The sequence below is a fragment of the Gordonia sp. NPDC003950 genome (genome assembly GCF_053605205.1).
In genome coordinates this window covers 57,672-114,365 of sequence record NZ_JBSGIT010000010.1, presented here as the reverse complement: position 1 = coordinate 114,365, position 56,694 = coordinate 57,672, and the positions used below count along the sequence as shown (strand labels likewise).

The following is a 56,694-nucleotide window of genomic DNA, read 5'->3' as shown; positions in this document are numbered from 1 at the left end:
GCCCCTCCGTCGGAGAGGCCGGGCCACCGGTTGTGTCGCGTCTCAACCGACAGGTTCGGTGATCCGCGGCTCGTCGCTCACCACCGGTCGCGCCTCGGCAGGAACGCTTCCGCGTCCGCGGAGGTAGCCGGCGACCGCGATCAGGGCGAGTAGGGCCAGGGTGCCGACGGTGAACAGCTCGAACCTCATGCGGCTGACTCCCCACGTCTCGAGGAAGTCGTAGTCGATGCCGACGAGGTTCTCCAGGGTTCCGGGGAAGACCGCCACCCACACGCCCAGTGCGGCCCAGAACGTCGTCAGGGCGACGGCCACCGTGATGCCCACGCGTCCACCGGGAATCGCGTAGGAGCGGCCACGCGCGGGATGGGTGAACCGCAGGCGAAGTGCCGCCGGGAACACGAACAGGTAGGCGACCAGCGAGGTGGAGATGGTGATCGTGAGGACCACGGTGAACGTTGCGGCACTGTCGCCGCGGGAGAACAGCACACCGGCGACCATGAACAGCAACGCGATGACACCGGTGAACATGTTGACGCGCACCGGAGAATCCCGCTTCTCGTCAAACTTCGCGAAGTAGGGGAAGAAGCCACCGTCGGCCGCCGCGACGGCCAGCGCACGGTTGGCGGCAAGCGCCCAGGTGGCACCGGTGACGCCGAGCCCGATGATGAAGGCGATCACCGCGACTTTGACCAAGACCTAGCCCGCCGGACCGTAGACGCCGAAGACGGTGTCGACGGCGGCCATGAATCCGCCTATGCCGGTGATCTTGTCGGCCGGGAGCACCAGGAGCAGGGCCAGAACCGGCAACGCGTAGACGAGGATTCCGACGAATCCTCCGACGGCGATGCCGCGGGGAACGTCGCGCTGCGGGTTGGTCATCTCTCCGCCGGCCTGGCTCGGCACCTCGAAGCCGACCAGTGAGAACAGCAGCAGCGGAACCAGTCCCAGGAAGCCGGCCATCGTGGGCGACCAGCTCACCGCTTCGATGCCGTGGAAGCCGTGCTTGAGACCGAAGATCACAGTGGTGATCAGGAAGACCGCGGCGAGAACGAGTTTCAGATACGTACCAATCCGGAAGACCACCCGTGCACGGCGCATCGACAGCAACGTGATGCCCACCGACGCACAGACGAACACGATCTTGAAGGCGTAGTCGCCGACGCTGCCCTCGCCCACCGGACGGATGAAACTGCTCCACGCCTCGGTACTGATGAAGGCGAGTGAGCCGCCGATCCATAGCGGGTTGATCGACCAGTACATGATGGTGGCGATCGATCCGGGCAATCGGCCGAAGGCACGTTTGACCCACTCGTAGAGGCCGCCCTCGTCGGGGAAGGCACTGCCCAGTTCCGCGGTCACCAGGCCGTAGGGAATCATCCACAGCACGGCGAGCATGAGTAGCCAGGTGAAGGTCTCGCCACCGAAGGACGAGATCTCACCGACCATGTCCAGGCTGATGAGTGCCGACAGGATCATGATCGGGACGTCGAGACGGCGCAGCGAATGCCGCAGATGCAGATCCGGCCCGTCCTGGGCTACGGGGTGGGTTCCCATGAGTCAACTCCTGCTCGACGGGGGAATGAATACGTGTGCTACCAGACTGAATGCCGAGGTTTCATCTGTACAGTCTCTGTTTCCGTGGTTTAATATCGGAAGAGTCGAATCAACGAGGTGAGGCATGGCGGACTACACGCTGCGGCAACTCGAGTACTTCGTGGCGGTCGCCGAAGCCGGAAGCATCACGAAAGCGGCCACCGCCGTGCACCTTTCACAGTCGGCGATGTCGACGGCCCTCACCGACCTGGAGGGGTCCCTGGGCGTCCAATTGTTGGTGCGCCACCACGCGAAGGGCATCACGCTGACACCTTCGGGCCGCGAGTTGCTGGTCGCGAGCAGGCAGCTTCTGGCGTCGGCCGCCGACCTGCGGTCGATCGCCCACGGCATGGGCGGCTCCCTGACGGGGTCCTTGTCGATCGGCTGCTTCGAGGTGATGGCGCCCTATCTGCTACCCGAATTGCTCAGCACCGCAGCGGAAAAGCTACCGCGGCTGCAGTTGCAGACCACCGAGGTCGACCTCGCGGACCTCGCCGAGGGCGTCGCCGACGGCACCTTCGAACTCGGGATCGGTTACGACCTCGTCGACGATCCCCGGCTGAAGCGGTGGCCGCTGCGGACCGTGCCACCCTACGTCCTCGTGTCCGGTTCACACCGGCTCGCGAAGCGGAAATCGGTACGGCTGCACGAGCTTGCGGACGAACCCATGGCCCTACTCGACCTACCGCACAGTCGCGACTATTTCGGCCGGGTCTTCCGGGAATGCGGAGTGGAACCCAACGTCCGGTATCGATCCACCACCGTCGAGACCTGCCGCGCGCTGGTGGGACGGGGGCTGGCCTACACCGTGCTCAACCTGCAGTCGGCGGTGCCGATGGCACTCGACGGGCACGCGGTCGCGTCGATCCCCATCGCCGACGACGCCCCGGCCCTGACCATGGTGCTGCTCAACGCGATTGCCGCGCGGCCGACCAGGCGGGCCGGGGTGGTCGCCGAACTCTGCCGCGACCTGTTCGGGACGTAGCCCAGGCCCCCTACGGCTCAGTGCCCGCGACGACGATCGGTGGCGATGAGTTCTGCCGCTCGCTCCGCAATGCTCATGATCGTGCCAACCGGGTTGACCGACGTCAGCGTCGGCATCACCGAGGCGTCGACGACGCGTACACCATTGACGCCCCACACGTTCAGTCGGCTGTCGAGAACCGCGAGTGGGTCGTCGTCGGCTCCCATCCGGCACGTTCCCGACACGTGATAGACGGTCTGATGGGTCGCGCGCAGGGCCTCCGACAGTGCCTCGTCGTCGTCGACGTCGGTTCCGGGAAAGACCTCCCGCACAACCCAATCCGACATCGGAGCGGTGGCCGCGATACGTCGCGCGGCGCGGATACCGGCCAACAGTGCGGCCTCGTCCTCCCCATCGGGGTCGGTGAAGTAGCGATAGTCGATGGCCGGCGGTATCGCCGGATCGGCGTCGGTGATCCACACGCGCCCACGACTGTGGGGTTTGGCCACGTTGGGGGCGATGGAGATGATCTTTGCCGGCAGTTCGGTGCCGTAGGTGACGGCATGATCGGCGACGGCCTCAACCGGGAAGTGCATCAACACATCCGGCCGTGCCGGGCTGTCGTCGGACAAGCGCAGCGCGGCACCCGCATCCCAGCCGGTCGCGCAGGTGGACGGCACAGCCCGATCGGTCTCCCACACGATGAGACCTTCGGCGTGATCCATCAGGTTCTCCCCCACGCCGGGCAGGTCGACCCGGATCGGCACGCCCGCCGCCGCGAGAATCTCGGCGGGACCGATGCCCGAGCGCTGCAGGAGCGCGGGCGACCCGATCGCGCCCGCGCAGACGATGATCTCGCGGTCGGCATGGATGTCGGCGATCTCGCCCGCGGCATCGACGGTACGGACACCGGTCGCGCGATGGTCGTCGAACAGCATCGTCGTGACCGAACGGTTGTGCACCACAGTCAGATTGGGACGTTGACGGATGGCATCATGCAGGTAGTGCACCGACGTCGCCGACCGGAGATTATCCTCCGGCGTGTAGCCGATCTCGAAGAATCCTGCGCCCTCACCGGTTTTCGCGAAGTCGACATCGGTGTTCCAGTCGGTCCGGGCCGGCAACTCCAGGGCCTCCCGGGCCGCGGCCACCACGTCGGCGACATACGGGTTCTGGTCCGCCGGCGCCACCGGCGTGATGGGTGTGGCCAGACGGTCGTAACACCGGCCGAGCGTCTCCGCATCCCACCCGGCGACCCCGTAATCGGCCCATTCGTCGATATCGGCGGCGAGTGGCCGCCAGGTGATCATCGTGTTCGCCGTCGAGCATCCACCCAGGATGTGCATGCGCGACTGACGAATTCCGGAGTTCCCGCGTTCTTGCGGCACGCTGCGGTAATCCATGTCGTACTCGCTGCCGATCATCTCGGCCCACCGGCGGATCGACCGCGCCCGCGGTTCGTGCTCGTCACTGGGCCCCGCTTCGATGACCGTCACAGTGACATCGGGGTCTTCGCTGAGCCGGGCGGCGACGATGCATCCCGCGGTTCCGCCGCCGACCACGACGTAATCGCTGCTCATGCAGCGGGTTCCGTCATCAGTACGGACGGGGAGGCGGCCGTAGCAGACTGCCGCAGCCGCATCAGGCCGTAATAGAGGGGGCAGATCACCGCGAGCCCGACCAGCCACGAGATGTCCACGCCACCCAGCGATTCAGCGATCGGACCCACCCACAGGGTGGTCGAGAGGAACGGTATCTGCAACGCGATGCCGAGCACGTAGCAGGCGATCGCCGTCCAGTTGAAGCGGCCGTACACGCCGCCGTCACGGGCGAACAGCGAGGGGATGTCGTAGACGCCGTGGCGCAGGAAGTAGTAGTCGACCAGGTTGACCGCGGTCCACGGGATCAACACGCAGAGCAGCAGGGACAGGAAGTTGGCGTAGTTGGCGAGGAAGTCGTCGGCGCTGACGAGGGCGGGTACCATCGCGATGGCGAACAGGACGACGGCGATCACCGCACGACTGGTGGCCTGTGGCCGCCATCGTGGCAGGATGTTCTGTCCTACGGTGATCGTCGACAGCGCACCGCAATACAGGTTCATCCCGTTGGTCAGGCTGATACCGACAGCGAAGACCGCGAACAGTCCCGTCGAGATCCCGTGGGTGAGCGTGGACATGCCGTCGAGGGTGTCGGCGGCGGGAAGGGCCGCGCCGACCAGGACGCCGAGCAGCATCGGCAGCACCGAGCCGAGGACGCATCCCGCGTAGGTGGCCCAGAAGGCGGTGGTGACGCCGGTGTCCTTGGGCAAATAGCGGGTGTAGTCGGACACGTAGGGCGCATAGGCGATCTGCCACAGCGCGGCGGCGGAGAAGGTCGCCATGAAGCCGGCCCAGCCGAAATCACCGCTGTGCCAAGTGCCCTCGGGCAGGCCGTTGACACCTACCATCCAGACGAACGCCACGAGCAGCGCCAGGCCGGCCACGACCGAGAGCACGGCGGCCATGGAGTGGATCAGCTTGTAGCCGATGACGGTCACCACGACGCTGATGCCGCCGATGATCAGGATTGCCCAGTTCGTCGGTAGTCCGGTGACCTCGGCGAAGGCCTGTCCGCCGAGGACCGCGTTGGAGGCGAAGAACCCGAGGTACATGAAGACGACGAGGACGACGACGAGGAGGCTGCCCAGCGATCCGAACTGTGCGCGGGTCTGCAGCATCTGCGGCACGCCCATCTGCGGTCCCTGCGCCGCGTGCAGTGCCATGACGACACCACCGACGAGGTTGCCGAGGATGACGGCCAGCGCGCCGGCCCAGAAGGGCAGACCGAACACCGTGGTCGCGAGTGCGCCGGTGATGATGGTCAGCAACATGATGTTGGAGCCGAACCAGACGGTGAAGATGTCGCGGGCTCGGCCGTGCCGCTCGTCGTGCGGGATGTGGTCGATGGTGCGGCGCTCGAGTGCCGGCCCGGCACCTGTCGGCGTGGCACCTGTCGGCGTGGCACCTGTCGGCGTGGACTCGGGTGTGGTCGTCATGAATTCGACTCCTCGTTGCCGTCGTGGTCTGTGAGATGCGCGCCACGTCGTCGGGGCGTTCAGGCCAGTATTCGACAGCACGCATCCCAGGGAAAACAGAATCTTCCGACCTTCTGGATCAACAAATCAGATGCAGTATTTATCGACTCCACCGATGTAGATCATCAGATAATTCGGCTCGACAGGATCTGTTGATCGGCGGCCGAGTCGGTCACCATGGGTGCATGTCTGCACTCACGATCGATTGGCACGCCCGCGCGGCCGGCCTCAAGATGCCGACCGACGCGTTCATCGACGGTCGTCCGATTTCCGCGGTCTCGGGAGACACCTTCGATGTCGTCAACCCGGCCACCGAGGATGTCCTCGTCGCCGTCGCCGCCGGTGCGGAGGCCGACATCGACGCCGCCGTGGTCGCCGCGCGGCGAGCCTTCGACGACGGCCGCTGGTCGCGTCGCTCCGCCGCCGATCGCGGTGCGATCCTCGTCCGCTTCGCGGATCTGCTTCTCGAGCACGCCGACGAACTCGCACTCCTGGTGACCCTGGAGATGGGTAAGGCCATCCGCGACTCGATCGACGTCGAGGTGCCCGGCGCGGCCGCGGTGTTTCGCTACTACGGCGAAGTGATCGACAAGATCCCCGGTGAACTCCCACCCACCGCCGACGGCAGTGTGGCCATGGTCCGACGCGTACCCCTGGGCGTGGTGGGCGCGGTGGTCCCGTGGAACTTCCCCCTCGACATCGCCGCGTGGAAGCTCGCACCGGCACTGGCGGCCGGCAATTCCGTCGTCCTCAAACCCGCTGAGGAATCACCGCTGTCGGCGCTGCGGATGGCCGAGATCGCCCTCGAGGCAGGCATCCCGAGCGGCATCCTCAACGTCGTACCCGGTCTCGGCGCCACCGCTGGACGCGCCCTGGGCCGACACCCCGACGTCGATTGCCTGACGTTCACCGGCTCGACCGAGGTCGGCAAGAAATTCTTGGCCTACAGCGCCGAATCCAACATGAAGCAGGTGTGGCTCGAGTGCGGCGGGAAGAGCCCCAACATCGTGTTCGCCGACTGCGGTGACCTCGAAACCGCCGCCGAGATGGCATGTTTCGGGATCTTCGGCAATCAGGGTGAGGTGTGTTCGGCCAACAGCCGACTCCTCGTGCAGCGGGAGATCGTCGACGAACTCGCCGCGACCCTTGCGGCAAAGGCCGCGACGTACCGGCCGGGCGATCCACTGGATCCGTCCTCGACCACCGGCGCGATGGTGTCGCGCAAACAACTCGACCTCGTCCTCGACTATGTCGAACGGGCGCGATCAGACGGCCGGATCATTCTCGGCGGCAACCGGATCGGAGACACCGGATTCTTCATGGAACCCACCGTCGCCACCGACCTGCCGACGGACTCGACGGTCATCACCGAGGAGATCTTCGGTCCGCTGCTCGCGCTCATCCCGTTCGACACCGAAGAGCAGGCCATCGCCATGGCCAATGACACCGAGTACGGTCTCGCGGCATCGGTGTGGACCTCCGATCTCGACCGGGCCCTGCGCGTTTCGGATTCCCTGCACGCCGGAACGGTGTCGGTCAACACCGTCGACGCCCTGTCACCGGGTACCCCGTTCGGCGGCTTCAAGGGATCGGGATTCGGGTCCGACCTCTCGGTGCACGCCATCGACAAGTTCACCGGACTCAAGACGACGTGGATCGCACGGCGGTAGGCCGGCCCCGGCATCACGGCGGCCGCACCGTCAAACTTGGCCCCTCCGGCAATCGCTGCTCCATGAGCGCGAACATCTTTCGCGTCACCTCGCCGATTGTCCGGGTCCGGCGCGACAGCCAGTACTCGTGTGCGGCGATCGCCGCTGCCGCCGACGCAAACCCCGCGGCCACCGGATACTCGTCGTCGGCAGAGCATCCGGTGTGTTCGGCCGCGAATTCTGCCACCACAGCCGCTGCGTCTGTGCCACCAACTCGTAAGCGCTCGTCACTGCCGGGCGACCGCCCCGGTCGCCCGGGTCGATGCCGCTGCCGTCGTGGGTCCCGCTCCCGACCTCGTGATGGAGCGGGGGAGCACCTCACACCTCCGCGCGTTCCAGTCGCTGCCGGATGTCTTCCCGCATGGCCTTCTTGTCGATCTTGCCCACCTTGGTCATCGGGAACTCGTCGACGACGACAAGCCGCTCCGGGAACTTGAATCGGGCCACCCCGGCCCCGTCCATCACATCGAGGACGTCGTCGAGTCCCACCGAGGCGCCCCGCTCCAGCGTGACGTACAGGCACAACCGCTCTCCGAGAACCGGATCCGGCTTCTCGTCGGCGACGCCAGTCCCGGACATCTGGTCGGTGCCACCGAACATCTCGCAGCGTCCCTACCGCGTGCGACGACCGTCGAACTGGATGGTCAGGGACACTTCGCGCACGTCGCCGACACCGCGCGAGTGGCAAAGACGATTGCGGATTTCATCGACGGATGACGACCATCAGGCGCGTGCCGGTTCGTTGCTCTGCGCGCCGGCCACCGCCGATTCCACCAGATTGCCCTTGTCCAGGGCGCGTCCGTCACCGAGTGCGGTGAGCCACTCGTCGGTCGATGCGACGGCGGCAAAGTTGGAGTGGAACAACACCATCAGCGTCGTATGTAGCTGTTCGGCAGAGACCGATCCGGCACCGTTGGCCAGGTGAACCGCACCGGTGGCGTCGGACAGGATCTCCGCACCCAGCCCACGCACCTCGGCGTCCGCGGCGGTGGCGAGGTCGCAGTTGTTGGTCATGTAGCCGACGATGGTGATGGTGTCGACGTCACGGTCGGCGAGCCACTGCGCGACGTCGGTGCCACCGAAGACCGTGCCGAACTGCTTGGTGGCGACCAACCAGTCGACACCGACGCGCCGCGCCACCTCGGGGTGAAGCTTCCACCCCTCCGATCCCTCGGCATAGACCGGGAAGTCGGCGGGCAACGTGTGCTGCAGCGCCACCACCGGCAGCCCAGCCGCAACGGCCGCGTCGATCGCCCGCGTGATGTTGGCCAACGACTCGTCGCGCGGCGGGTACTGGATCTGCATTGGTCCGTCGAAGTAGTCGTTCTGCACATCGACGATGACAAGGGCGCGCTTCGGTGCGGTCATGGGACATCCCCTTCCGGTGGTCGGCGAGCGAATTCCCTCGCCTGGCACTGCAGTCTGCTGCAGTATCGTCGGTCGCAGAAGTGGCACGAATGCCACTCTGCGATGGAAACGCGCCAGCCGGTCGGCGCGATAATCGTGCCGCCGAAGGGAGCCGACGGATGCATGTCGCGATCTTCGTGTACGACGGCGTGAGTCTGTTCCATGTCGCCGCCCCGCAGATGGTGTTCGGCGAGGCCGCAGCAGTCACCGACCATCCCGCCGAGTGGTCGGTCACGTTGTTCTCGACCGGTGCCGAGAGCGTCGACGTGGCCGGCGGAACACACCTGTCCGGCATCGCCGGGCCCATCGCCGCCGACGACGCCGACGTGGTGATCATTCCGTCGTGGCCGGAGTCCACGCCCGAGATCGGCGAGGATCTGCGTGCGATCCTCGTGCGCGCGCATACGCGCGGCGCGGTGGTCGCGGGCCTGTGCCTTGGCGCCATCGCGGTCGCCGATGCCGGATTACTGGAAGGTCGCGCGGCCGTGACACATTGGCTGGGCACCGACACCCTGCTCGGCCGCGGCCGATGTGGCTCGGTTGACGACTCCGTGCTCTACATCGACCACGGCGACGTGATCACCTCGGCCGGTACCGTCTCGGCCGTCGACGCCTGCCTACATCTGCTGCGCCGCCGCAGCGGAGTGGACCTGGCCAACCGGGTGGCACGCCGCATGGTGGTGGCACCGCATCGCGATGGCGGTCAGGCGCAGTACATCGAGAATCCGGTCACCGCAGTCGATTCCGATGCATCCATGAGCGCGGTCATGCAGTGGGCGGTTGGCCGACTCGACCAGGATCTCTCCGTCGCGGTACTGGCCGACCACGCCGGCATGAGCCAACGAAGCCTCATTCGCCATTTCCGGAGCGAGACCGGCACCACGCCGGCGCGATGGGTGACCCGGCAACGACTCGACCGCGCCCGGCAACTCCTCGAGACCACCGACCTCGATCTGCGAATGATCGCTCACACCTGCGGCTTCGGCAGCGAGGTGACGCTCCGCCAGAATTTCACCGCGCAGTTCGGGGTGCCGCCGTCACGCTTCCGCAGCCAGTTCCGGTGAGGATCAGTCCACGAGATCCTCATAGCGGTACTCGGTGGCGATCTGCACCGAATCCCGGTGTGCGGCACTCTCCCGCTGCTGGAGTTCGACGCGGCGGATCTTGCCCGAGATCGTCTTGGGGAGTTCGAAGAACTCCACCCGCCGCACCTTCAGGTACGGGGCGAGGTGATCGCGGGAGTACTCGAGGATCGCTCGCGCGGTCTCGGCGCTGGGCTCCCAGCCCTGCGCCAGGGTCACATAGGCTTTCGGAATCGCGAGCCGGGTGTCGTCGGGTTGGGGCACGACGGCGGCCTCGACCACGGCCGGATGTTCGATGAGCACACTTTCGAGTTCAAAGGGGGACACCTTGTAGTCCGAGGACTTGAACACATCGTCGGTGCGGCCGACGTAGGTGATGTAGCCATCGGAATCCCGTTGCGCCACATCACCGGTGTGGTAGTAACCGCCGGCCGTCACGGCCTCGTTGCGCTCCGGATCGCCGAGGTATCCGGTCATCAGATTCTTCGGATGCTGCGACAGGTCCAGACAGATCTCGCCCTCGTCGGCGAGCTCGCCGGTCAGCGGATCCACCAGCACCACCGGCACGCCCGGCATCGGGCGGCCCATCGACCCCGACTTCACCGGCTGCCCCGGCGTGTTGCCGACCTGCAGCGTCGTCTCCGTCTGACCGAAGCCGTCACGGATCGTCAGTCCCCACGAGTCCTCGACCTGACGGATCACGTCGGGATTCAACGGTTCACCCGCGCCGAGCAGTTCGCGCAACGCGTCCGGACGCTCACCGAGGTCGGCCTGGATCAGCATGCGCCACACCGTCGGTGGCGCGCAGAAGGTGCTCACCTTCGCCCGGCGGAGTTGATCCATCAGTGCCGCCGCGTCGAACCGGCCATAGTTGTAGACGAAGATGGTGGACTCGGCGATCCACGGCGCGAAGAAGCAACTCCACGCATGCTTGGCCCACCCCGGCGAACTGATCGCGAGGTGAACGTCGCCGGGACGCAAGCCGATCCACGCCATGGTGGTGAAATGCCCGACGGCATAACTGGTCTGGGAGTGCTCCACCAGCTTCGGCCGGCTGGTGGTACCCGAGGTGAAGTAGATCAGCATCGGATCGTCGACGTCGGTGACCGCCTCGAACGGACCGGCCGACTCCGATTCCCCGGCGTCGGCGTACTCGACCCAGCCCGGGGCCGACGATCCGACGACGATCCGGAGATAGTCGCCGTCGAGGTCGTCGAACTTCGGTGTGTCGGCGGCGTTGGCGATCACTGCACGCGCCTGCCCGCGTTCGATGCGGTCGCGCAGATCCTCCGGGCCGAGCGCCGCGGTCGTCGGCATCACGATCGCACCGAGCTTCAGCACGGCCAGCATCGCCTCCCACAACTCGACCTGATTGCCGAGCATCAGGATGACGCGATCCCCCTTGCCGATGCCCAGGTCCCGCAGCCAGGTGGCCACGCGATCGGAGCGCTGCGCCATCTCGTCGAAGGTGACCGTCACCTCGGATCCGTCCTGCTCGGTGATCCACAGGGCAATGGCGTCGTTGTCGCGGGCGATGACGTCGAACCAGTCGGTCGCCCAGTTGAAGCGGCCGGACAGTTCCGGCCACCGGAACTCGGCGACGGCCTTGTCGTAGTCGGAGATGAGACTGATCATCTGGTCGCGGCCGGCGCGGTAGAGGTCGGTGTTACTCGTCATGGACGACATGATCCACGTCACACTCGCGGCGCGACACCCCCCCGAAGAGGGGTCGGTCGACCACGGATCGGCCGGGACGTGCGGGTGGGTCGGTCCGGGAATGTCGATTCGATGGGCCATGCTCGAACGATGACGACACGACCTCCACGCCTCGAGGACCGCCCGCGGACGACCACCTACGAGACAGGTGACGATGCCGACCTCTCCCCCGACGCCTCCATCGAGATGACGTCGTTCCGTGATCTGGACCTCACCGACCGGGATCTGATGGGGGCGGCCCTCACCGACTGCGAGGTGCGATCGGTGATCCTCGACGGCGCCGACCTGAGTGCCTCCCGCATTGCGGACGCCCTCTTCACCCAGCTCCAGGTGGGACGATTGTCGTTGCCGCGCAGCACTCTCCGCAATCTGCACATGTCGCGCTGCAGGCTCGGCGCGCTCGACATGTTCGACGCACGGGTCCGCGGAATGGTCGTCGAGGGTTGCAAGGTCGACCTGCTGAACCTGCGCGGTGCAGACGTCCGAGATGTCCTCTTCCGGGACTGCACCATCGGCGAGATCGACCTCGGCGACACCACCCTCGCCCGCATGGCATTCCAGGACTGCATCGTCGGAGGCATCGATGTGCACCGCGCGAAGCTCACCGACCTCGACCTGCGCGGGGCGCGGGTGGGCACGCTGCGGCACCTGGACGGACTGTCCGGAACCACCATCGCCGGCGAACAGCTCATCGGATTCGCCGAGATGTTCGCCGCCCATCTGGGCGTCGAGGTCGACTGAGCGCCGCCTGGTCTATAGACTATTTTTTACAGTCGCCAGCGAGCCCAGGAGGCATCACCATGTCGGACACCGTGCAGCGAACACTTCGCGACCACGTCGCCGGTTGGCACCCCGCACCGATCGTTGAGACCGACATCCTCGATCCCGCCCAGGCGAGCCGACTCGCCGCCACCCTGGACACCGGCGAGACCTTCGGGCCGGATGACGCGCTCCCCATCCCGTGGCATTGGGTGTACTTCTCCGAGTGGCCGCCGACGGCGGACCTCGGCCCCGACGGACACCCCGCGGACGGACACTTCCTGCCGCCCCTCCCGGAACGTCGCCGCATGTTCGCCGGGTCGCGGATCACCTCCACCGGGCCGCTGCGTCTCGGCGTCTCGACCGAGAAGCGATCGTCGATCGCCGCGATCACCGAGAAGACCGGACGCACCGGCGACATGCTGTTCGTGACCGTGCGGTCGGAGTACCGCCAGGACGGCGACGACGAACCACGCCTCGTCGAAGTGCAAAACCTGGTGTACCGCAGCGACTCCGGCCATTCACGCCCATTCGAGCGCCCATCGTCGGAACTGGGCGAATCCACCGCACAGTGGTCGACGGAACCGACCCCGACCACCACCACGCTGTTCCGCTACTCCGCGCTGACCTCCAACGCGCACCGCATCCACTATGACCGCCCGTATGTGACGGAGGTCGAGGGTTACCCCGACCTGGTGGTGCACGGCCCACTGCTGGCCACCTACCTGGCCGAGCTGGTGCGCATCAGTCGAGGAGGAGAATCGTTGCGCAACTTCGAGTTCCGCCTTCAACGCCCGCTGTTCATCGGTGACCGGTTCCGGGTGGAGGCCAGCGACGATGACGGCGACGTCGCGCTGCGTGTCGTCACCGGTGGCGACGCGGTGCATGTGTCCGGACGGGGGTCGTTCTGATGAGCACCCATCCCGGCGACATCGTCGAGAAGATCCGCACGGCAAGGACATTCCTGTTCGTTCCGGGCGATCGTCCGGAACGGTTCGACAAGGCCGCCGCGGCCGGTGCCGACGCCGTGATCGTCGACCTCGAGGACGCGGTATCACCCGCCGACAAACCGGCGGCCCGCGAGCACATCGCCGACTGGTTCGCCGCCGGGAACACGGCATTGATCCGCATCAATGCCGCCCAGACCCCCTGGCATGACGCCGATGTCGCTCTTGCGCAACAACTTCACGCTTCCGTCGTACTCGCCAAGGCGACCGACGTCGACGCGGTGGCCGCGGTCGGAGCGGCCACATCGGCACCGGTGATCGCGCTGGTCGAGACCGCGCGCGGAATCGGCAACGCGGGCGCCCTCGCCGAACTCGACGCGGTGGTCCGCCTCGGATTCGGCGCGATCGATTTCGCCGTCGACATCGGTGTCGATCCGAATGACCGTGAGGCGCTGCTGTTTGCGCGGTCGGCACTCGTGCTGGCCAGTACCGCAGCGGGTATCGCGGCACCGATCGACGGTGTCACCACGGCCCTGCGTGAACCGGACGTCCTCGTCGACGACGTGCGGTACGCCGCGCGCGTCGGCATGCCCGGCAAGCTGTGCATCCACCCCGCCCAGGTGTCTGCGGTGCACGACTGCCTTGCGCCGACCGACGACCAGATCGCCTGGGCACGTTCGATTCTCGAGGCGGCCGGCCAGGGCTCCGCAGCGGTCGCGGTGGACGGCCACATGGTAGACCCGCCCGTCGTGGCACGCGCAGAACGGATCCTGGCGTCAGTGAATCGCTGACAGGCCGGCCGGATCACCGCCCGCCGGACAGGCTCTCATCCCGCCCATCGAATCACCCGGGGTGCCAATATAATCGGGGTCGCTCAACGCCTCGGAGGAGATTCTTGTTTCCGATCCGCTGAGTCATCCCGGTTGTATTCGCGTGTGCCGCCCGATCCAGCCCGAGTCCCCACTACTCCTCGCGGCGATTGTCGGCGAGGAGCCGACCGGCCTTGCGGACGTGCTCGGCCATCGACTCGCGTACCGCCTCGGCGTCCCCGCGGCGTAATCCGTCGAGGATGGCGCGGTGATCCTCGGCCGATGCCTGCGGCCATCCCTCGACCGAGGCGAAGAAACGTCGAGGCGCATAGCTCAGCGACGACTTGATCATCCAGGACAGCTTGGGCGAGTCGGCGGTGCGGTAGATCCGACGATGGAATTCGTGGTTGAGACGCTCCACCTCGTCGTTGTCACCACGGTCGGCCGCCGACTCCAGATCGGACTGGATCGCCTCGAGGGCCGCCAGCCCGGCGTCGTCGATGTTCGCGGTGGCCCGGGCGGCGAGTTCGCCGGCCAACAACGCCTGACCGGCGAACACATCCTCGATGTCGGCGCTGCTCAGGGGCGCGACAACGAATCCGCGTCGCGGCTCGACCCGCAGCATCCCCTCCGTCTGCAGCGAGAGCAGACCCTCCCGCGCCGGGGTCGCCGACACCCCGAGTTCCTCGGCGACGTTCTCCGGCCGGATGAACTCGCCCGGCCGTAGCTGCCCGGACACGATGAGCTCGCGTACATACTCCGACACCTCGTCGGATAGTCGGGGACGACGGCGGCGTGGCGATACCGCCCCGGAGGAGGATCGGCCCATCGGCCCCTGATCGGGCATAGTCTATAGACTATACACAGGGTCATCCGAGCCTCCCCGTCGATGACCGTGCCTACAGTGGAGCCGATGTCCGACAACCGCGCACCCGAGTCCACCACCGGGACTTCGGCGCAGGCCATGGACGACGGGATGTTCTCGTCCCTGCGAATCCACAACTACCGCCTGTACTTCGGCGGTCAGGCCCTGTCCCTGGTCGGCACCTGGATGCAGGCCACCGCCCAGGCCTGGCTGGTCCTCACCCTCAGCGGGTCGTCGGCGGTCCTCGGCGTCATCGTCGCCCTGCAGGCCGTTCCGATCCTGGTGCTCGGGCCGTATGCGGGGGTGGTCGCCGACCGGGTGGATCGGCGGAGGTTGATGATCGCGCTGCAGTCGGTGATGGGCCTGCTCGCGGCCGTCCTCGCGGTCCTCACCCTCGGTGGCTGGGTGCAGGTGTGGCATGTCGGAGTGCTGGCGGTGCTGTTGGGACTCAACAACGCCTTCGAGAATCCGGCCCGCCAGGCCTTCATCCACCAGATCGTCGGCGAATCCCTGATCCGCAACGCCGTCACCCTCAACTCGGTGATGGTCAACGCCGCCCGCGCGGTGGGCCCGGCGGCCGCCGGGGTGATCCTCGCCGCGGTCGGTGCCGGCTGGTGCTTCGCGGTGAACGCGGCCAGTTTCGTCGCCGTCGTGGTGTCGCTGATCGCGATGCGCACCGCCGACATCGCCCACGAGAAACCCATCAAGCGCGGTAAAGGTCAACTGCGCGAAGGACTTCGGTACGTATCCGGAAAGCCGTTGCTGTGGGTGCCGCTGGCGATGATGGCCCTCGTCGGCACGCTGGCCTACGAATTCCAGGTGTCGTTGCCCGCGGCCGCACGGGACTCGTTCGGCGGCGGACCGCAGGCCTTCGGATTCATGACCGCGGCGATGGGCGTCGGCGCTGTCGTCGGCGGCCTGCTCGTGGCCGCGCGCGGAACCACCGGACTGCGCACGTTGACCATCGCGGCGGCGGGCTTCGGGGTCACCATCGCCGTCACCGCCGCCGTCCCGCACCTGTGGATGGCTATCGTCGCGCTCTTCTTCGTCGGCTGGCTCAGTGTGTCGTTCATGTCGACCGGCAACGCCACGTTGCAGCTCAATTCGGAACCGCACATGCGCGGCCGGGTGATGGCACTGTGGTCGGTGGCGTTCATGGGATCGACGCCGATCGGAGGGCCGATCATCGGGTGGATCAGTGAGGTCGCCGACCCGCGTACCGGTCTCGCCGTCGGTGCCGCGGCCTGCTTCGTGGCCGCGGTGATCGGCATCGTCGCCCAGCGTCGAACCGATACCTCGATGCCCAGGATGGTGCGGACGACGTCGTGACCTCGCCGTCGACCCCGACCCAGCCGAGTCACGAGTGACGAAAGGGACGAACCCTGCAGTGGGATGCGTCACATCGCGGTCGGGGCGCCGCGCATCCGGCGGCGGGCCGGGATTGCGGCGAGCCGCCGGACGCCACGTCCCCGCCTTCCTGCATATTTGATGTCAGGATGGCAGGGAGACTGCTGATGGGGCGATCGACAGGGACAGCGCCGCGACGTCCGCCCGCAGCGACGGTTGCGGAGTGCCCCGATGGCCGACCGACTTCGGTTCTCCCAGCAACACGGAGTAGCCTCACCCACTGCGACGTGCGAAGAACTGTGATCGTGCGAAGACTTGGATGGAGGGTCCCCGATCGTCACCGAACAGCCATCGACCGGCACCCCACCTGCCTCGTCGGACACCACGTCATCCAATGCTGCATCCTCTGACGCGGCCACACCGACGGCATCGGTGACCAAGCCTGCAACGACCGGTGCTCCGGAGACCGAGGCTGCGGCAACTCCCACCACCAAGCGCGACAAGCACCTCTACCAGATCGACCTCGTGCGTCTGGTGACCTTCGGCGGCGTGATCCTCGATCACGTCATGCTCACCGTCACTGCACCGACGAGCGTCGCCGCGGGCGCGGTGGAACTGTTCCTGCGCTACACCCGCTACGGGTTCTTCACCCTCACCGGCTTCGTGCTGACCTATCAGTACCGCAAGCGCGAACTGCAGACGATCCCGTTCTGGCGACGCCGCTTCAAACTCATCGGTCTGCCCTTCCTGACGTGGAGCCTCTTCTACTGGTTCTACGTGCGATATCACTTCCACGGTGTGCAATCGATCGTCGACGCCTGGAACAGCGTCGACGCGGTCAAACAATCGGTGAAGAGCATCGGCTACGACCTCCTCACCGGCCATGCCGCCTACCACCTCTACTTCCTGTCGGTGAGCATGCAGATCTATCTGGTGTTCCCGGCGGTCCTCTGGGTCCTCAAACGGACCTGGGGTTATCACCGATACCTGCTGGGCCTGAGCTTCGTCATCCAGATGACGATGATGTACCTGATGGTCCGGCCGCCGCTGTCGTTCCTCACCTGGGGGCTCCAGGGCGTGATCTGGCGCCACCTCGAGGTGCTGATCTTCCCGTACCAGTTCTTCATCTTCGCCGGTTGCGTGGCCGCCATGCACTACGAGGCCGTGCAGGCGTTCGTGAAGCGCTGGCGCGTCCACATGATGGCGATCGGTGCCGTCGTGCTCTTCGGGACCTGGCTGTACTACCTCTACACGGTCGACCAGGGCGAGAATCTGTTCCGCGCCACCAACGTCTTCATGCTGCACAACCTGTGGGCCTTCATCGCGATCATCGTGATCCTCTACAGCCTCGGCACCATCTGGCAGGAACGACGTCATCCCGGTTCCATCCCCGACAAGCTGATGAAGACCGCCTCGGACCGGTCCTTCGGCATCTACCTCGCCCACGCGCTCGCGATCTACGCACTGATGCCACAGATCGCCGACCCCGACATGCCGGCGGTCCCCCGAGTGCTCATCGCCTACGTCGCGACCGTGGCGCTGACCGTCTTCATGGTCGAAACCCTGCGTCGCAGCCCGATCAGCCTGATCACCACCGGCCGCAACCGCATCGACTGGCGCTCCCAGAACGCGACGCGGTCCGTTCTCGTCGGTGCGGCCGCGATCGTGCTGGGACTCGTCCTGCGATTCGGCTTCGACATGTGGGCGGGCAACCTCGTCGCCCTCACCGGCGCCTTCCTGATCTTCTCGATGGGCCTGGTGTACTGGCGTCAGATCCGCCACCACGATCACGAGTTCGTCGAGCAAGCGGTCTGAGGTCGCGGGCCGGTACCGGCTCGGTCTCGGGTGCTCGGTGTGCCCACTCGATGCGCAAGGGCGGCCTTCCCGTCATTGACAGCGCTCACGCGCGCGCTGTCAACGAGAACCGGGCGCTGTCAACGGTTCGGGGGCGCCCGTTCGACGGGAAACAGCGCCCACTCGACGCGAAACAGCGCCCATTCGACGGGAAACAGCGCCCATTCGACGGGAAACAGCACCCACTCGACGCGCAAGGGTACCCACTCGACGCGCGAGGGGTTGGGTCAGCGAACCGCGTTGATGATCATCGCGGCGACGGCGGCCTTACCTGCGGAATTCGGGTGATACGGCACAGGCGTCTCGAATCCCCGCAGCCACGGATCCGTTGAGCAGACCGTGTGGTCGGCTCCGGCGACCGACGCCGTGATCAGTTCGGCGCCCGAGATCTGGGCCGCCGCGGCGGTGACCATCGCCAGGCCGTCGAAGACGCGGATGGTGGCCTCGATCTCGGTCGGCGACAGGGGCAGCTTGGCGCAGGTGGGTCCACCGAGCACCACCGCCGGTGGGTAATCGACCAGCAGGATGCGTGCCTGCGGTGCGCGCTGGCGCACCGCGAAGACCGTGGCGATCATCTTCTGCTCGAGCGCCGCGAACCGTTCCGGCCCGGGTTCGGCCGGGATGGGACGGCCGAGATTGCAGGTACGTGCCGCGACCTCTTTGGCCACCTCGGGCGCGACGTTGCGGCAACTCATCGCGATCAGCCGCTGGATGTAGCCGACGTCGTTGCCGCCGGTGGTGATGGTGACCAGCGAGGTCTCCGGGGTCACCGCGTCGATCTGCGAATTCGGGGTGAACCGCTGCGGACGGTCGAGGATGTTGTCCGACGTCGATCCCGAGCACGTCGCGTCCACCAGGCTCATCCCGAGCGCGGTGGCGACCTGATTCGGATAGTTGTCGGGCGAACGCAGGCACCGATTGCTCAACGATTCGATGCCTCCGGGTCCGGCGGCGTACGAACTGCCCAGTGCCACATACTTCTGCGGGGCGGGCGCACTGATGTTCACCGGTGTCCCGGTCTCGTGCTGCGCCGCGGTACGCACCGATGGTGCCGCCTCGGTGTGCGACGCCAGCCCCGAACTCCCGGACAGCACGACGACGCCCGCGGCCACCAGGGCTCCGCAGGCCGTTGCGATACGACCGATCAAGGCTCGAGACATAACCGTCCAAGTTTCACACACGCGGCGCCGGAATCCACGGCGCGACCCATGTTGGGTTGACCACGCCGACAAGAACTTCTGACAACGCGCCGGCTCACCACCCGGTGGGCGTGTCGAAGATGTCGGGAAGGTCCGTCGCGACCGAGTCGGTGAACACCGGATCTCGCTTCTCGAGGAACGACATCACACCCTCGCGGACGTCGGCCATGCGGCCGCGCGCGTAGATCGCCGTCGAGTCGGCGCGGTGTGCGTCCCACGGACTCGGTGCACCGGCCATCCGCCACAGGAGTTGGCGGGTCAGCGCCACCGACACCGGTGCGGACCCGGCCGTCATCGATCGGGCCACCGCGATCGCGGTGTCGACGACCTCCTCGGGTGCGACCACCTGCTGCACCAGCCCTGCGTCCAGTGCCTCGGCCGCACTGACCATCTGCGCCCCCATCGTCCATTGCAGCGCGGTGGGTAGGCCCACCAGGCGCGGCAGGAACCACGTCGAACAGGCCTCGGGAACCAGCCCACGCTTGGCGAAGACGAAGCCGAAGCGGGCGTTGTCCGACGCGATCCGCGCGTCGGCGGGCAGCGTCATCGTCACACCCACCCCGGCCGACGGACCGTTGACGGCCACCACGACCGGTTTGAGCGATTCGAAGATGCGCAGGGCGACGCGACCCCCGTAGTCGCGGGGCACCTCCCCGGCGGCCTCCTCGGTGAGCTCGAAGGTCGATGCGCCCGCCCCGAGGTCGGCACCTGCGCAGAACGCGCGCCCGGCGCCGGTGATGACCACGGCGCGCACGGAATCATCGGCGTCGGTGTCATCGAGGGTGGCCATGAGCTGATCGCCCATCTCCGAGGTGAAGGCGTTGAGCCGATCCGGCCGGTTGAGGGTGATGATGGCGATCTCGCCGTCGCGGGTCACGGTGATCGGCGCCGCTGCGGTGGTCTCGCCGGACGCCGGGTCGCGATGGTCGGATTCGGTGGTCACAGTGTGCAGTCTCCTCGATCGGTTGCCAGTAGTCACGGTACTGAGTGACCACGGGCCGTGGACCGGGTCGAGCAACGACGACGCCCGCCGTATCCCCATCCGGGGTCACAGCGGGCGTCGTGGTATTCGATTGGGCGCGATCAGCTCTCGCTGCTGCCCTCACCTGCCTTGCTCAATTCGACCGGGGCGTCCGGCAGTTCGCGGGGCTTCTCCGAGCCGGTGAAGGTGAACGTGGCGTCCTCGCCGTCGCCTTCGCCGTCCCAGCCCTGCACGTCGATGAGGACGATCTGGCCGGGCGTGATGTCGCCGAACAGGATCTTCTCCGACAGCTGATCCTCGATCTCGCGCTGGATCGTCCGACGCAACGGACGGGCGCCGAGCACCGGATCGAAGCCGCGCTTGGCCAGCAACGACTTGGCCTTGTCGGTGACCTCGATGGCCATGTCCTTGTTGCGCAGAGCGGTCTCCACCCGGTTGAGCATCAGGTCGACCATCTGGATGATCTCTTCCTGCGTCAACTGGTGGAACACGACGATGTCGTCGATACGGTTGAGGAACTCCGGGCGGAAGTGCTTCTTCAGCTCGTCGTTGACCTTCATCTTCATGCGCTCGTAGTTCGACTTGGAATCGTCGCCCTTGCTGAAGCCCAGACCCACGGCCTTGGAGATGTCCGAGGTACCGAGGTTCGAGGTGAAGATCAGCACGGTGTTCTTGAAGTCGACCGTGCGACCCTGACCGTCGGTGAGGCGGCCGTCCTCGAGGACCTGCAACAGGGTGTTGTAGATCTCCGAGTGGGCCTTCTCGATCTCGTCGAACAGCACCACCGAGAACGGCTTGCGGCGCACCTTCTCGGTGAGCTGGCCGCCCTCTTCGTAGCCGACGTAGCCGGGAGGCGCACCGAACAGACGCGACGCGGTGAACCGGTCGTGGAACTCACCCATGTCGATCTGGATCAGCGCGTCGTCGTCGCCGAACAGGAAGTTGGCCAGCGCCTTGGACAGCTCGGTCTTTCCGACGCCGGACGGGCCCGCGAAGATGAACGAACCGGACGGGCGCTTCGGGTCCTTCAGGCCGGCGCGGGTGCGGCGGATCGCCTTGGAGACGGCCTTGACCGCATCCTCCTGGCCGATGATCCGCTTGTGCAGCTCCTCCTCCATGCGGAGCAGACGGGTGGTCTCCTCCTCGGTGAGCTTGAACACCGGGATGCCGGTCCAGTTGCCCAGCACCTCGGCGATCTGCTCGTCATCGACCTCGGCCACGACGTCCAGATCACCACTGCGCCACTGCTTTTCACGCTCGGCGCGCTCGGCGACGAGTTGCTTCTCCTTGTCCCGCAGGCCGGCGGCCTTCTCGAAGTCCTGCGCGTCGATCGCGCTTTCCTTCTCCTTGCGGGCGTCGGCGATCCGCTCATCGAACTCGCGTAGGTCTGGCGGTGCGGTCATCCGGCGGATGCGCATCCGGGCTCCGGCCTCGTCGATGAGGTCGATCGCCTTGTCCGGCAGGAAGCGGTCGTTGATGTAGCGGTCGGCCAGTGTGGCCGCGGCGACGAGTGCACCGTCGGTGATGGACACCCGATGGTGGCTCTCGTAGCGATCGCGCAGACCCTTGAGGATCTCGATGGTGTGCTCCACCGACGGCTCGCCGACCTGCACCGGCTGGAAGCGTCGCTCGAGTGCGGCGTCCTTCTCGATGTACTTGCGGTACTCGTCGAGGGTGGTGGCGCCGATGGTCTGCAGCTCACCGCGGGCCAGCTTCGGCTTGAGGATGGACGCCGCGTCGATCGCGCCCTCGGCGGCACCCGCACCGACGAGCGTGTGCAGCTCGTCGATGAACAGGATGATGTCGCCGCGGGTGTTGATCTCCTTGAGCACCTTCTTGAGGCGTTCCTCGAAGTCACCGCGGTAGCGGCTGCCCGCGACCAACGAACCGAGGTCGAGGGTGTAGAGCTGCTTGTCCTTGAGGGTCTCGGGCACCTGACCGTTGACGATGGCCTGGGCGAGACCCTCGACGACGGCGGTCTTGCCGACGCCGGGCTCACCGATGAGTACCGGGTTGTTCTTGGTGCGGCGGCTCAGCACCTGCATCACGCGCTCGATTTCCTTCTCGCGCCCGATGACGGGGTCGAGTTTGCCCTCCGACGCCGCCGCGGTGAGGTTTCGGCCGAACTGATCGAGGACCAGCGAGGTCGACGGGGTGCCACCCTGCTCGGTGGAGCGACCACCGGTCCCGGCCTCCTGCGGCTCCTTGCCCTGGTAGCCGCTCAGCAGCTGGATGACCTGCTGACGCACCCGGTTGAGGTCGGCGCCGAGCTTGACCAGCACCTGCGCCGCCACGCCCTCACCCTCGCGGATGAGGCCGAGCAGGATGTGCTCGGTGCCGATGTAGTTGTGGCCGAGCTGCAGCGCCTCACGCAGCGACAACTCGAGGACCTTCTTGGCACGCGGCGTGAACGGGATGTGCCCCGACGGCGCCTGCTGGCCCTGACCGATGATCTCCTCGACCTGACTGCGCACACCCTCGAGGGAGATGCCAAGGGACTCGAGTGCCTTGGCGGCGACTCCCTCACCCTCGTGGATCAGGCCGAGCAGGATGTGCTCGGTGCCGATGTAGTTGTGGTTGAGCATCCGCGCCTCTTCTTGGGCGAGCACGACAACCCGCCGAGCGCGGTCGGTGAACCGTTCGAACATTGTTCTCCCTCATTTCGCTTTCGCCCCGGCCGTCGTGTTGTCCCGATGATCACCGAGCGTTCGGTGATCGAGATAGGCGACAACTGCGATGGTGTCGGGGTACACGACGACCAGCCTGCTTCCACTCTAGAGGTCGTGTGGTGTGCACCTGCAGTTAACGCCCGCCTGAAGTGATGTCGAAACGGGTGACGACGGGGGTTCGAGCTGTACAACCGCCCTGCATGGCAGGCTGTTCCGGCCTCGCTACGCCGAGAGCGAACGCGGGACGATCAACCCTGTCCGGTCGTGAAGGAGTCGACAATCCGATCAAGGATCGCGGTCACCTGCGCGGTCGCGGTGGCCGAGTCCTCGGCTGCGGCCACGAACAGCGCCGACTCGTCAAGCGCGCCGAGTGCTACATGCGCCATCGGACGGGTGGGCCCTGGCGCGATCTGCCCGGCCTCCATCGCCGCAGCGAGCAGGGACTCGACGAGGGCAAAGCCGAACTCCTCTCCGCGCGCCCGCCACGCCGCCCAACCGAGAACCGCCGGCGCATCGACGAGGCCGATTGTCTGAGCCGCCGGATCGTGAAAGAACTCCAGAAATGCGCGAATGCCCGCCTTGAGGGCAGCCACCGGATCGGCGTCCACGAGTTCGGCCGTCGCGTCGACACAGAAGCGGGCCACGTCCTGTTCGAGTTCATCGAAGACGGCCGTGAAAAGACCCCTCTTGTCGTCGAACTGGTGATAGAGGGCGCCGCGAGTCACCCCGGCCCGCTCGACGATCGCCTGGGTTCCGACGCCCGCATATCCCTCACGTCCGAAAAGCTCCCGTCCGGCACTGACCAGCGCTGCACGGGTGGCCGCAGTGCGCTCCGCCTGCGTTCGACGACGATTGACATTCATACTGTGTGTACGTAACTTCCATACTCAGTGTTTGTAACTTGCTCGGCAACTCTACCGGGAGATCTCAATGCCATCGGTCCGTACAGTCGAACTCCCGTCGGGAGTCCTCGAGTACCGCGAGGTGGCGCCCGCTGGTCGCGCCACCAACCTGCCACCCGTCGTCTTCGTGCACGGAGTGGTCGTCGACGGTCGGATGTGGGAGTCGGTGGCCGCACGCCTCGGCGTGGCGGGTTTCCACTGCTATCTACCCACACTCCCCCTGGGTGCCCACCGCATCCCCTGGGGGTCAGACGCCGATCGTTCTCCACGTGGTGCAGCAACGCTGGTCCGTGAATTCGTCGCCGAACTCGGCCTGTCCGCGGCCATCCTGGTGGGCTGCGACACCGGCGGCGCAGTCTGCCAGTTCGCGCTCGACGCCGATCCCGGCTTCGTCGGACGGGTGGTCTTCACCAATTGCGATGCCTTCGAACAATTTCCACCACAGCCGTTCCGCATCATCTTCGGTCTTCTCACGCAACGGTCACTGCTGCGACCACTCATCGCCGGGCCACTACAGCTCCGAGCACTGCGCCATAGCGCGCTCGGCGTGGGACTTCTGATCACCGACCCCGACCCCACGTACACACGCTCGGTCTTCGATCCGCTGCGGACCGATCCGGCCATCCGCGATGACTTCGTCACGTTCCTGCGCGCCATCGATCGACGAGAACTCGCTGAGTTGACGCCTCGACTATCCCGGGTGACATGTCCGGTGTCGGTGGTGTGGGGCATGTCCGACAAGGCATTTCGTCCCACCCTCGGCCGACGGTTGGCAGCGGTGTTCGAGCAGGGCGAGTTCATCGAGGTCGCGAACTCCCGCACGTTCGTGGCGATGGATCAACCGGAGGCACTCGCCGAGTCGATCATCGCGAACAGCCGGAAGGTGGGTATCACGACCGAATGACAATTCCTGAACTCCGCTAACAATCCTCGGGCGACGCCGATGTGACGAGTACGGAATGACTTCCGGTAGGGAACTACTTCCGGGGTCGGGACAACGGTCGGGAACGAACGCCACCACATCGAGGAAGGCCGCATCATGATCGATCCATCACCAACCTCCCGCACATCCACACGTCGTCGCCCGCGCACTCTCCGGCGGCTGGTGATCGCGTGCCTGTCGGTGACCGGCATCGTCGCCGGCACCCTCGGCGCGACGTCGATCGGTGCGGGCAGCGCGGCAGCCGCACCCAACGGCAGCGGACACGGCATGTGCTTCGACATCAACTCAGCCCTGGCCCGCACCTCGGCCGCCAAGGTCGGACGAGACGTCAACGGCGGCACCTTCGTCCCGTACCGGGCCAGCAACAATCCCATCTCCCGCGGCTGCAACCTGGACTGGATGCTGGTGAACGGCAACGGGATCGGCGATGCGACGTATCAGTCGCGGGTGCTGCTGTTCGCCGGCGGACGATTCCTGGGCACAGTCGACCCGAAGCCCTTCGGATACACCAGCATCTCCGGATACTCGCCGTATCACGTGACCGTCCGTTACCGCTGGCTGCTGCCCCAAGATGCCTTCTGCTGCGCGAGTGGCGGACCGACGTATGTGACGGCGGTCCAATTCGCCGGCAACATCATCCGGTGGGGCAGCTTCCCGCCGGCGTGATCCGGTACCACCATCGCCCCCTTGTCATCTCGGGCTGGTCGTCATCTCGCTCGGGCTGGTCGTCATCTCGCGCTGCGCGCTCGTCTGGTGGCGAGCGCGCAGCGCAGCAGGTAGCCCGGACTCGGCGGAACCCACCCCAGTTGTCGCGCCATCCCCTGATCGTCCCGATTGGCCCAATGCTCTACGCACAGGCCATCGACGAGCCGATACCAATGAGTCTGCGTGACAGCGAAACGTCGACCGGTCGGGGCGAAGGCCCGCTCGACGCGCCCGGCCGCGTCGTAGACGACGAACGGGCCGCGATGCGTTCCGGACATCGTCGCGTGAATCACGACGAGGTCGCGATCGGACACCACGTCGAGCACGTCGAAGGACAGGTCGGGAAAGGCCGCACGGAGCCACCGCGCGGTCGCCCTGAATGCTTCCGGGCCACGCCCACGACACGCGGGCGGTTCCTCGACCGCTTCACGATTGACTGCGTCCGGATGAATGTGGGCGCCGAAGGAGTCCAGGTCTCCCGCACCCATGTCCACCAGAGAACGCAGAGCCACTCCGGTCGGATCGACGACACTCATGGAATCCCCCACCAATTTGGATACAGATCGCTGTAATGAAAATAGAGTATTCATTACAGAGTGCCTGGAGTCAATAGCGCGTCTCGTGGATATGACAGCTCGCGTCGACGCGAACGCGCCCGGGAGACCCGCCGCCGCATCGTCGCCGCAGCCACCAAGGCCTTCGAGCGCGACGGGTTCGCCGCGACGATCGCCGACATCGCACGCGAGGCGGAGGTATCGCCGGAAACCGTCTACAAGGGTTTCGACGGCAAGGCCGGGCTGCTCAAAGAGGCTTTCGACCAGGCGATCGCGGGCGACGACAAGCCTGTTCCGATAGCCGAGCGCCCCGAGACCGCCGTCATCGATGCCGAACCCGACGCTCGCACCAAGATCCGCATGTACGCCTCGGTGGGCACGGAGCGTGCCGCCCGGGTGTCACGATTGATGCCGGTGATCCGGGCCGGAGCAGCGCAGGAACCGAATCTGGCGCGGCTCTACGACGAGTTGCTGGGGCAACGCCTGGCCGGAATGACCGCCCTGGCCACCACGCTCATGAGCACCGGTGAGGTCCGTTCCGGGATCACCGTCGAGCATGCGCGCGACGTGCTGTGGACGCTGATCGCACCGGAGGTGTTCGACATGCTCGTCATTCAGCGCGGATGGTCACTCGAGGACTACCAGGAGTGGTTGATCCGATCCATGACCGCCGAATTGCTCTGATTTGCGCACGAATCCCGCCCGGTGAGGACGCGCGTCCGGCAGAATGTCCGGCGCGGGAGATCGGGGTATGTTCCGCGCATGATCGATCCGAGCGCCTGGGCCGGGGTGCCGTTCACCTATTCCGAGGTCGGTGCGACGGCGTCCACCCCGCCCGCCGATGCCCATGCGATTCACGTCGAGCGCGTCGTCGGAGCGGGCCGGACCGACTTCGTCGCCGCCGCCGAGTTCATCCTCGGCTACGGCATGCAGCGCGGTGCCGGACTACGCGTGCGCGCGAACACACCGACCGCCGCCGTCGACACGATCATGGTGATGTCGGCGCCGGTGTTCGGGCGCATCCGGATTCCGTGCCGGGTGGTGTACGTGCTCGACGAGCCCGATCGGGCCGGTTTCGCCTACGGCACCCTCGCGGGGCATCCGGAGAGCGGCGAGGAACTCTTCAGCGTCGAACACCGCCCGGACGACTCGGTGGTGGCGGTGATCCGGGCGTTCTCCCGCCCGGGACGCTGGTACACCCGACTGGGCGGACCGCTGGTGAGAGCGGCGCAGGCCGCGACGACGCGACGCTACCTCTCCGCGATCACCGACGCCGTCGGCGCGCACTGATCAGAAATACCTTCCCCGAGACCGCCGGATTTCGGCCCCCGCCGACGACGATAGAGACGTGAGCGGTCAACGCGGCGGTGCCCAAGCACTGCTGGAGTGCTACGACGAGGCACTGCCGGCGGTATATGGGTACGTGCTGCGCCGCTGCTCGGACCGGGGCGTCGCCGAGGACGTGACGTCGGAGACCTTCCTGGCCGCGATGGACACCGTGCGCCGCGACACCGACCTGATGCCCAGCGTGGCCTGGCTGATCGGGGTGGCACGGCACAAGCTGGCCGATCACTGGCGCCGCGCCCAACGCACCCCCGAGCCGGTCGACGAGATACCGGAGAGCGCGGGCGACGACTGGGATGCGCACCTCGATCGGATGATCGCCCATCACACGCTTGCCCAGCTCTCCCCGATCCACCGCGCAGCGCTGACCCTGCGTTACGTCGACGACCTCCCGGTCGCCGAGTGTGCCGCCCTGCTCGATCGCACCGTCGGCGCCACCGAGGCACTGCTCACCCGGGCAAAGCGAGCGTTTCGCGCTGCCTACCCCGAGGAGACGACCCACCCCGAGCAGACCCGGCCATCCCGGAAAGGAGGACGCGCATGAGCACCGACGGGACCGAATTCGTTTCGCCGACAGATCCTTTCGTCGCGCTGCGCGCGTCGGCCGGACCGGAATGGACCGATCCGATCGCACCCGACCCCGACTTCGCCGCGCGTCTGCGTGATCTCCTCGAGCGCGGCGCCACCCTACCGACAGGAGTTGTCATGTCCACCACCACCGTCGAGGACCCCACCGCACCCACCAACCCGACCGCACCGGTCGTCGAACGGCCCGGAGCCCTCCCCTATCTCACCGTGCGCGATGCCCGTGCGGCCGTCGACTGGTATGTCGCGCACCTCGGGGCGCGGCTTCGCGGTGAGCCGATCCTGATGGACGACAACACCATCGGGCACGCCGAACTCGAGATCGGCGACGGCGTGCTTTATCTCGCCGAGGAGTTCCCCGACATGGGTTTGCAGGCACCGGGTCCCGGCCACGTGTCGGTGAGCCTGATGCTCCCGGTGCCCAGCGCCGACGCGGCCCTCGCGAACGCCCGCGGCGGGGGCGCGATCGTGACCCGGGAACCGTACGAGGCACACGGCACCCGATCGGCCACCATCATCGATCCCTTCGGTCATCGGTGGATGCTCACCGGCCCGGTGCTCGCGACCACCGTTGTACCCGAGCCGCTCCGGCCCGGCGATATCGCCTACCTATCGCTGCAGACCCCCGATGTCGAGAAGGCGGCACGCTTCTACGGTGCGGTATTGGGGTGGGAGTACGATCCGAGCCGTCGCCAGGTCACCAATCTCGGCCACCGGCTGGGCATTTCGGCCGCGAGTGACTACGGGGTGAACACCCTGTTCTGCGTGTACGCCGTCGACGATTTCGACGCCGCACACGCGGCGGTCGTCGCCGCCGGTGGTCGCGCCGGAGAGGTGTCGACAGCCGGCGACGGCGTGCGGGTACTCGACGCCGTCGACGATCAGGGAGTCGCCTTCTCGATGTACATCCCTCAGGCGAATGATCAACGCATGCAACAGAATCCGTCCGGCCACGGCGAGATGTCGTACCTCACGGTGCACACCCCCGACAGCAGCCGACTGCGGTCGTTCTACGGCTCCGTGCTGGGCTGGTCCTTCACACCCGGGCGCATCGACGACGGCTGGGAGGTCGACGGCGCCCATCCGCAGATCGGCATCGCCGGTGGTGCGGATTCGTCTGTCGCCGAACCGATGTGGAATGTCTCCGACATCGACGCCGCGGTGGCGCGGGTGCGCGATGCCGGCGGCCGGGTGCTACGCGAACCCGATCGTCAGGCCTACGGGATCACCGCGCACTGCGTCGACGATCAGGGCGCCCGGTTCTACCTCGGTCAGCTCTTCTGACGCGACTCGTCGAACGCGTCGCGTGACCGCGCGACACTCTCGACGCTGCCCTCGACAAGTTCGATCAACCCCAACAGTCGTGCCGCCACGTCGGCACCGAGTTCGGTCAGCGAATACTCCACCTTCGGCGGAATCGACTGCAGCACGGTTCGATTCACGAATCCGTCGCGTTCGAGGTGCTGGAGCGTCCGGGACAGCATCCGCTCACTGACACCGTCGACGCGGCGACGCAGGGCACTGAATCGCAGATCCCCCTCGCCGAGTGCGACCAGCGCGAGCAGTCCCCAGCGACTGGTGACGTTCTGCAGGATGTCGCGCGAGGCGCAGTCACGGGCGAAAACATCGGCCATCAGAGCCGAGTCCGGCTCATCGCCGACCGGGTCGATCCCGGGGTCGGTGGCGGCGGACTCGGCGGACATGACAGTCATCGTATGCCCCCATCCACGCTGGCGCTAACCCTCATGGTTGCACCGCACGAATAGTAAGTGCATGATGATCAGGAAGCCGAACGAAGGAGCATCACCATGACCAGCTACGCCGTGACCGGAGCCACCGGAGCCCTGGGTGGCCTCGCCGTGTCCGCACTCATCGACCGGGGCGTCGCCCCCGCAGACATCCACGCCGTCGTCCGCGACCCCGACAAGGCGGCATCACTGCGCGATCTCGGTGTGGACGTGCGCGTCGCCGACTACTCCGACCCCGCCGCGCTGCGCGCCGCACTCACCTGCGTCGACCGACTGCTCCTCGTGTCGGGATCGGCGGTTGGATCACGAGTCCCCCAGCACCGCAACGTGATCGAGGCCGCCCGCGACACCGGCGTCACCCTCGTCGCCTACACGAGCATCCTGCGGGCCGACACCTCGCCGCTGGCCCTCGCACAGGAGCATGCCGCAACCGAGAAGATCCTCGTCGAATCCGGCGTCGGCTACGTCCTGCTGCGCAACGGCTGGTACTGGGAGAACTATCTGCAGTCGGCGCCGGCCGCCATCGAATCGGGCGTGCTGTCCGGCGCGGCCGGGACGGGCACCGTCGGCGGGGCGGCTCGTGCCGACTTCGCCGGTGCGGCCGCCGCCGCCCTCGTCGACGCGGCAGGCGGGGAGATCTATGAACTCACCGGAGATGAGCACCTCACCTACCCGGAGATCGCCGCGGCACTGGCGCAGGTCAGCGGCCGGCCGGTCGCCTACCAGGACCTCCCCGAGGCCGACTACGCGGCCGGACTCGAGCAGGCCGGCATCCCGGCACAGTTCGCGGCGATCCTCGCGGACTCTGATGCGGGCGTGGCACGCGGTGATCTCGATTCCGACTCGACCGCGTTGCACGACCTGCTCGGGCGGCCCACCACACCGCTCGTCGACGTGCTGCGCGCCGGGCTGGTCAGCGCCCCCGCCTGAGCGCCGCCTGGCCTCCCGACGCCGGCCGGTCGACGTGATTGACTGTTCGCCATGTCACTTCGCGCCGACCTGCGCCGTCTGGCCCACCGCCTTCCGTTCGGGATCGGGACCGTGGTCGCGATCCTGGCGGCAGCGATGGTGGCATCGGTCGGCGCGGTCCTGGCGATGGGCACCCCCGACGACGCCGACACGGTTCACGACTACGGACAGTTGCGGTCGTATCCGCATGCCCCGGCGGCGGCGTGGACGATCACCGATCGGCGCCTGCCCGGGTACACCGCCGCCGTCGGTCGGATCGAGGTCGCGGCCACCCACGGCGACGAGTGGTTGCTCAGCTACCCGTCGGGCATCGGACGCAGCTATCTGCTCGTCGACCGCGGCGACGGCCACGCGCTGTGGCCGTCGCCGGTCCGGGCGGGCACCGGGAGTTGCGACATCACCGATGACGGCGTGGTGGGATGTGCCGTCAACGCGAGCAGCGACCTCGCCAAGGGCTTCTATCTCGTCGAGGACGACGGCACACCCACCGCCGCGCCGGGTGACGACGACTCCGCGAAGGTCGTCGCCGTCGGCCACAACTTCGCGCACATCGACGCGACCGGATATCAGGTCACGCTGCGCACGCCGTCGGGTCGCACGCTGTGGTCGCGCTCGTTCTCCGACAGTGCCACACCGGAGGTCACCGCCAACGGCCTGCTGATGATCACCACCTCCGGGGGTGCGCGGTTCATCGTCGACCGTGGCACCGGCGCCGATCTGCTGACGTGCTCGGGGTGCACGATCAACGTCTATCCCACCGGCATCACCGTCGACCGCACCGACGCCGACACCCGCACCTTCGATTCCTATGCCGTCGACGACGGTCGGATCGATCCGACCCCCACCGCGCACAAGGACGGCTGGCACGTCATACCGGGGCCGACAACCCTTCCGGTGCTGGCCCTGACCGGACTCGCGCAGATGCAGGCGACCGACGGGCTCTATGTGATCGTCGACCCGGCCCGATCCGGCGCGCTCTGGCAGGTGACCGATCCCGAACTCTCCAAGGCCAACACCCGCCCATGCGGCCGCTACGTCGCGTTCGCGCTGAAGGATCGGTCGCGGTCGATTCACGCCCTGTCCGACGGTTCGGCGGTCGGCTCGCTGCCGGCACCGTCGTTCGAGGATCCCAACGGCAACCTCGACAATCTGCGGTGCGTCGGATCCAGTGGAAGCCTATTGGTCTTCGCCAACGGCGCGCGGATCTCGGCGGTCGATCCGGCCACCGAGTCGACCGCGTGGTCGGTCGACGTGAACGGGGCCGTCGACAGCGTCGACGGTTTCATCGTGGCGCACGAGGGAAGTACCCTGCGCGTCTTCCAGCCCAGCTGAGCACGCCATTGTGGCGGGTATCACATTGCTCCGATCGCGACCGTGATGACCTGCATCGGCATATGCGACGCTCAGCCGACTCCCAGGATTTGATAACGACCAGATAACGGATTGGACACGCTGGCGTGTAGCGTCGTCGGCGGTCCGCGACCGAACACATGCTCGCGGGCCTCGATGTACCCGAGATGTTCTGAGGTCCGACCGTTGGGAAAGCACTCCAAGCCACGCTCGCCACTCCTTCCACGAGCGCGTAAACCGTTGATGGCCACCGCCTTGATCCCGGTCGTCGGCGCCTTTGCCGTCGCGGCCGCCGCCGCCACCGACGACGGCGGGCAGGCCGTCGCCCAACCCGCCGCGATGTCGACGCCCACCGCTTCACACACCGCCTCGTCGGCCTCCCCGGAGGCGGTCGGCGCACCCGCGCCCGCGGCGCACACCGCAATCACCGCGACACCCGCCGTCGCCACCCCGGCCGCGGCGCCGCTGCCCGCCAGCGTGACCGACGGAGCGGTTCCGACAATCAACTTCGAGGCCTACCGCAAGGCCGCCGACACGATTGCCCGCACCGAACCGGTGTGTGGCATCGATTGGAAATTGATCGCGGGGATCGGCAAGGTCGAATCGCACCACGCCAACAACGGCGACGCCGACACGTCCGGCCGTCTGCGCACGCCGATCTTCGGCCCCACCCTCGACGGTTCGTTGGCCGGCAATCAGGTGATCACCGACACCGACGGCGGACGTCTCGACGGCGATGCCGTCCACGACCGGGCGGTCGGGCCGATGCAGTTCATCCCGGCGACGTGGCAGAAGTACGGGGCCGACGGCAACGGCGACGGCGTTGCCGACCCCCAGAACATCTTCGACGCGGCCCTCACCACCGCGCGCTATCTCTGCGACGGCGGCCTCGACCTGCGCAATGCCGCGGCCCAGACGACTGCGGTGCTGCGCTACAACAATTCGATGACCTACGTCTCCGACGTCCTGGGGTTCGCGCGCGAGTACTGACGGGCGCAGTGTGACGACGGGACCTGACGACGGGACCGGCAACACGATCGGGACCCATCACAGTTGACTTCCCCGACCCACTGGATAGAGTGACGTTACCCATCGGGGGATTCGACATCGTGAACTCCCCGTCCTCATTTGCGAACGGAGAGTTCATGAGGCGCATCCTGCGCATCGTCACCGTGGTTGTCGGGCTGCTGCTGGCCCTGACACCCGCATTCACGGCACACGCCGCACCGCTCGCACCCGTCGGTGGTGGTAGCGGCATCGTCATCGACTCGCGGTACGGCTGCACGATGACGACTGTGGGACACGATCGCGCCGGACGACTCATCGGCCTCACCGCCGGCCACTGCGGCGATGTCGGATCGCGAATCTCGTTGGAGAACAACCCCCGAGCCGGGGTCGTCGGCCGCATCGTCCAGAAGAGCAAGCCCGGCGACTACGCGGTGATCCAGCTCGATACCAGCCGCGTGTTCGGCACCCGGACCGCCGGCGGCGCCACCATCCGTTCCGTCGGAGCGTTCCCGCCCGCCGGCGCGTCGGTCTGTAAGACCGGCCGCACCACCGGTTTCAGCTGCGGCCCGGTCCTGCAGACCTCCAGCACCGACAGCCTCAGCTACGTCTGCGCCAACCACGGCGACTCCGGCGGACCGGTACTCTCGGGCAACCGCGTCGTCGGCATGCTCAACGGCGGACTGATCGTCGGTATCCCCGGCACGCCGATCAAGGGTGCCATCGGCTGTATCCACCCCGCCGTCCCGGTCTACACACCGATGGTCGCCACCAAGATGACCGCCATCGTCGGCGACCTGAACTACTACGGACGCTACGGAGCCGGTTTCCGTCCGATCTGAATGACGTTGGCAGCGCCCTGAATTACGTTGACAGCGCCCACCCTGACGCTCATCGCATTCGGGTGGGCGCTGTCAGCGTGAGGAAGAGCGCTGTCAGCGTCAGGGAGAGCGCCGTCAGCGGGTGGCGGGCTGCCGGTCGGGATCGCTAGTCGGCGCTCAGAAATGCCTGCAGCGCAGCCGAATACATCGGAACGTCGGCGGCACCCATCATCTCGCGGGCACTGTGCATCGCCAATTGGGGCGCACCGACGTCGATGGTCATCAGACCGGTGCGGGTGGCGGTGATGGGGCCGATCGTCGATCCGCAGGGCAGGTCGGCGCGGTGGATGTAGCGCTGCATCGGTACCCCGGCGGTGTCGCAGGCGAGCGCGAAGATGGCCTCCCCCACCGCATCCGAGGCGTAGCGCAGATTCTGATTCACCTTGAGCACCGGACCGCCGTTGATCGCGATGCGGTGAGACGGTTCGTGACGCTCCGGATGATTGGGATGGGTGGCGTGCGCCATGTCCCCGGACACGCACACACTCGAGGCCATCGCCTGCAGGTAGTCGGCACGGGTTCCGCCGCGCGTCAGCACGATTCGTTCGAGGGTGGTCGCCAGGAAGTCCGACGCGGCGCCCCGTTCGGATCCGCTGCCGACCTCTTCGTGGTCGAACAGCGCCAACACCCGGGTGTGGACCGACGGCGCACCGTCGAGCAACGCGCGCAACCCGGCGTAGCATGTGCCCTGATTATCCAGCCGTGGCGCGCTGAGTAGATCATGATCGGCACCGATCAGCCCCGACGGCGCGATGTCGTGGGTCATCAGTTCCCAGCCGAGCAACGAATCCGGTTCGATGCCGGCGTATTCGGCCACCCAGCTCAGCACGCTCGGCACGTCGTCACCGATACCCCAGATGCCATCGACGTGGCGCTGCGGATCCGGGGAGACACCCTTGCGGTCGGCGGAGAGGTGAATCGCCAACTGCGGCACCCGCACCACCGGTTCGGTCACATGAACCAGTGTGTGCGCCACGGAGTTTCCCGATCGGTACGCCAGCCGCCCGGACAGCCCGAGGTCGCGGTCCAGCCACGAGTTCAGCCACGCCCCGCCGTACGGCTCGAGCGCGATCATCGCGACGCCCGCACTCATTCGGTCCGGACGTTGCTTGAGTCGCAGGTTGGGACTGTCGGTGTGGCCGCCGACGATGCGGAAGTCGTTGCCGTCACCGAGATCCCACGCGATGATCGAACCACCGCGGATGACGTAGAACCTCCGATCCGGTGACGGGATCGACGCGTCCTGTTCGGTGAGCCACTCGTGTTCCTCGAACAGCCGCCGAAAGCCCGCCGCCTCCAACACTGTTGCGACGGTGGCGCAGACGTGGAACGGCGACGGCGAGGCGTCGATGAACTCGGCGAGCCCGGCCGCCGTCGCCGTCGTGGACAGACTCATGCGCGGCGACTCATGCGGCCGAGAGCACGGCGTCGATGGCCGAGTAGAACATCCCCAGACCGTCGTCGCTCGGGCCGGTCAGCGCCTCGGTGGCATGCTCGGGATGCGGCATCAGACCGACGATGCGGCCGTCGGGGCTGCTGATGCCGGCGATGTCGAGTGCAGAACCGTTGGGATTGCCGCCCGCATAGGTGAAGACGATGAGGCCCTCGCCCTCGAGTTCCTCGAGTTTGCGCTGCGGCGCGACGTAACGCCCCTCACCGGACTTCAGCGGAATGAGGATCTCCGCACCCCGCTCGAAGCGTGAACTCCAGGCGGTGGTGGTCGACTCCACCCGCAGCCACTGATCGCGGCAGATGAAGTGCAGTCCCTCGTTGCGCGTCAGGGCGCCGGGCAGCAGACCGGCCTCACACAGCACCTGGAAACCGTTGCAGATTCCGAGGACCGGCATGCCCTTGCCCGCGGCCTCGATGACCGAACCCATGACGGGCGCGAACTTCGCGATGGCACCGGCGCGCAGGTAGTCGCCGTAGGAGAAGCCGCCCGGCACGATGACCGCGTCGACCCCTTTCAGGTCCGCATCGCCGTGCCACAGGTCGACGGCCTCGGCGCCGGCGAGGCGGACCGCGCGGGCCGCGTCGACGTCATCGAGGGTGCCCGGGAAGGTGATGACCCCAATTCGTGCGCTCATCTGCTCCCGACCTACTCCGAGACCCGGGAGACGCTGAAGTTCTCGATGACCGTGTTGGTCAGCAGCTCCTCGGCGATCCGCTCCAGGGTCACGTCGTCGACGCTGTCGTCGACCTCGAGTTCGAATCGCTTGCCCTGCCGGACGTCACCGATCCCGCTGAATCCCAGGCGCCCCAGCGCGCCGACGATCGCCTGACCCTGCGGATCGAGGATCTCGGCCTTGGGCATCACGTCGACCACCACTCGTGCCATCGGCAATTGCTCCCATTCGGTATGTCCATGTGTCGCGTCGGAAAATGGACTTTGGCTGATCACGGGCTACCTTACCGGCATCACGGGCGCCCGCTCGCCCCGACCGCCACCGGTCTAGAGAGCCGCTTCGATGGCCTCGATCACCTCGGGGGCGGTCGGTTCGGTGCGCGGGCGGAACCGGGCGGTGACCTCACCGTCGGAGCCGACGACGAACTTCTCGAAGTTCCACTGGATGTCGCCCGCTTCTCCGTCGGCGTCGGTGGCCTGGGTGAGTTCGGCGTAGAGCGGATGGCGGTCGTCGCCGTTCACGTCGGCCTTCGCCAGCAGCGGGAAGGTCACGCCGTAGTTCGTGGAACAGAACGTGGCGATCTCCTCCGGGCTGCCGGGCTCCTGCCCCATGAACTGGTTGCAGGGGACACCGACGACGGTCAGCCCGCGGTCGGCGTACTTCTCGGCGAGCTCCTCGAGACCCGTGTACTGCGGGGTGAGGCCGCATTTGCTGGCGACGTTGACCACCAGCAGCGGACCGTCGAAGTCCGACAGCGACAGTGCCGATCCGTCGAGGGCGGTGACCGGGATGTTCTTGACATTGCTCATGGCATCCGAGCGTAGTCGCCCTCGGTGTGACCCCCGTTGCTTCTGCGAGGGGTTGGCGGAATCGATTGTTCGCCGGCAAGGCGGAGGAGGGAGCAATGGCGGAGCCATTGTGACCGACGACAACGCAGCCAGGGGGGCAATCGAGCCGCCAAGACCCACAAAGGGCAACGGGAGACATGCCCTATGACCGAGCTCACCATTATTTGCGTTGGTGCGATAGTTGCGTCCCCGTTACTATTTCCCGGTGTCTTCCTCCGTCGATTCCGCGTGCGGCGCGCTCCGCGACTTCCTGGATCGATTGACCTGCCTCGGCAAGACCGCCGCCATGGACGATCTCGCCACCACCGACCTCACCCTCAGCCAGATCAGAACACTGTTCGTGACCGGTGACGCCGAGGAGCCGATGTCGGTGCACGAGATCGCCGATGCGATCGGTTTGTCGGTGGCCGCCACCGGCCGCACCGTCGACCGACTGGTCAAGTCGGGATTCGTCGACCGCCGCGAAGATCCCGACGACCGTCGGGTCAAACGGGTCAGCCTCACCGCCGAGGGCCGCGCACTGATCGACAAGCAGTTGACCGTCCAGCAAGGCGTGCTCCGCGCCTTCGTCGCCGGTCTGCCCGCCCAACACCAGGCCGCCCTGATCGCAGCACTCCGACCGATCGTCGACGCCGACGTCGACTACTTCGACCTCTCCCCCATCGACTCGTCCACTCGCAAGCAGAAAGTCACCTCATGACGTCATCCTCCACCGGAGGTCATCTCCATTCCGGGCCGCCGGACACCGGGCTCGACAAGCATGTGCTGAAGATCGCCGGCGTCGTCGTGCTCGGCGCCATCATGTCGATCCTCGACGTCACCGTGGTGTCGGTGGCGCAGAACACCTTCCAGGAAACCTTCGACACCGACGCCGCCGGTGCCGCCTGGACGATGACCGGCTACACCCTGGCGCTGGCCGCGGTGATCCCGCTGTCGAGTTGGGCCGCAGCACGTTTCGGCACCAAGAAGGTGTATCTGACGTCGTTGCTGCTGTTCCTGCTCGGCTCCGCCCTGTGCGCGGTCGCCTGGAACATCGGATCGCTGGTCGCCTTCCGCGTGGTCCAGGGCCTCGGCGGTGGCCTGCTGATGCCGATCGGCATGATGATCCTCACCAAGGCCGCCGGCCCCGAACGGGTCGGTTCGGTGATGGCCGTCCTCGGTATCCCGATGCTGCTCGGCCCCATCGGTGGCCCCATCCTCGGTGGCCTGCTCATCGAGAAGGCCAGCTGGCACTGGGTGTTCCTGATCAACGTCCCGATCGGCCTGGTCGCCCTCGTCTATGCGTGGCTGGTGCTGCGTGACGACGAGGAGACCACGCGCCCGAGTATCGACATCATCGGATTGCTGCTGCTCTCACCGGGTCTCGCCTTGTTTCTTTACGGCATCTCCTCGTCCACCGAGGCCGGCACGTTCATCGACGCGAAGGTCCTCACGATCACCATCATCGGTTTGCTGCTGATCATCGGGTTCGTGTTCCACGCCCTGCGGTCGAAGAATCCGCTGCTGGACCTGCGTCTGTTCAAGAACAAGACCCTGGCCATCGCCGTCATCACGATGACGACGTTCATGATCGCCTTCTTCGGTGCGGCACTGCTCTATCCGCAGTACTTCATCGGGGTGCGTGGCGAGTCGACGCTGATGGCAGGACTGTTGCTGGCGCCACAGGGACTCGGCGCGATGATCACGATGCCGATCGCCGGCCGCCTCACCGACAAGATGGGCCCCGGCAAGTTCGTTCTCGCCGGTATCGTGCTGATCTTCTGCGGCATGGGGTATTTCGTCTTCCTCGGCCCCGACACCCCGTACTGGGCGCTGTGCATCGCGCTGTTCGTGCAGGGTCTGGGCATGGGTATGACGATGATGCCGATCATGTCCGCTGCCCTGGCCACCCTGAACAACAGGCAGGTTCCGGACGGTTCGACCTTGATGAACGTCGTTCAGCAGTCGGCGTCGTCGATCGGTACCGCGGTGATCTCGGTGGTTTTGGCCACCCTGTTCAAGGCACATCCGGAGTCGCTCCTGGCGATCAGCAGCAATGCCGCACCGGAGAAGTACGAGGCGGGTGTGCAGGCCGGGCAGTTACCTCCGGAGCCGCCGCAGCAATGGTTCGAGTGGGCTGCGAATGCGTTCGGCACCACCTTCATCATCGCCACCGTCCTGGTCGCGGTGACCCTCATCCCGGCGTTCTTCCTGCCCCGCAAGAAGATCGCCTCCCCGCTGGTCGAAGAGGACATGGATCGCCCGGCACCGACGATGCTGCACTGAGCGACGCTCCGCGTCGCACGATGCCCCGCACCCGTTCTCGGGTGCGGGGCATCGGCTGGTGGTGCACCCCGTCGCACTCGGGGCCGGTCGGGCCCTCTACCCCGATCTGGAGAAACCAGTGCGCCCCGAGCGCGTCACGGCCGTGTTCCGTGGCGGAATCGTGGCGCACACCATGGTTCCGGTGTCAGACACCGTCGTCGACTGACACCCGAACACCGCCGGGACACACATATAGATGGGATGAATAGCCGGACTCACGTCAATAATTGTCATGAGTCCCCTGAGCCATCCGGTTACATGAGGCCCTCTCCCACTCAGGGCGTGACCGCACCGGTCTGCTGCAGGATCCAGGCGATCTCGAAGGCGACTTCCTCCCACTGCTTGTACCGGCCGGACACGCCGCCGTGGCCGGCCGACATCTCTGTCTTGAGCAGGATGAGATTGTCCGAGGTGCTCAGATCCTGTAGCCGGGCAACCCATTTGGCCGCCTCGGTGAACAGCACACGGGTGTCGTTGAGCGAGGTCTGCGCAAGGATCGGCGGATAGGGCAAGGCGGTGACGTTCTCATACGGCGAGTACGACTTCATGTACTCGTAGACCACCGGATCGTGCAGCGGGTCCCCCCACTCATCCCATTCGATGACCGTCAACGGCAGCGACGGATCGAGGATCGAGTTCAGCGCGTCGACGAACGGCACCGATGCGAGGATGCCGTTGAACAGTTCCGGCGCCAGATTGGCGACCGCCCCCATCAGCAGCCCGCCGGCCGAACCACCTTCGGCCACCATCTGTTTCGGGGTCGTCCAGCCACGTTCGACCAGATACCGCCCGGAGTCCACGAAGTCGGTGAAGGTGTTCTTCTTGGTGAGGGTCTTGCCGGTCTCATACCAGTGGCGACCCATCTCGCCGCCACCACGGATATGGGCGAGGACGAAGACGACGCCACGGTCGAGCATCGACAGTCGTGACACCGAGAATCCGGGATCGAAACTCGCCTCGTACGAACCGTATCCGTACAACAGGAGCGGAGCCGGGGAGGCACCGTCCTCGCCGGGCGCGGCGACATCCTTGCGTCGCACGATCGACAGCGGGATCCGCGTTCCGTCGGCGGCGGTGGCCCATTCCCGGGACTGCACATAGTCATTGACGTCGAAATCACCGAGCACCGGCTGCCGTTTGAGCAGCACACGCTCGCCGGTGGTGACGTCGAGTTCGAACAACTCCGACGGTTCGATGAAGCTGCCGTATCCGAAACGCAGTCGCGGCGTGGCCCATTCACGGTTACCGGCCAGGCCCAGGGAGAACAGTTCCTGGGCGACGGCGACCTCGATGAAGTCCTCCGCCACCGGGATGCCGTCGATGCGACGGAGGTCGGCGATCGACACCCGGGGCAGTGCATCCGCGCGGTAACTCAGCACCAGGTAGTCACCGAAGGCGTCGATGTCCTCGATCCGGATGCCGCGTCGGTGTCCGATGAACTCGGTGCGCGCGGACGGATCATCGACCGGCGCGATGTCGATGGCGAAGTCTTCGCTCTTCTCACCACCACGCTCGTCGTTGTGCACGATGAGGAAGTAGTCCTTGCCACCGATCTCGGCATGTTCGACGTTGTACTCGACACCGTCGACTCGTGGTGCGACGCTGCGGAATTCGCCGGTCGGATCGTCCGCGGCGAGGACGAAGCACTCGGAGGTGATCTTGGATCCGACGGCGATCATCAGGTACTTGTCGCTGCGGGTGGTCCCCATGCCGACCCAGTAGCGTTCGTCGGGTTCGTAGAACACCTTGACGTCGGGTGTGGAGGTCCCGATGTCGTGGCGCCACACCGTGTCCGGACGCCACGCGTCGTCGACGGTCTGATAGAAGACGTGGCGGGTGTCGGCCGACCAGACCGCACCGCCGGCGGTGTCGGCGATGGTGTCGGGCAGCAGTTCACCGGTGCGAAGATCCTTGAACCGCAGGGTGTATCGCTCGTCACCGACGACGTCGATGCTGTAGGCGAGCCAGTTGCCGTCGTGGCTGACGGCCAGGGCGCCCAACGAGAAGAAATCGTACCCCTCAGCTTCGGCGTTCGCGTCGAGCAGGACCTCTTCGCCGGGCAGGGCTGCGTAGTCGGACACCTCCGGGGGTGTCCAGTCGTCGGCGTCGACGATCGGGCAACGGCAATGCGTCGCATATTGTTTACCCTCGTGGGTGCGTCCGTAGTACCAGAATCCGCCGCGTCGCGACGGTACCGACATGTCGGTTTCCTTGGTGCGGGAGCGGATCTCACCGAAGATGTCGGCTCGCAGTCCGGCCAGCTGCGCGGTGTGCTTCTCGGTGAACTCGTTCTGCGCCTTCAGGAAGGCGATCACCTCGAGATCATCCTTGTCGCGCAACCACTCGTAGTTGTCGATCACGGTGTCGCCGTGGTGCGTGCGTTCCTTGGGAACCTTCTTCGCCGCCGGAGCGCCGTTGCGGCCGGTGTCGGTCGACGATGCTGCGTCGCTCACTGAACTCCTATCCTTGCGGCCAGTCGGTGAAGGACTTCTGCGAAATCCATTCGTAGGCCTCGATGTAGCGTGCCCGGGTGCGTGCCACCACGTCGTCGGGCAGTGCGGGTGGGGTGGTGTCGGAGGCGCGGTCCCAGCCGGATGCCGGTGAGGTCAGCCAGTTGCGAACGATCTGTTTGTCGAAGCTCGGCTGGACCTGACCGGGGGTGTAGCCGGTCGCCTCCCAGTACCGCGACGAATCGGGGGTGAGCACCTCGTCGGCGAGGACGAGGGTGCCGTCGGCGTCCTGGCCGAACTCGAACTTGGTGTCGGCGAGGATGATTCCGCGGTCGGCGGCGATCGCGGCACCCCGCGAGTAGATGTCGAGGGTGGCCGCGCGAAGCGCGGTGGCGAGGCCGTCCCCGACCGTCGCCGCCACCGCCTCGAAGCTGATGTTCTCGTCGTGGTCGCCCTGCTCGGCCTTGGTCGCCGGGGTGAAGATCGGTTCGGGCAGCCGGTGGGCCTCGTCGAGGCCGTCGGGCAGCGCAACCCCGCACACCGAGCCGGTGGCCCGGTAGTCGATGAGTCCAGAGCCGGTGAGATATCCACGCGCCACGCATTCCACCGGCACCATCGGAAGCTTGCGCACCACCATGGAGCGGCCCACCGCACCCTCCGGGATGCGCTCGTCGGTGGGTCCGCCGGCGAGGTGGTTGGGCACCCCGAGGGCGTCGAACCAGAAGAAACTCATCGCGGTGAGGATGCGTCCCTTGTCGGGGATGGTCGGGGTCAGGATGTGGTCGTACGCCGAGATCCGGTCGCTGGCCACCATGAGCAGGGTGTCGTCGTCGATCTGGTAGATCTCGCGCACCTTGCCCGAGGCGATGTGGGTGTACGAGTCGAGTGCCGGCCGCATGGCTTCGACCTTAGAGGTATGACAGGCTGACCCGCATGGCCGGGCCGCACGTCACCATCACCTACTGCACTCAATGCAACTGGCTGCTACGCGCGAGCTGGATGGCGAGTGAACTGCTGAATACCTTCGGTGCCGACCTCGGCTCGGTGACCCTGGTACCCGGAACCGGCGGCATCTTCGTCATCGACGTCGACGGCACACAGCTCTGGGAACGGAAGACCGACGGTGGATTCCCCGACGCCGCCGAACTCAAACGCCGACTGCGGGACGCGGCCCTGCCCGACTGGCGGTTGGGGCATTCGGAGGGGACAAGTTCGGCGTCCGAGGCGTAACCCGTCACCCGAGGCGTCCTCGACGCGGTGCCTCCACACTCACGTTCCCGGTGCAATGATCGCGCAAAGGAGCAGGTGCCGCGTGAGGAAGCAGTGACCGCGGCGGCACCGTCGAGCAGCGCCACTCGCCCTACAGAATCGGCGCCGGGCTATAAGCCGCAGCCTCCGGATACTCCCCGATGATCTTCTCCGCAGCAGCGATCACGTCGGCCACCTGCCTGCCGGCCGCTCCGACGAAGGCTTCCTTGTCCTCGAGCAGGGCGTCGAGCTGCGCCCGATCGAGCGGGATGCGGTCGTCGGCGGCGAGCCGGTCGAGCAGGTCGGGTTCGCGACCCTCCTCACGCATCGCGAGGGCCACGGCGACGGCGTTCTCCTTGATCGCCTCGTGGGCGGCCTCGCGGCCGACCCCGGCGCGCACCGACGCCATCAGCACCTTGGTGGTGGCCAGGAACGGCAGGTAACGGTCGAGCTCGTTGGCGATCACGGCCGGATAGGCACCGAACTCGGCGAGGACGGTCAGGAAGGTCTCCATCAGGCCGTCGATGGCGAAGAAGGCGTCAGGCAGTGCGACGCGGCGCACCACCGAGCAGAAGACGTCCCCCTCGTTCCACTGGGCGCCGGCGAGTTCGGCGGCCATCGAGGCGTAGCCGCGCAGCACCACCTGCAGTCCGTTCACGCGTTCGCAGGAGCGGGTGTTCATCTTGTGCGGCATCGCCGACGACCCCACCTGCCCCGGCTGGAAACCCTCGGTGACCAGCTCGTGGCCGGCCATCAGGCGGATGGTGTGGGCGAACGACGACGGCCCGGCGGCCACCTGCACCAACGCGGAGACCACGTCGTGGTCGAGTGACCGCGGGTAGATCTGGCCGACCGAGGTCAACGACCGCGCAAATCCGAGGTGCCCGGCCACCCGCGATTCGAGGTCGGCGAGTTTGCCTGCGTCACCGTCGAGCAGGTCGAGCATGTCCTGGCTGGTGCCCATCGGCCCCTTGATGCCGCGCAACGGATAGCGGTCGATCAGCTCGGAGAGCCGGGTGAGCGCGATCATCAGTTCGTCGGCGGCCGACGCGAATCGCTTGCCCAGGGTGGTGGCCTGCGCGGCGACGTTGTGGCTGCGTCCGGCCATCACCACCGTCGAGTACTCCGCGGCCCGCTCGACGAGGCGTGCGAGCACCGCGACACCGTGGGCGTGCACGTACCGCAGGGACTGCAGGATCTGCAGCTGCTCGACGTTCTCGGTGAGGTCGCGGCTGGTCATCCCCTTGTGGATCTGCTCATGCCCGGCCAGGGCGTTGAACTCCTCGATGCGCGCCTTCACATCGTGGCGGGTGACGCGTTCGCGGTCGGCGATCGATGCGAGGTCGATGTCGTCGACGACCCGCTCGTAATCGGCGATGGCCGTCTCGGGTACGTCGATGCCGAGGTCGCGCTGGGCCCGCAGCACGGCGATCCAGAGGCGGCGTTCGGCCGCGATCTTGTTGGTCGCCGACCAGATCTCGACGAGATCGGCCGATGCGTAGCGGCTCGCGAGGACATTGCTGATGACGGGTTTCGGCACGTCAACAGTCTAGTGTCTGGTGTTTGGTATGTGGTTTCTGGTGTCGACGCCGCGATCAGCGGAAACCGCGAGCGCAGTGCTGCACTACAGGGCGAGCACGGCGGTGCTAAAGGGCGAAGCACGGCGGTACTAAAGGGCGAAGCACGGCGGTACTAAAGGGCGAAGCACGGCGGTACTAAAGGGCGAAGCACGCCCAGCCCGAGCCGTAGCCCTGATGCACGGGTGCGGTCACAACGGGACCCTTGACGCCGTTCTGCACCGCATAGAGCGTGCGCTTGCCCTGGTGCCGAGGAATCCAGTCGACGGTGGCCACGAGCTGGTGGGCCTGTGCCTTGCCGATGAACAGCGGCTTCTGTCCCTGGCCCTGCTCCCAGAAGTAGACCATTCCGGACGCGTTCACCGGGACGACGAGTTGATAGGTGCAGCCGGTGCCGTAGACGGCCGAGGAGAAGGGGACACCCGCATCCACCTGCCCGGACGGGGCCGCCGCCGCCGATCCGGCGCCGATCAAACCGGCCGCGGCCACCGACGCCGCCGCCATCGCCGTCACGGCCCACCGTCGCATCCGATACGTCATACCTTCTCCCATGTCCTCCCCTGACCCGGCCACCGTGCCCGACGACAATCGTTGCTGCTCTTCATCTTCGAGGTGCCAGGATATCGACGACACCGCCGAGTGCCGCGCGTGCGGCCGCGAACGGCGATTCGGCACCGGAGCCCAACGTCCCGACGACCGCACCATCCTCCACCGCGATGAGCCATCGCACCTGCTCCGGCTCCGATCGCCGCCCGGACTTCTCGAGCACCTCGCCGTGCAACGCCGACACGTGTTGCCGACGCTCCTCGACGACCTCACGCAGTCGTGGGTAGCGCGCGGCGAGGGTGATCAACTCGTAGCGGGCCGCGAGTTCCTCGATCGGGGTGTCGACGCCGACGAACACCTCCGACAGCACCTCCGCGGTGGCGCCGACGCCGCGTCGGCGACGGGTCACCGCCGCACCCCGGGCGGCGATCGCCTCGTCGGCGTCCCGCGTCACCTGACGAGCGGCCTCGGCCATCAACTCCTCGAGAGAGGCGAAATAGTAGGTGGTCGATGCCAGCGGCATCTGGGCACGATCGGCCACGGCACGGTGCCGGACGGCGTCGAAACCGCCCTCGAGCAGCAGGGAACCGGCAGCCTCGATGAGTTGAGACCGTCGCCTCGTCCCCTTCGGTGTGGCCGCCGATGTCATGGCGACCATGCTGCCAGGGTGATCTGCGCCACTGCGCCCTTTTCGTGGATCCGCGCCTCGATCCGCGGCCCGCGCAACGTCCCGGACGCCGGTCGGTTGATCACCCGACAGCCGGTCCGCGGCGGGTCCACGCGCATTAGCGTGAGCGGCATGCATCTGGACGGTTTGCGCGCGGTGGCCGATTGCGGCGCCTGGTACGCGCGGCTTCGACGCGACATGTTCGACGCCTTCCTGGCACGCGAACTGGGCGAGTGCACCGCGACATTCACCGGCACGCGGGTCGTCTTCACCTCCGTCGACGACCCGCGGCGCCTCGTCGAGACGCACGCCTCGCTGGTGGCGACGCTGGCCTCCGACGCATCGAGGGCCCGCTGGGGCTGGGCCGTCGACGCGGGTCCGACCGACCTGTCCACCGCGGAGTTGCGCCGGGCCGCAGAACGACTCGGGCTCACCGCGATGTCGGTTCCGGAGATGCCCATCGGGCCGCCGCAGCACCCAACCGGCAACGTCCTCGACACCCTCGGCACGACGCTCGGCGCGGTGGCCGTGCAGCTCCTCGGACGTGGTCCCGACATGTGCGTCGTCCGTCCCGACGGCGGCCGCGACGTGGTCCTGCTGACCGACGTCGCTCTACCCGAACCCACCTTCGCCGACTTCGTCGCGGCCCTGCCGGATCTCCTCGCCGACGTCGAGGTCGGCGATCACCGGGTCGCGGTCCACGGACTCGCCGCACGTCGGGGATGGCACATCCGGTGGCAGACGCCGGGACCGGCCGAGGCCACCCACCGTTTCGACGTCACCGAACCGGGCGCGTCGATGTGCCTGGTCTCCGACGGTCGCGCGGTGACCCCGCTGTGGTTCGATCGCGCCGGTCGCGGGTTGACCGAAGCCGCAGAACTGTCCGCCTGATCGGCCCAGAGCTTCCCGCTCCGCCGCGTTCTCCCCTCGCATGTCCGAGGTACGGGCTTGGGCTTGCCGTTTTGATACCCCTAGGGGTATGTTGGCCACACCCATCCGATACCCCCATGGGTATGCTCGTGAGGAGAGAACGTGGCCACCAGCAAAGAGCTCGACGAATCACCACCGCCGACGGCACCCGAGCCGTCGGGGACGTCGACCCCGACGACATCATCACCCGGCCCGATGGCCCGGCTCGGTCTCTGGACCGCCACCCACCGCGGCTGGGTGTTCGCGGTGTGGGCGATCCTGGTGATCGGACTCGGTGCGGCCGCACCGAGTGTGTTCAGCTCGCTGGCCGGCGCCGGATGGCAGGCCAACGGGTCGGAATCGGTCGCGGTGCGCGATCTCGCCCAGGAGCACTTCGGCGGGAACTCCTCGGCCGCGGTCCAGGTGGTGATCCACTCCGACGACCAGCAGATCTCGAGCCCCGCGGTGCAGCAGGTCATCGCCGAGATCACCGAGGTCGCACACAGTGATTCGCGCTTCGCCGCGGTCGTCGCGCCGCAGCCGGGCATGACGATCAGCCAAGACGAGCACACCGGAGTGGTCATCATCGGCGCGAACGCCGACACCGACGCCATGGTCAAGGCGGTCGACGACCACAAGGAAGCACTGACGGCGTTGTCCGGCAACGGAATCGACGTCTACCCCACCGGGGCGTCGGCGCTGTGGAGTGACTTCAACAAGGCCAACCACGAGGCAATGATCAAGGCGGAGATGTTCTCCTGGCCGATCACCCTGGCGATCATGGTCGTCGCATTCGGTTCCCTGGTAGCAGCCGGACTTCCGTTGCTGCTCACCATCGCCGGGCTGGTCGCCTCGGCCGGCGGTCTGGTCCTGTTGAACACCGTCACACCGATCTCGGTGTGGGCCATGAACTTTGCCATGATGTTCGCCCTCGCCCTGGGAATCGACTACGCGCTGTTCATGGTGTCGCGGTTCCGTGCGGCGATGGTCTATCACGACACCCCGAAGCACGCGACCGCCGAGACGATGGACACCGCGGGTAAGGCGGTTCTGCTGTCGGGCCTGACGGTCCTGGTCAGCCTGTCGACGGTGCTACTGGTTCCCGCACCCGCGGTGCGCACGATGGCGGTCGGCATCATGCTGGCGGTGATCTTCGTCCTGGCCGCGACGATGACCCTGCTGCCCGCCGTGATGGCGGCCCTGGGCCCGAAGGTCAACGCCGGATCACTGCCGTGGGCCCGCAAGCAACAGCATCGCTCGCACCTGTTCGGCAAGTGGGGTGAACTGCTGCATCGTCATCCGTGGCCGTTCGCCGTCGTCTCGCTGGCCATCCTGATCCTGCTGGCGCTGCCGGTTCTGGGTCTCAAGGTCGCGATGCCGTCGATCAACGTCGTCCCCTCCGGCGCCCCGGTGCGCCAGGGCTATGCGATCGTCGCCGAGAACATGGGTCCGGGAGCACCCGGCGCCCTGCAGATCGTCGTGCCGCAGGCCGATGCCGCGGCGACGGCCGCCGCGGCCGCGCAAACCAAGGGCATCGCCATGGTCACCCCGCCCCAGAACGCTACCGACGGTTCCGGATACGCGATGATGCAGGCCATTCCGTCGGTCGATCCGTCGGATGCTTCGATGAACGACATCCTGTCCCGGCTACGCGAGAACGTGCCGGCCGATGCCCTGGTCGGCGGTGCCCCCGCGGAGAACATCGATCTGCAGACAGCGCTGAACGACTGGTTCCCGGTGATCGTCGCGGTGATCCTGACCCTGGGCTTCCTGTTGCTGCTGATCGCACTGCGCGCGCCCGTCATCGCCCTGCTGGGCACCCTGGTCAGCCTGCTGTCGACGGCCGCGGCCTTCGGCGTCGCGAAGCTGATCTTCCAGGACGGCCACGGCGCGGGACTGCTCGGTTTCGAGCCCCAGGGCTTCCTGGACGGCTGGGGTCCGGTGTTCTTCTTCGCGATGATCTTCGCCATCGCCATGGACTACACCGTCTTCCTGCTGGCCACGGCCAAGGAGCACTACGAGAAGTCGGGTGATCCGCGGTCCGCCCAGATCGACGGTCTGGCCTACTCCGGACGCATCATCTTCGCCGCGGCGGCGGTCATGGTGGCGGTGTTCTTCACCTTCGCGTTGGCCGATCCGCTCCCACCGAAGGAGATGGGCATCATCCTGGGTGTGGCGGTGTTGCTCGACGCCACGCTGATCCGCCTGGTACTGCTGCCGGTGCTGCTCCGGATCACCGGACATGGCGCCTGGTGGACCCCGCGCTGGCTCAACCGCATCCTGCCCAACATCTCGTTCAGCCACTGATGCAGAGCGACCGGTAGTCATACCCCAAGGGGTATGATGGATGCAAGTCAGCACGACAGAAAGGTCAGCCAATGGTAGGCGACGACGAAGCAATCGCAGTGGTTCTCAACCGACTGCGCCGGGCACATGGGCAACTCGCCGGTGTGATCTCGATGATCGAAGACGGGCGGGACTGCAAGGACGTGGTCACCCAGCTCGCCGCGGTCTCCAAGGCACTCGACCGCGCCGGTTTCAAGATCGTCGCCACCGGCCTGCGCGAGTGCCTCACCGGTGACGACGCCACCGGTGAGCCCATGACCCAAGAACAGCTTGAGAAACTGTTCCTCGCCCTCGCCTGAGGCGAGCCCATCCAGAGAGTAGGAGTTCCGATGGATATCGCGATCGCCACCACCCTGCCCGACACCGGCTTCGCCGAGGCCGTCGCCCGCACCCGGGAAGCGTTGGCACAACAGGGTTTCGGTGTCCTCACCGAGATCGACGTGACCGCAACGATGAAGAACAAACTCGACGAGGACATCGAGAATTACCTGATTCTCGGTGCGTGCAATCCGCCGCTGGCCCATCGCGCCCTGGGCGCCGACCGGCAGATCGGGTTGCTGCTGCCCTGCAACGTCGTCGTCCGCGACGACACCACCAACCCGGGATCGGTCATCGTCGAGGCGATGAACCCGGATCTGATGGTGCAGTTGCGGGACGCACCCGGACTGCCCGAGGTGGCCGCCGACGCCGCGACCAAGCTGCGTGCGGCGATCGCAACCCTCGACGCCGGGGTTCCGGTGGCCGAAGGGAGCGCCTGACATGTGCTACCCGGTGCGATGTGCGGTTTGCGGCAAGATCACCTGGGACGGCTGCGGCGCACATGTCGACGACGTCCGCGCGACGGTCCCACCGGAGCAGTGGTGCGACGGCCGGCATCAATCCGCCGGAATCGGCGGATAACCACGCGGTCAACGATGTTCGTCGACGGCCGGGGAATCCATCCCCGGCCGTCGACGGCGTCCGGGGTCTGCACGACGTCAACCCGGCGGGAAGGAAGACAGCCAGTGCCTTCGGAGTTGCTGAGCTCTTGTCCCGTTGGGGAGATCCGATCGATCCACGTCCGGTTCCCCGGCGGTACCACGACGAATTCGGTGACCGTCTGCCGCAACTCATGCTCGACAGGTGGCGGGAGATCGGCTTCGCCGGAGTCGTCGACACCTGGCTGAGCGGAATCGAAGTACCCGAAAGTCATCGGGGCAACCATATTCCGCTGTTCCGCAACGCTTTTGGCAAGATCTTCGGCTTCACGCCCGAACTCGGCCCCACCATCACCATCGACCCACTGTCATCGACGATCGTTGCGGAATCACCGTCCCCGCTTCGGGGTCGACGGTGGCTCGACCTCGAACTCGCGCATCGGCGCGCTCGAGGTCCCGACAGTCTCCGCCGTGTGAGCAGGTCGACGCCGACGGTGCCCGGTCGGACGACTACAGCGAGATCCGGCCCTCCAGCGCGGCCAGGCCGATGTCGGTCCGGAAATGGGAACCGGGGAGCTTGATCCCGGCGACCCGATCGTAGGCCTGCGCCCGCGCCGCGGCCAGATCGGCGCCCACCCCGACCACCCCGAGCACACGACCGCCGGCGGAGACGACCTCTCCGTCGGCGTCTCGTTTGGTACCGGCGTGCAAAACTCCCTCGCCGTCGGCACCGGTGATCACGTCGCCGGTGCGCGGCGTCGACGGGTAGTTCTCGGCCGCGATCACCACGACCACCGCGGACCCGTCGGCCCATTCCAGCGGCGGCAGGTCGGCAAGCGTTCCGGAGGCGGTCGCCTTGAGCGCCTGTCCCAGCGGGGATTTCAGCAATGCCAGGACCGCCTGGGTTTCCGGATCGCCGAAACGACAGTTGAATTCGACCACGGCCGGGCCGTCGGCGCCGATCGCCAGGCCGGCATAGAGCAGCCCGCTGAACGGACAGCCTCGTCGCACCATCTCGGCGGCGACCGGCTCGACGACGTCGGTGACGATCTGCCGGGTGACCTCGTCGGGCAGCCACGGCAGCGGCGTATAGGCGCCCATGCCACCGGTGTTGGGTCCGGTGTCACCGTCGCCGACCCGCTTGTGGTCCTGCGCGGGGATCAGCGGGACCACGGTCTCCCCGTCGACGAGACAGAACAGGGAGACCTCGGGACCGTCCAGGAAACTCTCCAGCAGCACCGGGTGCCCACTCTCGAGACATTCGGCGGCATGATCGCGGGCGGCGGCGCGGTCGGCGGTGACCACCACGCCCTTCCCGGCGGCGAGGCCGTCGTCCTTGACCACCCAGGTCGGTCCGAAGCGGTCGAGGGCGGCGTCGAGGTGGGCCGGGTTGTCGACGGTCTCGGCGTGCGCCGTGCGCACCCCGGCAGCGGCCATGACGTCTTTCGCGAAGGCCTTGGAGCCCTCGATCCGGGCCGCCTCCCGGGACGGACCGAAGGTAGCGAATCCGTTCTCCCGCAACGCGTCCGCGACGCCGAGCACCAGCGGAACCTCGGGGCCGATGACCACCAGGTCGGCGGCGATCGAGGTGGCCAATGCCACCACATCGTCGGACGAGGTGACATCGACGGTGTGGTTGGTGGCCACCGTCGCCGTACCGGCGTTACCCGGCGCGACATGCAGATCGGTGACCGACGGGTCGTCGGCGAGTCGCAGGAGCAGGGCATGTTCGCGGCCGCCCGAGCCGATCACGAGTACGCGCACGTCCATGACTCTAGCGGCCGGCGTCATTCGACGTCGACGCCGATGTCACGCAGGGCGTGGGCCCGCCGCGGCACCCCGGCGATCTCGTCGATCACCGCGATCGACACCGGTGCGAGCGCGATCACCACCACCGCGGCGATCAGCGAGACACCGGCCGCGGCCATCCACACCCCGGCGACGAGAAGAACCAGGACGCTGACCCCACCGACAACGGTGACCGGCTCGAAGGGCAGCAGGTAGTTGTACAGGGTCAGCATGCCGAGGCAGTAGATGCCCAGCGGCACCGCCACGCAGGCGACCACCGCACCCGGGGAGATGCTGGCCTCGTGCTCGCTCCACAGTGCGGCCACCTCCAATCCGGCTCCGGTGGCCGCCGCCGACATGAAGATGATCAGGTGGCCGTAGCCGAAGCCGAAGCTCTTGTCCCGATGGGCATGGAGGGCGTCGCCGATCGGAACGGTGAAGTAGATCCACCACATGCCGAAGGTCACGACCATCGCCGCGAGTCCGAACACCGCCGCCTCGACCGACCACCCCTGTTCCTCGACGACTGCCTGCAACACCGCGACGGTCGCGACGATCCCCTCACCGAGGGTGATGATCGTCAGCAGGGAGTAGCGCTCGGCAATGTGATGCGGATGCCACGGGGTTGGCTTGACGCGGGTCTCGGCGATCACCGGGCCCATCAGTTCGATGAGTGCACAGACCAGGATCGCCACGATGGTCGGCCACAGTGCGAGAGGGATGATCGCGACGATCACCCAGGCGATCTGTGCGGCGAGCACCGCGGTGGCGTAGGTGAAGCAGGTCTTCCGATACTCGGGACTCTGCAGGCCGGCACGTATCCACTGGGTGAGCAGTCCGACGCGCATCACCACGTAGCCGATGACCAGCACCCTGATGTCGACGTGCTCGTTGTGATCGATCGAGCTGAACACGGGGGCGACGCCCAGTGCCAGGATCGCCACGCCCACCATCTGGATGAGCACGACGCACCGGAAGAACCAGTCGTCGGTGTCGAAGGCCGAGGCGAACCAACTGAAGTTGATCCACGCCCAAATGCCCGCGAAGGTACACAGCACGTAGCCGAAAACCGCGGTGCGGTAGTGCCCTTCGGCGAGGTAGTGGGCCATCTGGGTGCCCGCGAGGGAGAAGATGACCACGAAGACGAGGTCGTAGAACAGTTCCAACCCGGTCGCGGCCCGCTCCTCCTGGAGCGGGTCGCGACCGGTCATGCGGGTGAGACGATGCCCGATTCGAAGTGCCACATCGGCACTTTAGCCAATCACTTCGGCGCGGTCAGGTCGTACAACGTCACGTTGTCGATGATCGACGAGGTGAAGTTCTGCTCCACCCATTCGGTGATCTGCGACGAGGTGCCCTCGGAGCCGCCTCCCATCATGCCCCGACCACTGGCGATGAAGTAGTGGATCTTCTTCTCCTCCACCAGTTTCTGGAACTGGGCGAGCGTCGGCGACGGGTCGGTCCCGTTGAAGCCGCCGATCGGCATGACGGAGTACCCGGTCTCGAGTTGGTAGCCGGAGGCGGTGTTGGATCCGATCGCGGCGGCCACCCAGGTGAACTGATCGGCGTTGCGCTGCAACGTCGAGACCATTTCGGCGCTGGGTTTCGAGCCCATCAGGAGGCCGCCGGCCGGGCCGTTCATGCCGCCCATACCCGTGTAGCCGCCGCCCTGGCCCGTTGCACCGGGCATCTGGTTGCCTTGCATCTGGCCCTGGCCGAAGCCGCCGGGCACCTGACCCTGGCCACCCTGACCACCGGGCATGCCGGGCATCTGGCCCTGGCCGAAGCCGCCGGGCGGCATGCCCGGCATCTGACCGTTCTGTTGGCCCCCGTTCTGTGGGCTCCCGTTCTGTTGGCTCCCGTTCTGTTGGCTCCCGTTCTGTTGGCCCCCGGTCCAGCGGTTACCGCCACGCCCGGGTCCGCCGAAGCCGCCCGGTCCACCGCCCTCGACGGTCGGCCCGGCCGAGATGATCGAGCCTTCTTTGGCGGTGGTGATGGTGTCGACGGTGTAGGCCAGCGGTCCGGCGAGCGCCGCGATGAGTGACAGCGCCACCGCGACCGCACCGAGGTAGGCGCGATGCGCGATGAGCATGACCGCGCCGCCGACGAGACCGAGGAACAGTACGATCCACCGCAGCCACGGAACGAAGTCCGGTGAGCGGTCGAGCAGCACGAATCCCCAGATGGCGGCGAACCAGACCGCCGCCGCCAGCAGGATTCGCACCCAGAGGGTGGCCCGGGCGCGCCAGGCCACGGCACCGCCACCGGCGAGCACGGCGGCGACCGCCGGCGCCAGTGCCGCGGTGTAGTAGCTGTGGAAGATGCCGGCCATGAAGCTGAAGACGGCCATCGTCACGATCAGCCACAGGCCCCAGACCGACAGGTAGGCGCGGCGCATGTCGGTACGCGCGGCGCGACCGATGATCACCAGAGCGCCGATGCCGAGGATCAACGCGCTCGGGATCAGCCAGGCGATCTGTCCACCCTGGGCGGGTTCGAACATCCGCAGAATGCCTGTCTCTCCCCACATTCCGCCACCCGGGCCGCCGCGGCCGCCCGGACCGCCGGGGAAATATCCACCGGGACCGCCCATTCCGCCCATTCCGTCGGCGTAGGCACCGTACCCACGGTTCCCACCACCGGGCATGACACTGCCCCGCTCGTTCCCGTTGAGACGACCGAAACCGTTGTAGCCCAACGTGAGTTCGAGGATGGAGTTGTTCTGCGAGCCACCGATCCACGGACGTGACGACGCCGGCCACAACTCGACCGTGAGAATCCACCAGCCGGCAGACACGATCATCGCGGCCAGCGCGGCCAACAGATGCCACACCCGCTTGAGCCACCCGCCCGGCCCGAATGCCAGATACGTCAGCGCCAGCGGCGGCACGATCAGCATCACCTGCAATTGCTTTGTGAGAAAACCGAATCCGACGAAGACGCCGGTCAGGATCATCCAGCGCAGACGACCGTCCTCACAGGCCCGAAGACATGCCCAGGTCGCCGCCACCATGAGCAGGACCAGCAGCGCCTCGGGATTGTTGAAGCGGAACATCATCGCCGCCACCGGCGTCAACGCCAGAACGACACCGGCGAGGATGCCGGCCCAGTGCCCGAGATACCGGCGGGTCATCCAGTACAGCAACGCCACCGCGGCCACACCCATCAGGGCGTTGGGCACCAGCATCGCCCAGCTGTTAAGGCCGAAGATCCGCACGGAGATACCCGGAATCCACAGCGACGCAGGCGGTTTGTCGACGGTGATCGAATTCGCCATATCCGACGAGCCGAAGAACCAGGCCTTCCACGACTGCGAGCCGGCCTGGATGGCCGCGGCGTAGAACGAGTTGGCCCAGCCGTTGATCGACAGGTTCCAGAGATTGATCAGCGCGGTGCCGACGATCAGGGCGACCAGCGACAACCACTTCCACAGCGTCGGCGGATCGGCGGGCACCGAAACAGGGCCACGGCCCCGGGAGGAACTCTCCGGTGCCGCGGCATCTTCGGTGACGTCTGCCGATTCGGTTGTGGCGATGGAATTGTCGGACTCTTCGGGTGAATCGGGTTGACTCATCATCTCTCTCACTGGGCCGGTTGCGGCGCGGGGCGGTGCATGTGTGATCGGAAGACCCACCGTAGCCCGACGAATCGGGTGGCGGTGGCGACGAGGTTGGCGATCACCAGGACGAGCAGTTCGATGTGCTTACCGGCGTCGGGCGCGAAGTAGTGCAGTGCGACCAGCGAAAGCGACGTGACCGCCCACCCGAACAGGAAGACACCGAAGCCGAAGAACTGGTGCTTGACCGCATCCTCACGTCCACGGACGCCGAAGCTGAACCGGCGGTTGGCCGCGGTGTTGGCGATGGCCGTCACCGCGAGCGCGACGAAGTTCGACACCTGCGCGCCAAGAAATGAATGCAGGAGCAGGTATAGAACGGCGTAGGCGACGGTGGAGGCGACTCCGACGACGCAGAACCGGGCGAGCTGACCGACCATGCCGTGCGGGACGCCGTCGAGGGCGGGTCCGGGGGCACGTTCCCGACCGATGGTGGAGCGCAGTTCGGCGATCGGCAGCCGGCCGGTGCTCAGCGCATAGCCGACGCGGGCGCATCCCTTGAGGTCCTCGACCGCGGTGGACACGATGTCGACGGTGCTGTTGGGGTCATCGGTCCAGTCGACCGGAACCTCGGCGATGCGCAGCCCGATCCGTTCGGCGAGCACCAGGAGTTCGGTGTCGAAGAACCAGCCGGTGTCCTCGACGTAGGGCAGCACCTGCCGCCCGATGTCGGTGCGCATGGCCTTGAATCCGCACTGGGCGTCGGAGAACTTCGCCCGCATGGTGGTGCGCAGGATGAGGTTGTAGGAACGCGAGATGAATTCGCGTTTGGGGCCGCGGACCACGCGGGAGTCCCTCGACAGTCGGGTGCCGATGGCGACGTCGGAGTGTCCGGAGATCAGCGGCGCGATCAACGGCATCAACGCGTTGAGGTCGGTGGACAGGTCGACATCGCAGTAGGCGACGATCTGCGCGTCGCTGCGGCTCCACACGGCCTTGAGTGCCCGGCCGCGCCCCTTCTCGTCGAGGTGCGCAACGCGGATGCCGTCGAGTTCGTCGGCGATGTGGGATGCGATCGCGACGGTCGAGTCAGTGCTCGCGTTGTCGGCGACGGTGATCCGCGCGGCGAACGGCACGTTGACGCGGAGATGTTCGTGCAGACGATGCAGACACTCGGCGATGTCGAGTTCCTCGTTGTAGACGGGGACGACGATGTCGAGGACCGGAGCTGGTGCGGAACTGTCGGCGACCACCGTGATCGGGGCGGCGGCCTGCGGAAGCGCTTCTGTGGTCATGGCTACAAGCTTGGGCTCGCCCCCTGGGGCCACTCTGCGCCGAAGCTGCCAGTCTCCTGTGAGCCGCCACCAGCGTCGAACGGCGCCCACGATGCCCGATCCCCGCAGGTCAGGGCGATGTCGGAGCATGACGATAGATTTAGGCGCATGTCGGGA

The 56,694-nt window shown here is 66.8% G+C and carries 54 protein-coding genes (1 of these 54 cut by a window edge); 26 read left to right on the top strand and 28 right to left on the bottom strand.

Translation table 11 applies throughout. The annotated features are described in order from the left end of the window. Positions 1-42: 42 nt before the first annotated feature. A complete protein-coding gene (locus ACWETB_RS11075; protein ID WP_452211102.1) occupies positions 43-678 on the bottom strand; it encodes an amino acid permease in 636 nt (211 codons plus the stop codon). Positions 679-696: 18 nt separating this feature from the next. Continuing rightward, positions 697-1,554: an APC family permease gene (locus tag ACWETB_RS11070; RefSeq protein ID WP_452211100.1), complete on the bottom strand. Its 858-nt coding sequence runs from the start codon at positions 1,552-1,554 to the stop codon at positions 697-699. Between the two features lie 124 nt (positions 1,555-1,678). On the opposite strand from ACWETB_RS11070, the gene ACWETB_RS11065 reads away from it, so the two are divergent. Further along, positions 1,679-2,578, top strand: a complete 900-nt coding sequence (locus ACWETB_RS11065; RefSeq protein ID WP_348804664.1) for a LysR family transcriptional regulator — start codon at positions 1,679-1,681, stop codon at positions 2,576-2,578. A 17-nt stretch (positions 2,579-2,595) separates the two neighbouring features. Here the strand turns inward: ACWETB_RS11065 and ACWETB_RS11060 are convergent, their stop codons facing one another. Then, positions 2,596-4,137 (bottom strand): GMC family oxidoreductase, encoded by a 1,542-nt coding sequence (locus tag ACWETB_RS11060; protein WP_452211098.1) that lies wholly within the window; start codon positions 4,135-4,137, stop codon positions 2,596-2,598. After that, positions 4,134-5,591, bottom strand: a complete 1,458-nt coding sequence (locus tag ACWETB_RS11055) for a purine-cytosine permease family protein (RefSeq protein ID WP_452211096.1) — start codon at positions 5,589-5,591, stop codon at positions 4,134-4,136. Before ACWETB_RS11055 ends, ACWETB_RS11060 begins: the two co-directional genes overlap by 4 nt. 224 nt (positions 5,592-5,815) lie before the next feature. On the opposite strand from ACWETB_RS11055, the gene ACWETB_RS11050 reads away from it, so the two are divergent. Beyond that, a complete protein-coding gene (locus ACWETB_RS11050) occupies positions 5,816-7,300 on the top strand; it encodes an aldehyde dehydrogenase family protein (RefSeq protein ID WP_449742114.1) in 1,485 nt (494 codons plus the stop codon). Between the two features lie 13 nt (positions 7,301-7,313). Here the strand turns inward: ACWETB_RS11050 and ACWETB_RS11045 are convergent, their stop codons facing one another. The 3 genes from ACWETB_RS11045 to ACWETB_RS11035 all read right to left on the bottom strand — a co-directional run bounded on the left by ACWETB_RS11045 (position 7,314) and on the right by ACWETB_RS11035 (position 8,707). After that, positions 7,314-7,529: an acyl-CoA-like ligand-binding transcription factor gene (locus tag ACWETB_RS11045; RefSeq protein WP_452211094.1), complete on the bottom strand. Its 216-nt coding sequence runs from the start codon at positions 7,527-7,529 to the stop codon at positions 7,314-7,316. 128 nt (positions 7,530-7,657) lie between these two features. Then, entirely contained in the window at positions 7,658-7,939 is a 282-nt protein-coding gene (locus tag ACWETB_RS11040; RefSeq protein ID WP_449742116.1) for an AMP-binding enzyme, read from the bottom strand. A 123-nt stretch (positions 7,940-8,062) separates the two neighbouring features. Next, positions 8,063-8,707, bottom strand: coding sequence for an isochorismatase family protein (locus ACWETB_RS11035; protein WP_449742117.1), 645 nt, complete (start codon positions 8,705-8,707; stop codon positions 8,063-8,065). A gap of 158 nt (positions 8,708-8,865) precedes the next feature. On the opposite strand from ACWETB_RS11035, the gene ACWETB_RS11030 reads away from it, so the two are divergent. Then, a complete protein-coding gene (locus ACWETB_RS11030; RefSeq protein ID WP_452211092.1) occupies positions 8,866-9,810 on the top strand; it encodes a GlxA family transcriptional regulator in 945 nt (314 codons plus the stop codon). 3 nt (positions 9,811-9,813) lie between these two features. Here the strand turns inward: ACWETB_RS11030 and ACWETB_RS11025 are convergent, their stop codons facing one another. Next, positions 9,814-11,505, bottom strand: coding sequence for an AMP-binding protein (locus ACWETB_RS11025; RefSeq protein ID WP_449742119.1), 1,692 nt, complete (start codon positions 11,503-11,505; stop codon positions 9,814-9,816). 129 nt (positions 11,506-11,634) lie between these two features. Here ACWETB_RS11025 and ACWETB_RS11020 point away from each other — a divergent pair, with 129 nt between their 5' ends. Genes ACWETB_RS11020 through ACWETB_RS11010 form a run of 3 tightly spaced genes read left to right on the top strand, consistent with a single transcriptional unit; the run spans position 11,635 to position 14,041 of the window. Continuing rightward, positions 11,635-12,285 carry a pentapeptide repeat-containing protein gene (locus tag ACWETB_RS11020; RefSeq protein WP_452211089.1) on the top strand — a complete coding sequence of 217 codons (651 nt, stop codon included), beginning with the start codon at positions 11,635-11,637 and terminating at the stop codon, positions 12,283-12,285. A 59-nt stretch (positions 12,286-12,344) separates the two neighbouring features. After that, positions 12,345-13,214 (top strand): hypothetical protein, encoded by an 870-nt coding sequence (locus tag ACWETB_RS11015; RefSeq protein WP_452211087.1) that lies wholly within the window; start codon positions 12,345-12,347, stop codon positions 13,212-13,214. Then, positions 13,214-14,041 (top strand): HpcH/HpaI aldolase/citrate lyase family protein, encoded by an 828-nt coding sequence (locus tag ACWETB_RS11010; protein WP_449742122.1) that lies wholly within the window; start codon positions 13,214-13,216, stop codon positions 14,039-14,041. The genes ACWETB_RS11015 and ACWETB_RS11010 overlap by 1 nt, the downstream gene beginning before the upstream one ends. 172 nt (positions 14,042-14,213) lie before the next feature. On the opposite strand, the gene ACWETB_RS11005 is transcribed toward ACWETB_RS11010, so the two are convergent. Further along, entirely contained in the window at positions 14,214-14,906 is a 693-nt protein-coding gene (locus ACWETB_RS11005) for a GntR family transcriptional regulator (RefSeq protein ID WP_449742123.1), read from the bottom strand. 66 nt (positions 14,907-14,972) lie between these two features. Between ACWETB_RS11005 and ACWETB_RS11000 the strand changes: the two genes are divergently transcribed. Beyond that, positions 14,973-16,253, top strand: a complete 1,281-nt coding sequence (locus ACWETB_RS11000) for an MFS transporter (RefSeq protein ID WP_449742124.1) — start codon at positions 14,973-14,975, stop codon at positions 16,251-16,253. Positions 16,254-16,703: 450 nt separating this feature from the next. Continuing rightward, on the top strand, positions 16,704-18,086 hold the full coding sequence (locus ACWETB_RS10995; RefSeq protein WP_452211083.1) for an acyltransferase: 1,383 nt from the start codon (positions 16,704-16,706) through the stop codon (positions 18,084-18,086). A 266-nt stretch (positions 18,087-18,352) separates the two neighbouring features. Here ACWETB_RS10995 and ACWETB_RS10990 read toward each other — a convergent pair whose 3' ends face one another. From ACWETB_RS10990 to ACWETB_RS10975, 4 genes are all read right to left on the bottom strand, one after another. Continuing rightward, positions 18,353-19,285: an SGNH/GDSL hydrolase family protein gene (locus ACWETB_RS10990; RefSeq protein WP_452211081.1), complete on the bottom strand. Its 933-nt coding sequence runs from the start codon at positions 19,283-19,285 to the stop codon at positions 18,353-18,355. 94 nt (positions 19,286-19,379) lie between these two features. Further along, positions 19,380-20,267: an enoyl-CoA hydratase-related protein gene (locus ACWETB_RS10985; protein ID WP_449742127.1), complete on the bottom strand. Its 888-nt coding sequence runs from the start codon at positions 20,265-20,267 to the stop codon at positions 19,380-19,382. 140 nt (positions 20,268-20,407) lie between these two features. Then, complete coding sequence (locus tag ACWETB_RS10980; RefSeq protein WP_452211078.1) at positions 20,408-22,954, bottom strand: ATP-dependent Clp protease ATP-binding subunit; 2,547 nt, start codon at positions 22,952-22,954, stop codon at positions 20,408-20,410. A gap of 269 nt (positions 22,955-23,223) precedes the next feature. Further along, on the bottom strand, positions 23,224-23,838 hold the full coding sequence (locus tag ACWETB_RS10975) for a TetR/AcrR family transcriptional regulator (protein WP_449742129.1): 615 nt from the start codon (positions 23,836-23,838) through the stop codon (positions 23,224-23,226). A 67-nt stretch (positions 23,839-23,905) separates the two neighbouring features. On the opposite strand from ACWETB_RS10975, the gene ACWETB_RS10970 reads away from it, so the two are divergent. Together ACWETB_RS10970 and ACWETB_RS10965 are read left to right on the top strand one after the other, a co-directional pair. After that, complete coding sequence (locus tag ACWETB_RS10970) at positions 23,906-24,781, top strand: alpha/beta fold hydrolase (RefSeq protein ID WP_452211076.1); 876 nt, start codon at positions 23,906-23,908, stop codon at positions 24,779-24,781. 135 nt (positions 24,782-24,916) lie between these two features. Continuing rightward, positions 24,917-25,486 carry an LppP/LprE family lipoprotein gene (locus ACWETB_RS10965; RefSeq protein ID WP_452211074.1) on the top strand — a complete coding sequence of 190 codons (570 nt, stop codon included), beginning with the start codon at positions 24,917-24,919 and terminating at the stop codon, positions 25,484-25,486. 62 nt (positions 25,487-25,548) lie between these two features. On the opposite strand, the gene ACWETB_RS10960 is transcribed toward ACWETB_RS10965, so the two are convergent. Next, positions 25,549-26,061 carry an ester cyclase gene (locus ACWETB_RS10960; protein WP_452211071.1) on the bottom strand — a complete coding sequence of 171 codons (513 nt, stop codon included), beginning with the start codon at positions 26,059-26,061 and terminating at the stop codon, positions 25,549-25,551. Between the two features lie 60 nt (positions 26,062-26,121). Between ACWETB_RS10960 and ACWETB_RS10955 the strand changes: the two genes are divergently transcribed. From ACWETB_RS10955 to ACWETB_RS10940, 4 genes are all read left to right on the top strand, one after another. After that, entirely contained in the window at positions 26,122-26,763 is a 642-nt protein-coding gene (locus tag ACWETB_RS10955) for a TetR/AcrR family transcriptional regulator (protein WP_452211069.1), read from the top strand. Between the two features lie 81 nt (positions 26,764-26,844). Next, positions 26,845-27,369, top strand: coding sequence for a DUF1990 family protein (locus tag ACWETB_RS10950; RefSeq protein WP_452211198.1), 525 nt, complete (start codon positions 26,845-26,847; stop codon positions 27,367-27,369). 58 nt (positions 27,370-27,427) lie between these two features. After that, a complete protein-coding gene (locus ACWETB_RS10945) occupies positions 27,428-27,967 on the top strand; it encodes an RNA polymerase sigma factor (protein WP_452211067.1) in 540 nt (179 codons plus the stop codon). Then, positions 27,964-29,292 carry a VOC family protein gene (locus ACWETB_RS10940; protein WP_452211065.1) on the top strand — a complete coding sequence of 443 codons (1,329 nt, stop codon included), beginning with the start codon at positions 27,964-27,966 and terminating at the stop codon, positions 29,290-29,292. Before ACWETB_RS10945 ends, ACWETB_RS10940 begins: the two co-directional genes overlap by 4 nt. On the opposite strand, the gene ACWETB_RS10935 is transcribed toward ACWETB_RS10940, so the two are convergent. Next, positions 29,280-29,720 carry a winged helix-turn-helix transcriptional regulator gene (locus ACWETB_RS10935; protein WP_452211063.1) on the bottom strand — a complete coding sequence of 147 codons (441 nt, stop codon included), beginning with the start codon at positions 29,718-29,720 and terminating at the stop codon, positions 29,280-29,282. The genes ACWETB_RS10940 and ACWETB_RS10935 overlap by 13 nt on opposite strands. 96 nt (positions 29,721-29,816) lie before the next feature. Between ACWETB_RS10935 and ACWETB_RS10930 the strand changes: the two genes are divergently transcribed. From ACWETB_RS10930 to ACWETB_RS10915, 4 genes are all read left to right on the top strand, one after another. Continuing rightward, positions 29,817-30,686, top strand: a complete 870-nt coding sequence (locus tag ACWETB_RS10930) for an NAD(P)H-binding protein (RefSeq protein ID WP_452211061.1) — start codon at positions 29,817-29,819, stop codon at positions 30,684-30,686. A gap of 51 nt (positions 30,687-30,737) precedes the next feature. Next, positions 30,738-32,057: a hypothetical protein gene (locus ACWETB_RS10925; protein WP_452211059.1), complete on the top strand. Its 1,320-nt coding sequence runs from the start codon at positions 30,738-30,740 to the stop codon at positions 32,055-32,057. A 204-nt stretch (positions 32,058-32,261) separates the two neighbouring features. Next, the gene (locus ACWETB_RS10920) at positions 32,262-33,065 is read left to right on the top strand and encodes a lytic murein transglycosylase (RefSeq protein ID WP_449742139.1); all 804 of its coding nucleotides are present in this window, start codon (positions 32,262-32,264) and stop codon (positions 33,063-33,065) included. Positions 33,066-33,220: 155 nt separating this feature from the next. Beyond that, complete coding sequence (locus ACWETB_RS10915) at positions 33,221-33,922, top strand: S1 family peptidase (RefSeq protein WP_449742140.1); 702 nt, start codon at positions 33,221-33,223, stop codon at positions 33,920-33,922. Positions 33,923-34,067: 145 nt separating this feature from the next. Here the strand turns inward: ACWETB_RS10915 and ACWETB_RS10910 are convergent, their stop codons facing one another. The 4 genes from ACWETB_RS10910 to ACWETB_RS10895 form a co-directional block, all read right to left on the bottom strand. After that, the gene (locus ACWETB_RS10910; RefSeq protein WP_452211057.1) at positions 34,068-35,357 is read right to left on the bottom strand and encodes a M18 family aminopeptidase; all 1,290 of its coding nucleotides are present in this window, start codon (positions 35,355-35,357) and stop codon (positions 34,068-34,070) included. Between the two features lie 10 nt (positions 35,358-35,367). After that, positions 35,368-36,048, bottom strand: a complete 681-nt coding sequence (gene purQ / locus ACWETB_RS10905; protein WP_348804637.1) for a phosphoribosylformylglycinamidine synthase subunit PurQ — start codon at positions 36,046-36,048, stop codon at positions 35,368-35,370. An 11-nt stretch (positions 36,049-36,059) separates the two neighbouring features. Next, entirely contained in the window at positions 36,060-36,299 is a 240-nt protein-coding gene (gene purS / locus ACWETB_RS10900; protein WP_348804636.1) for a phosphoribosylformylglycinamidine synthase subunit PurS, read from the bottom strand. A gap of 114 nt (positions 36,300-36,413) precedes the next feature. Continuing rightward, positions 36,414-36,896, bottom strand: a complete 483-nt coding sequence (locus ACWETB_RS10895; RefSeq protein WP_449742143.1) for a glutathione peroxidase — start codon at positions 36,894-36,896, stop codon at positions 36,414-36,416. A 244-nt stretch (positions 36,897-37,140) separates the two neighbouring features. Between ACWETB_RS10895 and ACWETB_RS10890 the strand changes: the two genes are divergently transcribed. Further along, entirely contained in the window at positions 37,141-37,635 is a 495-nt protein-coding gene (locus ACWETB_RS10890; protein WP_449742144.1) for a MarR family winged helix-turn-helix transcriptional regulator, read from the top strand. After that, positions 37,632-39,200: a DHA2 family efflux MFS transporter permease subunit gene (locus tag ACWETB_RS10885; RefSeq protein WP_452211054.1), complete on the top strand. Its 1,569-nt coding sequence runs from the start codon at positions 37,632-37,634 to the stop codon at positions 39,198-39,200. Before ACWETB_RS10890 ends, ACWETB_RS10885 begins: the two co-directional genes overlap by 4 nt. Before the next feature lie 314 nt (positions 39,201-39,514). On the opposite strand, the gene ACWETB_RS10880 is transcribed toward ACWETB_RS10885, so the two are convergent. Beyond that, a complete protein-coding gene (locus ACWETB_RS10880) occupies positions 39,515-41,692 on the bottom strand; it encodes a S9 family peptidase (protein ID WP_452211052.1) in 2,178 nt (725 codons plus the stop codon). Positions 41,693-41,699: 7 nt separating this feature from the next. Continuing rightward, the gene (locus ACWETB_RS10875; RefSeq protein ID WP_449742147.1) at positions 41,700-42,587 is read right to left on the bottom strand and encodes a phosphoribosylaminoimidazolesuccinocarboxamide synthase; all 888 of its coding nucleotides are present in this window, start codon (positions 42,585-42,587) and stop codon (positions 41,700-41,702) included. A gap of 35 nt (positions 42,588-42,622) precedes the next feature. Here ACWETB_RS10875 and ACWETB_RS10870 point away from each other — a divergent pair, with 35 nt between their 5' ends. Then, positions 42,623-42,919 (top strand): SelT/SelW/SelH family protein, encoded by a 297-nt coding sequence (locus tag ACWETB_RS10870; protein WP_449742148.1) that lies wholly within the window; start codon positions 42,623-42,625, stop codon positions 42,917-42,919. Positions 42,920-43,049: 130 nt separating this feature from the next. Here ACWETB_RS10870 and purB read toward each other — a convergent pair whose 3' ends face one another. The 3 genes from purB to ACWETB_RS10855 all read right to left on the bottom strand — a co-directional run bounded on the left by purB (position 43,050) and on the right by ACWETB_RS10855 (position 45,718). Next, a complete protein-coding gene (gene purB / locus ACWETB_RS10865; protein WP_348804629.1) occupies positions 43,050-44,477 on the bottom strand; it encodes an adenylosuccinate lyase in 1,428 nt (475 codons plus the stop codon). A 175-nt stretch (positions 44,478-44,652) separates the two neighbouring features. Continuing rightward, entirely contained in the window at positions 44,653-45,066 is a 414-nt protein-coding gene (locus tag ACWETB_RS10860; RefSeq protein ID WP_452211049.1) for a hypothetical protein, read from the bottom strand. A 49-nt stretch (positions 45,067-45,115) separates the two neighbouring features. Next, a complete protein-coding gene (locus ACWETB_RS10855; RefSeq protein ID WP_348804627.1) occupies positions 45,116-45,718 on the bottom strand; it encodes a TetR/AcrR family transcriptional regulator in 603 nt (200 codons plus the stop codon). A gap of 141 nt (positions 45,719-45,859) precedes the next feature. Between ACWETB_RS10855 and ACWETB_RS10850 the strand changes: the two genes are divergently transcribed. The 4 genes from ACWETB_RS10850 to ACWETB_RS10835 all read left to right on the top strand — a co-directional run bounded on the left by ACWETB_RS10850 (position 45,860) and on the right by ACWETB_RS10835 (position 49,740). Next, a complete protein-coding gene (locus tag ACWETB_RS10850; protein ID WP_449742150.1) occupies positions 45,860-46,618 on the top strand; it encodes a DUF6882 domain-containing protein in 759 nt (252 codons plus the stop codon). Between the two features lie 234 nt (positions 46,619-46,852). Next, positions 46,853-48,943, top strand: a complete 2,091-nt coding sequence (locus ACWETB_RS10845) for an MMPL family transporter (protein ID WP_449742437.1) — start codon at positions 46,853-46,855, stop codon at positions 48,941-48,943. Between the two features lie 71 nt (positions 48,944-49,014). After that, positions 49,015-49,281, top strand: a complete 267-nt coding sequence (locus ACWETB_RS10840; protein WP_348804625.1) for a metal-sensitive transcriptional regulator — start codon at positions 49,015-49,017, stop codon at positions 49,279-49,281. Positions 49,282-49,311: 30 nt separating this feature from the next. Continuing rightward, on the top strand, positions 49,312-49,740 hold the full coding sequence (locus ACWETB_RS10835; RefSeq protein WP_348804624.1) for a DUF302 domain-containing protein: 429 nt from the start codon (positions 49,312-49,314) through the stop codon (positions 49,738-49,740). A 669-nt stretch (positions 49,741-50,409) separates the two neighbouring features. Here the strand turns inward: ACWETB_RS10835 and purD are convergent. Genes purD through ACWETB_RS10815 form a run of 4 tightly spaced genes read right to left on the bottom strand, consistent with a single transcriptional unit; the run spans position 50,410 to position 56,538 of the window. Beyond that, positions 50,410-51,663 (bottom strand): phosphoribosylamine--glycine ligase, encoded by a 1,254-nt coding sequence (gene purD / locus ACWETB_RS10830; protein WP_348804623.1) that lies wholly within the window; start codon positions 51,661-51,663, stop codon positions 50,410-50,412. A gap of 23 nt (positions 51,664-51,686) precedes the next feature. Continuing rightward, positions 51,687-52,898, bottom strand: a complete 1,212-nt coding sequence (locus tag ACWETB_RS10825) for a low temperature requirement protein A (RefSeq protein ID WP_449742438.1) — start codon at positions 52,896-52,898, stop codon at positions 51,687-51,689. Positions 52,899-52,948: 50 nt separating this feature from the next. Then, positions 52,949-55,261 carry an ArnT family glycosyltransferase gene (locus tag ACWETB_RS10820; RefSeq protein ID WP_452211195.1) on the bottom strand — a complete coding sequence of 771 codons (2,313 nt, stop codon included), beginning with the start codon at positions 55,259-55,261 and terminating at the stop codon, positions 52,949-52,951. An 8-nt stretch (positions 55,262-55,269) separates the two neighbouring features. Continuing rightward, complete coding sequence (locus ACWETB_RS10815) at positions 55,270-56,538, bottom strand: glycosyltransferase (protein ID WP_452211046.1); 1,269 nt, start codon at positions 56,536-56,538, stop codon at positions 55,270-55,272. Positions 56,539-56,685: 147 nt separating this feature from the next. Here ACWETB_RS10815 and ACWETB_RS10810 point away from each other — a divergent pair, with 147 nt between their 5' ends. Further along, positions 56,686-56,694: the start of a RecQ family ATP-dependent DNA helicase gene (locus ACWETB_RS10810; protein ID WP_452211044.1), read on the top strand. 2,130 nt of this gene lie beyond the right edge of the window; 9 of the gene's 2,139 nt are visible here — the first part of the coding sequence; the start codon lies at positions 56,686-56,688; the stop codon falls past the right edge of the window.

Excerpts from the sequence above, each read along its gene's own strand:
- ACWETB_RS11070 (WP_452211100.1), bottom strand. The coding sequence starts at position 1,554 with ATGGGAACCCACCCCGTAGCCCAGGACGGGCCGGATCTGCATCTGCGG.
- ACWETB_RS11065 (WP_348804664.1), top strand. The coding sequence starts at position 1,679 with ATGGCGGACTACACGCTGCGGCAACTCGAGTACTTCGTGGCGGTCGCC.
- ACWETB_RS11060 (WP_452211098.1), bottom strand. The coding sequence starts at position 4,137 with ATGAGCAGCGATTACGTCGTGGTCGGCGGCGGAACCGCGGGATGCATC.
- ACWETB_RS11055 (WP_452211096.1), bottom strand. The coding sequence starts at position 5,591 with ATGACGACCACACCCGAGTCCACGCCGACAGGTGCCACGCCGACAGGT.
- ACWETB_RS11050 (WP_449742114.1), top strand. The coding sequence starts at position 5,816 with ATGTCTGCACTCACGATCGATTGGCACGCCCGCGCGGCCGGCCTCAAG.
- ACWETB_RS11040 (WP_449742116.1), bottom strand. The coding sequence starts at position 7,939 with ATGTTCGGTGGCACCGACCAGATGTCCGGGACTGGCGTCGCCGACGAG.
- ACWETB_RS11035 (WP_449742117.1), bottom strand. The coding sequence starts at position 8,707 with ATGACCGCACCGAAGCGCGCCCTTGTCATCGTCGATGTGCAGAACGAC.
- ACWETB_RS11030 (WP_452211092.1), top strand. The coding sequence starts at position 8,866 with ATGCATGTCGCGATCTTCGTGTACGACGGCGTGAGTCTGTTCCATGTC.
- ACWETB_RS11025 (WP_449742119.1), bottom strand. The coding sequence starts at position 11,505 with ATGACGAGTAACACCGACCTCTACCGCGCCGGCCGCGACCAGATGATC.
- ACWETB_RS11020 (WP_452211089.1), top strand. The coding sequence starts at position 11,635 with ATGACGACACGACCTCCACGCCTCGAGGACCGCCCGCGGACGACCACC.
- ACWETB_RS11015 (WP_452211087.1), top strand. The coding sequence starts at position 12,345 with ATGTCGGACACCGTGCAGCGAACACTTCGCGACCACGTCGCCGGTTGG.
- ACWETB_RS11010 (WP_449742122.1), top strand. The coding sequence starts at position 13,214 with ATGAGCACCCATCCCGGCGACATCGTCGAGAAGATCCGCACGGCAAGG.
- ACWETB_RS11005 (WP_449742123.1), bottom strand. The coding sequence starts at position 14,906 with ATGCCCGATCAGGGGCCGATGGGCCGATCCTCCTCCGGGGCGGTATCG.
- ACWETB_RS11000 (WP_449742124.1), top strand. The coding sequence starts at position 14,973 with ATGTCCGACAACCGCGCACCCGAGTCCACCACCGGGACTTCGGCGCAG.
- ACWETB_RS10990 (WP_452211081.1), bottom strand. The coding sequence starts at position 19,285 with ATGTCTCGAGCCTTGATCGGTCGTATCGCAACGGCCTGCGGAGCCCTG.
- ACWETB_RS10980 (WP_452211078.1), bottom strand. The coding sequence starts at position 22,954 with ATGTTCGAACGGTTCACCGACCGCGCTCGGCGGGTTGTCGTGCTCGCC.
- ACWETB_RS10975 (WP_449742129.1), bottom strand. The coding sequence starts at position 23,838 with ATGAATGTCAATCGTCGTCGAACGCAGGCGGAGCGCACTGCGGCCACC.
- ACWETB_RS10970 (WP_452211076.1), top strand. The coding sequence starts at position 23,906 with ATGCCATCGGTCCGTACAGTCGAACTCCCGTCGGGAGTCCTCGAGTAC.
- ACWETB_RS10965 (WP_452211074.1), top strand. The coding sequence starts at position 24,917 with ATGATCGATCCATCACCAACCTCCCGCACATCCACACGTCGTCGCCCG.
- ACWETB_RS10960 (WP_452211071.1), bottom strand. The coding sequence starts at position 26,061 with ATGAGTGTCGTCGATCCGACCGGAGTGGCTCTGCGTTCTCTGGTGGAC.
- ACWETB_RS10940 (WP_452211065.1), top strand. The coding sequence starts at position 27,964 with ATGAGCACCGACGGGACCGAATTCGTTTCGCCGACAGATCCTTTCGTC.
- ACWETB_RS10935 (WP_452211063.1), bottom strand. The coding sequence starts at position 29,720 with ATGACTGTCATGTCCGCCGAGTCCGCCGCCACCGACCCCGGGATCGAC.
- ACWETB_RS10930 (WP_452211061.1), top strand. The coding sequence starts at position 29,817 with ATGACCAGCTACGCCGTGACCGGAGCCACCGGAGCCCTGGGTGGCCTC.
- ACWETB_RS10925 (WP_452211059.1), top strand. The coding sequence starts at position 30,738 with ATGTCACTTCGCGCCGACCTGCGCCGTCTGGCCCACCGCCTTCCGTTC.
- ACWETB_RS10915 (WP_449742140.1), top strand. The coding sequence starts at position 33,221 with ATGAGGCGCATCCTGCGCATCGTCACCGTGGTTGTCGGGCTGCTGCTG.
- ACWETB_RS10910 (WP_452211057.1), bottom strand. The coding sequence starts at position 35,357 with ATGAGTCTGTCCACGACGGCGACGGCGGCCGGGCTCGCCGAGTTCATC.
- purQ (WP_348804637.1), bottom strand. The coding sequence starts at position 36,048 with ATGAGCGCACGAATTGGGGTCATCACCTTCCCGGGCACCCTCGATGAC.
- purS (WP_348804636.1), bottom strand. The coding sequence starts at position 36,299 with ATGGCACGAGTGGTGGTCGACGTGATGCCCAAGGCCGAGATCCTCGAT.
- ACWETB_RS10895 (WP_449742143.1), bottom strand. The coding sequence starts at position 36,896 with ATGAGCAATGTCAAGAACATCCCGGTCACCGCCCTCGACGGATCGGCA.
- ACWETB_RS10885 (WP_452211054.1), top strand. The coding sequence starts at position 37,632 with ATGACGTCATCCTCCACCGGAGGTCATCTCCATTCCGGGCCGCCGGAC.
- ACWETB_RS10875 (WP_449742147.1), bottom strand. The coding sequence starts at position 42,587 with ATGCGGCCGGCACTCGACTCGTACACCCACATCGCCTCGGGCAAGGTG.
- ACWETB_RS10870 (WP_449742148.1), top strand. The coding sequence starts at position 42,623 with ATGGCCGGGCCGCACGTCACCATCACCTACTGCACTCAATGCAACTGG.
- ACWETB_RS10860 (WP_452211049.1), bottom strand. The coding sequence starts at position 45,066 with ATGGGAGAAGGTATGACGTATCGGATGCGACGGTGGGCCGTGACGGCG.
- ACWETB_RS10855 (WP_348804627.1), bottom strand. The coding sequence starts at position 45,718 with ATGGTCGCCATGACATCGGCGGCCACACCGAAGGGGACGAGGCGACGG.
- ACWETB_RS10850 (WP_449742150.1), top strand. The coding sequence starts at position 45,860 with ATGCATCTGGACGGTTTGCGCGCGGTGGCCGATTGCGGCGCCTGGTAC.
- ACWETB_RS10845 (WP_449742437.1), top strand. The coding sequence starts at position 46,853 with ATGGCCCGGCTCGGTCTCTGGACCGCCACCCACCGCGGCTGGGTGTTC.
- ACWETB_RS10840 (WP_348804625.1), top strand. The coding sequence starts at position 49,015 with ATGGTAGGCGACGACGAAGCAATCGCAGTGGTTCTCAACCGACTGCGC.
- ACWETB_RS10835 (WP_348804624.1), top strand. The coding sequence starts at position 49,312 with ATGGATATCGCGATCGCCACCACCCTGCCCGACACCGGCTTCGCCGAG.
- ACWETB_RS10825 (WP_449742438.1), bottom strand. The coding sequence starts at position 52,898 with ATGACCGGTCGCGACCCGCTCCAGGAGGAGCGGGCCGCGACCGGGTTG.
- ACWETB_RS10820 (WP_452211195.1), bottom strand. The coding sequence starts at position 55,261 with ATGAGTCAACCCGATTCACCCGAAGAGTCCGACAATTCCATCGCCACA.
- ACWETB_RS10815 (WP_452211046.1), bottom strand. The coding sequence starts at position 56,538 with ATGACCACAGAAGCGCTTCCGCAGGCCGCCGCCCCGATCACGGTGGTC.